The following is a 53375-nucleotide window of genomic DNA, read 5'->3' as shown; positions in this document are numbered from 1 at the left end:
GCATGCGAAGAACGGAAGTGTACCAAACAGCATCCACATATCCTTGTCACGCACATCCAACAAACGATGAATAGCAGCTCTCATATGATCAAGGGAAAGCACCGGCAGCGCAGAAGCAAAATTCGAATTATACATCGGATGTACTTCATGACGGACACAGCCCATCTCACGGATCAATTGATGAATCCCCTCAAGCTTGTCATGGGTACGGAAATTAATCATGGACTCCGCAGAGATGAACATGCCCGCTTCACTAAGCTTACGGGAATTTTCCATCATTTTCTCATACATCTTCACCGCTACTTCACGCTTTACGGGTCTACCACTGTTGGCAAAACCGACTTGGTGAAAATCATCGGCATCCAGATAATTGAATGAGATATGCATAACGTCCAGATAAGGCAGAAGTTGCTCGTACCGACGAATATCCAGCGTCAGATTCGAGTTGATCTGGGAACGAATCCCCCGATCCTTGGCATATTTGAGCAACGGAATGATCATCTCATCCACGGTCTTCTGGCTGAAGCTCGGCTCACCGCCTGTCAGACTGATCGTCTGAAGGTGCTCAACCTCATCCAGCCTTTTAAGCATCAAAGGTAACGGGAGCGCAGGCGCTTCGCGCATTGTTAACATATCTCCTACCGCACAATGCTCACAGCGCATATTGCACAGATGAGTCACGGTCATTTCTACACTTGTTAGCACATGGCGTCCATATGTACGCAAAGAGCCGATCGGATCCCAAGGATCATTAGTCGGCGATAAAGGCATCGGCTCTACCGATCCTGAGTTTAGCATGGTCATTGTTCTTCACCTTATTCCTTTTATTAACCTAAAAAGTTTTATTTACAACATACCCCGTCTTCATCTTTTTGGAGTTATCTTTTATCATAGCACAATTTCCTGCGCTCTGGCATGAGCCTGCTCTGTCCATTACATGACAAAAAACGCCCACGTAACATCAGGGCCAAGCTGGACCGGATGTTACGATATGAGCGCTGACCCAATCTTCATTAGATGTCAAATATCAAAATATTTCATTACGTGCTGAAGCTGGGGTAGCGTCTTCCACCCCTTCAACGCCTGTAATCATAACAGACAGCGCTGTGGACAGATCGATTTCATAGGGTGCACTTAATGTCTGTCCATATGCGTCCTTGAGGACACGAATGCGTGGTCGTTGCGGAACGCGGGAATGGATGGCTGCAACCACCCCGATCTCCCCCGTACTCAGCTTGACGGAAATACCTAAGGGATAGATGGCCACACAGTCACGGAATTTCTCCAGCATTCGCTGCTCATATAGTGTCCCTGAACCCGTGTATAATACTTCTACAGCTTGATGTGGCAGCAAGGCTTGTTTATATACTCGATTGGTTGTCATCGCATCATACGAATCGGCAAGGGCCAGCCATTTGGCATACTCATGAATCTCATTGTCTTTCAAACCAAAGGGATACCCACTACCATCAATTCGTTCATGGTGCTGTAAAGCACAATGTGCAGCAAGGAGCGGTATACCCGGTTCATCTTTGAGAATACGATGTCCATATGTAGTATGCTGCTGTATGATTTTAAATTCCTCATCACTCAACCTGGAGGGCTTGTGGAGTATTTCCGGGGCAATCTGTGTTTTTCCAATATCATGCAACAAGGCACCCAGACCAATCTCCATTAATTGCTGGCGTGTATAACCCGATGCCACTCCAAGAACCAAGGTATACACGCATACATTCAATGAGTGATTATACAGGTCAAAATCACTGGAGTTCATATCCATCAGCATAATCATCGCTTCCTTCTGACTGCCAATGTCCTCCAATATCGTATTCATCAACCCGCTAAGTGCCTTACCAAAGTGTGGAATCCGGCTTTTGGTTTTCACCCCGGACATGCTCTGGAACTGCTGCTTGATCTCGACCAGCGCTCTGCGCCTGGTCTCTTCCTGCAGCATATCCGGAATAATGATATCTTCTGTTGCTGCATCCGCAATATACACATAGCCGATCCCCAAATCCTTGAGACGTCCAATCAACCGACTGGTCAGCTCCACTCCCTCACTGAGCAGAACCACACCCTCTTCACTATAAATTCGTTTCCCCAGCTTCATGCCAGGCTGCAATAGGTTTATATGTACTAAACGCACAGCCTATCCTCTCCCGCTCCGTAGATGTAATTTCCACTAGCCGCCGCTTCAGCAGAAGGCAAGTACTTGTTAGATTTCATGCCAACGGGATCGCAGGCTGTCATCCAGCGCCCCTGGTCTTTTCAATTCCGTTTCGAGCAGGTCACGTATGAATTCCGGAAGTCGATACGATGTGTCCGTTCCAAGAGCAAGTGACGGATAACCCACGTTAAACGTAAACATGTCGAGTGTTCCCACCACATATTCATGTTCATCACGAATCGGTTCGCCCTCAATATATATGGCACGGATCTTCTCGTACGGAGGCGAATGTGGATCATACTCCACGTCCATCCCATCCATGCACAATGTTCCTAATATGTCTCCGCGAAATCCAAACCCGATAATCGATTTTCGTGAAAACTCTGACAACAGGGACTGCTCCAGTGCCTGCCGAATCTGAATTCCATTCAAGCATATTGTACAGGCATTAATGGGAGATGGACATAGGGAATGTAACATTCCCTTTGTAATATTTCCCTGCGGAAGATCTGCAAGAAGCTGCCCGGCATTCACCAGAGACAACTGCGCTCCGGTGAACTGACGAACTGCCTGGGCAAGCAATGACGCAAACGGAGACTCATGATCGTAATCAATGGTAAGCGTCCTGTCCGTAATAACGGCTGTTTGACCAAGCGCACGCTCGGCTTCCGTCCGGTGTGTATCTATAGCCAGCGATACGCTTTCTTCGAGCATCATGTTCTGGACCGGAACACAGCCGCTGCTTACCAATGTAAGTTCGTTCGCTTCATCTCCCCGCTCCAGTACCACCTTACCGAGCCACTGGCCAAACTTGCCTGCCGCTCCAAGCACCGTCTGACCAATGACTACTGGTTCTTCGAGTACATGATGTGTATGTCCGCCCAGAATGACATCGATGCCCTGGATCTGTTCGGCCAATCTACGATCTGTTGAAAGCCCCAGATGTGACAAGATAACGACCACATCCACCTGAGGACGCAAAGCTTCAACTTGCTCACGCAACGTCTCCACCGGCTCCAGTACATCCCATCCCAGCAGTTCGTAAAAAGCCGTAAAAGGTGCTGTAGCACCAAGCAAACCGATGCGAAATGGCCCCTTCTCCAGAATGAGAGAGGATTTCATCCAGACTGGGGGCTGGCCCGTAGCCTGCTCTACAACATTTCCACATACAACAGGACACAGAAGTCCAGAGTAAGACTGCGCCAGTTGTTCGGGTGTAAATGTTAGTCCTTCGTTGTTCCCTATTGTTATGGCATCATAACCAGTCAGATTAAGGACATCCACGTTGGCTGTCCCCAGCGTCCCCTCCGTCTCAACCGCCATCCGGTCCATATGATCTCCGATATCTACTACCAGAAACTCTCCAGCCTCTTCCTTCTCATGTCCGATCATGGCGGCGATGGAGCTCATGGAGCCAAAATGACTATGGATGTCATTGGTGTGTAGAATCGTTAACGTTTGCGTCTTTTTGGTGCTCATCACACCGCCTCCCTTTTATCGTCGATAACGTACATTCCTCTAATGGATAAGCATAACATTTTCCGCGTCGTTATGATATATTTATAGGGTTTAGAGATCAAAAAGAGGTGAGGTATTTCCATGAAATTAACAATTCAACTATTTGCAGGAATCGCTGAACATCTGGGCACATCCCTGCTTGAATATGAATACCCTGGAACGGATCCGACTCCTGTGCAATTAAAAGAAAAACTGAGTCTTGCTTACCCTGAAGCAGCTGCTCAAATACGTGTTTCTTTTCTGGCAGTAAATCAGCAGTATGCTTCTGCCGATATTATAATCAAGGTCCAGGATGAACTCGCCTTAATTCCCCCTGTGTCGGGAGGAGATGGTACGAATTTGACTGGTAACGGGCATGGTTCTTCCCATCCTGAGCATCGCACGGATGACGGATTATTCCTTATCACCCAGTCCCCACTGTCCGTGGACGCCACAACGAAGCTAGTTATCACTGCAAACCATGGAGCAGCCCTTACTTTTGTAGGTACCACCCGTGAAATGACCGGACAACAAAGAACGGTCCATCTCGAATACGAGGCCTATGTACCCATGGCACTTTCTCAGATGGCAGCTATCGGTAGTGAAATCAATGAACGCTGGCCAGGCGTAAAATGTGCGATTAGCCATCGGATTGGGAAGGTAGACGTAGCAGAGATCAGCGTCGTTATTGCCGTTTCCTCCCCTCATCGCAGTGACTGTTACGATGCAAGCCGTTACGCGATTGAAAGACTCAAACAGAATGTCCCCATCTGGAAAAAAGAAATATGGGAAGATGGTTCCGAGTGGAAAGGTCATCAACTAGGACCCTGGAACCCCACAGACAATTAAATAACTAGTCATTCGACCTGTTCAATGGGTGACGGAATTAGTAAATAAGTCGTTGTCAACCCATTTTTTTCTTGTTATTATAATCATATGTGTCGATATTAGTCGAGGAAAAGGTGGTTTATACGTGAGAGTGCATGTTACTGATCTTAAAACTGGCGACCTGTTAAAAAATGATGTGTACAACAGTTCGGGTCTCCACATGCTGATGAAAGGTTCCACCCTCAGCGACGATGATATTGCCAAGCTGCTGCAGCACGGAATCGATTACGCAGATGTAGAACATACAACATCTGACCTACACTCTGATGCACAAACCTTACCTTCCGATCAAACCCGTCTGTTAACTAACCTGTTTAACGATACGATCAAAGGTACAGAATCTCTGTTTGAACAAGCGATGGAGAAGGGTTTTATTGATGAGACTCAGGTCGATGAGATTTTGATAACCCTAACGGGACAGCTTGAAAAACAAAAGGACGTTGTCTCCTTGCTGCTGATGCTTGACGGGGATAATGACTATACCTACAACCATTCACTTCAAGTCGGAATGCTCGCTTTTTATATCGCCGGCTGGATGGGCTACAACCCTGAGGAATGTCTGACCGTAGCCAAAGCAGGGTATCTTCACGATATTGGCAAGTCCAAGATTCCTCCTGAAATGTTACATAAGCCGGGCAAATTAACGCCTGAAGAATTCGAAGAAATGAAGAAACATACGTTATATGGTTATGAGATTGTCAAAGAGTCCACTCAGGACGAGATTCTTGCAACCGTTGCCCTCCAGCATCATGAGCGTGAGGATGGAAGTGGCTACCCATACGGACTGAAAGGCGATGAGATTCACCCCTTTGCCCGTATAACGGCTGTAGCCGATGTGTACAGCGCGATGACGACCAATCGGGTGTATCAGACCAAGCAGGAACTAATCTCCGTGCTATGCGAATTGTACAGCCTCAGCTTCGGTCAGTTGAATGCTGAAGTTACGCAGGAACTCATTAAACACATGCTACCCAATTTTATTGGCAAAAGGGTTCTGCTCACTACCGGCGAAACCGGTCTGATTGTCTTGAACAACCCTGCGGATTACTTCCGTCCACTCGTTCAGACCTCTACAGCCTTCATTGATTTAGCGAAGGAAAGAGATGTAGCTATCGTTGAAATTTATATCCAGTAAGCATTAGCATTTAGGTCTGCACAGCAGCAGTTAGAGTAACCCAAATTCAAGAGAACATCTTACACGTTTACATTGTATACACGTAAAAAAAAGGGGAGCCGTTAAGGCTTCCCTTTTTGTATTCCATTTCGTTCAAATCAGATTAAACGCAGAATGCTTTAGTGATGATAACCAACAGAATGAACAGTACCAAGATCGCACCCGTGTTAGTGAACATATTGTATCCGCCTACGCCGCCTACGTTGCCACCACAGCCATATCCAACTTCGCTCATGTGATTGCCTCCTCTTCATCAGGTATACCCTAACATATGACGTTTGCGTTTGGATGAACCGGGCGAACTGGCAACATTCAATAAATGGTTGTCTGCCTGCTTTTGCCTGAAAATCAAGCTTCACGTTTACTCTTGATCTGTTTGTTAACTTGAGGAACTAGAAGAGACCTTCATGCCCTTCTCCTTGCGATACATGATGACAAGCAATCTCCAAAAATCATAACTGCCTGTATTGTTCATTATATATGGTTTGTAATAATGATAAGCTTCCTCTGCCCAAGACGGACAAGCCATACTGGAAATGTTTTTTTGCTGCTGGATCCAGGCCGACTGGGATTCCAGCATCTTCTCCATCGCTGTTAACCGCGCTCTTTCCTCCGTCGTCATTGCGGTTCCCTCCTGCCCTTCAACCGTTGAACTATATTCAGATTGCAAATAGATTCCTGGATCAACAACACCATTTTCACTAGCCGTGTATCCATACGAAGGGGAGCTAGTTTTGCGCACCTCATAGTGCATATGCGGACCTGTGCTTTCCCCCGTGCTCCCCTGGTTGCCAAGAAGCTGCCCTTGTTTCACTTGCTGTCCAACTTTTACTGCAATTCGGGAAAGGTGAGCATAACAATGCAAGTACCCCCTATGATCCTGTACCGCAACCGTAAGCCCGTAACCACCGAATCCTGAGCCTGTAGCCCCTTCCGCAGCAAAATGTACAGTCCCGTCCATAAATGCATGTATGGGCCCATTCCATGGCTCTGTGACAAGATCAATTCCACGATGAAATGTCTGTCCGCCAGAAATAGGATGAATACGGTAGCCAAATGAACTCGTAATCCGATATCCCTTAAACGGATTGTTGCTCATGTATTCACATCCTTTTCTATCATTAGATGCTTAAATCTAGTAAATGGCTTGTGCTATTTCTCTTATTTTATTACAAATAAACCCAGAAAAGTATGAGGGAAAACTTGCGTCTTCTCACGCTTACATTTAAGGCTGGGCATAAGAGTTGAGCTGAGTGTCACGTTGTCCAGGTTAAAGCGAGCGTTTCTAATGTAATAAAAAAAAGATCGAGGGATGGAACTCCCTCGATCTTTCTTTGATACTGTATAAAGATCACGTGAAACTTGATTCAGCATAAAATCAGCACAATCAGAATCGCCTTTTCTGAAACGGGCTATGGCAGCGGGATTAACCGATGCTGCCTTCCATCTCGAACTTGATCAATCTGTTCATCTCTACCGCATATTCCATCGGCAGTTCCTTCGTGAAAGGTTCAATAAAGCCCATGATGATCATCTGTGTTGCTTCTGCATCGGTCAAACCACGGCTCATCAGGTAGAAGAGTTGATCCTCGGACACTTTGGATACCGTAGCTTCATGCTCCAGCATGATGTTATCATTCATAATTTCATTGTAAGGAATCGTATCAGATGTGGACTCATTATCCAAAATGAGCGTATCACATTTGATATTGGATTTCGCGCCTTCCGCTTGGCGACCAAAGGAAGCCAGACCACGGTAAGTAACTTTACCACCATGTTTACTGATCGACTTGGATACAATCGTAGATGTTGTATCTGGAGCCAAGTGAATCATTTTCGCACCTGCATCCTGATGCTGATTTTTACCAGCTACAGCGATAGACAGAACCGAACCTTTAGCTCCGCGGCCTTTCAGTACTACGGCTGGATATTTCATCGTCAGTTTGGAACCGATGTTACCATCGACCCATTCCATCGTTGCATTCTCTTCAGCAACCGCACGTTTGGTAACCAGGTTGTAGATGTTTGGTGCCCAGTTTTGAATCGTTGTGTAACGAACACGGGCATTTTTCTTACAGATAATCTCAACGACCGCACTGTGCAGTGAGTTCGTGCTGTAGATCGGAGCTGTACAGCCCTCTACATAGTGAACGAAGCTATCTTCGTCTGCAATAATAAGTGTACGCTCGAACTGTCCCATATTTTCGGAGTTAATCCGGAAATAGGCTTGCAGAGGCACCTCACATTTCACGCCTTTAGGCACGTAGATGAAGCTTCCTCCGGACCAAACGGCACTATTCAGTGCAGCAAATTTGTTATCTGCTGGTGGAATAACGGTTGCGAAATACTCACGCAGGATTTCCGGATGCTCTCTAAGTGCAGTATCCGTATCCATAAAGATTACGCCCTGATCTTCCAATTCTTTTTGCATGTTGTGGTATACAACCTCGGACTCATACTGAGCGGATACACCTGCAAGGAACTTTTGCTCTGCTTCAGGGATACCCAATTTATCAAAGGTTTCCTTAATTTCGGAAGGAACCTCTTCCCATGTTTTCCCTTGCTTTTCAGAAGCACGAACATAATACTGAATTTCATTGAAATCCAATCCGTCGAGATCTCCGCCCCATTTCGGCATTGGCATCTTTTCGAATTGTTTTAGGGATTTCAAACGGAATTCCAACATCCATTCCGGTTCGTTCTTAATCCGGGAAATCTCGGTAACTACTTCTGCAGTCAGACCTTTACCGGTTTGAAAGATGGATTTGTGCTCGTCGCGAAAACCATATTTATACTCTTCCATTTCTGGTGCTTTTTTAGCCATCTTGCTCTACCTCCCTATCGTTATTGTACATTGTCCTCTTCGTCAATTCCTTTGCGTAATGCATTCCAGGCCAACGTGGCACATTTAATGCGAGCAGGGAACTTGTTCACACCGGATAGGGCTTCGAGATCTTCATAATCGTCGAAATCGACTTCTTCCCCTTTCATCAGTGAGGAGAAACGGTTAGCCATGTCGAGTGCCTGATCCATCGTTTTGCCTTTGACTGCCTCGGTCATCATCGATGCTGAGGACATGCTGATGGAACAACCTTCCCCCGTATACTTGGCTTCCTGAACGATTCCGTCTTTCAGCAAAAGCTGCAGTGAAATCCGGTCGCCGCACGTTGGATTATTCAAATTCACCGTGACAGCGTCATTATCAAATGTTCCGCGGTTGCGCGGGTTTTTGTAGTGGTCCATTATGACACGCCGGTACAGATCATCAAGTTGCATCGCCAAAATACTCCTTTGTCTGGATTAAGGCGCTGACAAGCCGGTCCACATCTTGTTCGTTATTGTATAGATAGAAACTGGCACGAGCTGTTGAACTGACTTCAAGCCAGCGCATCAGCGGTTGGCAACAGTGGTGTCCGGCACGAATGGCTACGCCACTCGCATCCAGCACAGTTGCCACATCATGCGGGTGTACATCACCGAGGTTAAATGTAACCACTCCGACATGACGCTTGGCTGGTCCATAAATGGTCAGTCCGTCAATCTCGGCCATACGTTCCGTTGCATAAGCTGCCAGCACACTTTCATGATGAGCAATCTCATCCATGCCAATCTGCTCCAGGAAATCGATAGCAGCGCCCAATCCAACCGCACCTGCGATAATCGGAGTTCCGCCTTCGAATTTCCAGGGAAGCTCTTTCCAATTGGATTCATAGAGACCCACATCATCAATCATTTCACCGCCGAACTCAACCGGTTCCATGGACTCCAGCAGCGCCTTTTTGCCGTAAAGTGCACCGATCCCGGTTGGTCCGCACATTTTATGGCCGGATAATGCGTAGAAATCACAGTCCAGATCCTGCACATCCACCTTCATATGCGGTGTGCTCTGTGCGCCATCCACAACGATGACAGCACCTTTGCGATGTGCAATTTCAGCGATTTGTTTTACCGGATGAACAACACCCATAACATTGGATACATACGCGATTGCTACAATTTTGGTATTGTTCGTAACCGTATTCTCCACATCAGCCAAATCAATGTTGCCATCCGGCTGAAGCGGAATGTATTTCAATGTCGCTCCCGTTTCCTTGGCTACCTGCTGCCATGGAATCAGATTGCTATGGTGTTCCATCTGCGTAATAACAATTTCGTCGCCTTCTTTGCAGACTGCGCGTCCGTATGACGAAGCCACCAAATTCAAAGCGGTCGTTGTCCCACGGGTGAAAATAATCTCCTGTGTACGCCGTGCGTTGATAAACTTGGCAACCTTCTCACGTGCGCCTTCATAAGCATCCGTTGCACGGCTTCCAAGCGTATGAACACCACGATGCACATTGGAGTTCTCATATTCATAATAATGTTTAATCGCTTCGATTACAGCCAGCGGCTTCTGGGAAGTCGCTGCGTTATCTAGGTATACGAGCGGGTGTCCGTTGATTTCCTGGTGGAGGATCGGGAACTGCTCGCGGATAGCCGGGTTCATTGTCCCAGTTTCCGTTCGATGAGAGACTGCAATTGGGTACGCAGTGCTTCCAGAGGAATATCCGCCACCACCGGAGCCAGGAAGCCGTAAATGATCAGGCGTTCCGCATCCGTACGGTTAATCCCGCGAGACATCAAGTAATGAATTTGTTCCACATTGACTTGACCTACAGAAGCCGCGTGACCTGCTGTTACATCATCCTCATCAATGAGAAGGATTGGGTTGGCGTCTCCACGTGCTTTCGGGCTCAGCATCAGTACTTTCTCTGTTTGCTGTCCGTCCGCTTTGGTAGCACCTTTCTCAATCTTCGTGATTCCGTTAATGATTGCAGAAGCTTCTTCACGCATAACTGCACGTGTGATCATCTGGCTTGGTGTGTTTTTGCCAAAGTGACGAGCTTGAGTGGTGTAGTTCAGTTTCTGGGAACCGGAACCTACTGCGATGACTTTGGAATCGGAGCTTGAGCCATTCCCATTGAGAACCGTCATTGTGTTGCTTGCAGTATCACCGTTGTTCATCTCACCAACGATCCACTCAATCGAACCATCGTTCTCCACCACTGCACGGCGGAAAGAAACGTCAGTAACACTCGTACTCAGTTGGTGAACTGATGCGAAACGGACTTTGGCACCAGCTTTCACGAACACTTCCACAACACCGTTATGGAAAACAGGTGAAGACAATTCTCCGGAAACATAATTGTCCACATAAGTTACAGAGCTGTTTGCCTCAGCAACAACAAGCACGTGCGGTGCAAATGTTGCAGAAGCATCATCTGTGAGTAATACCGCTTGCAATGGAACTTCAATTTTTACATTTTTCGGAACATAGAGGAATACCCCGCCGTTCCAAAGTGCTGCGTGCAACGCTGCAAGAGAATGCTCATCCGGTTTTACAGCCGTGTTCAGATACGGTTTAACCAGATCGCTGTGTTCGCGAACCGCTGTAGCCAGATCCGTGAAGATGACTCCTTTTGCCGCAAGATCAGCAGAAATCTTGGAGTAAACTGTACCGGAATTGCGCTGGATGACCAGACTACCTTCCGCTTGATCCTTAACCAGATCTTTAATGGAAGCTGGTACATCTTCCAGAGAAGCAATCGCTTCACTAGCTTTGTATGTGCCGTACTCGCTGACATTCCAGCGTTCGATTTTTTGTTTTTCCAGTTTGGGAAGCGCAAGCCCGCTTGCAAGCTTTAAAGCTTCAAGCCGCTGTTCGGTCAACCAGCCGGGTTCATTGTTACTTTCCGACAAGGCGCGAAGCGCTTCAGATTCAACCGGAAGAATTGTTTGTGTAGTCATTGATTATCCTCCTCCGTTTTGTCTTTACGCTTCCTGTCCTACAGTTTCGTCTGTGATTCCCAGCTCTGCCTTAACCCAGTCATATCCTTCAGCTTCCAGACGGTGAGCCAGTTCAGGGCCGCCGGACTTCACGATACGACCTTGCATCATTACGTGTACATAGTCAGGTGTAATGTAGTTCAACAGGCGTTGGTAGTGAGTGATGATCAGGAATCCGCGATCTTCGCTCTTCATTGCGTTTACACCGTTTGCCACGATTTTCAGAGCATCGATATCCAGACCGGAGTCAATTTCATCGAGTACTACAATTTTCGGATCAAGCAGCATCATTTGCAGAATCTCGTTCCGTTTTTTCTCACCACCAGAGAAACCTTCATTCAGGTAACGGTGAGCAAATTCAGGATTCATGTCGAGTTCTTTCATTTTACCTTCCATTTGGCGAATGAACTTGATCAGGGAGATCTCGTTACCTTCACCACGACGTGCGTTAATTGCACTACGCAGGAAGTCGGAATTCGTTACGCCAGCAATTTCACTCGGGTATTGCATTGCCAGGAATAGACCTGCACGAGCACGCTCGTCTACAGCCATATCCAGTACATCTTCACCGTCAAGTGTAATCGTACCGTCTGTTACTTCATATTTAGGGTGCCCCATCAGAGCAGAAGCCAGTGTTGATTTACCTGTTCCGTTCGGACCCATGATTGCGTGGATTTCTCCACCTTTCATTTCCAGGTTGATGCCTTTCAGGATCTCCTTACCTTCGATCGTCGCTTTCAGACCTTCAATGACGAAATTCGTAGCCATGTGTATTGTTTCCCTCCATTGATTAATTTGATGTTTACTGTCGAAAACGAAAAAGCACCTATTAAAATATCTGAAGAGGGCTTCCCCTGAATTTCTCCTGTACTCCAATCTCCAAAGCAAGAATCACTTTAGAATAATTCTAAACTGATTCTCAATGATTATCAAGTCATTTCCTAAGAACTCTTGTCCCTTACAGGAAACATTATTCTATCTGATTCTATAATAAAAGCCAGATTGAATCAAATGACAAAACTTCTTCGTCATAAATAGACAGTGAGAAAAATCACAGGGATTCAACCTTTTATCGAATCTGCTCCTCTTAACCGAAAAAAGGACCTATCCATATCATGGACAAGTCCTTCCGAGAAATAACATTACATTTTGAGCGTCTCGTTAATCTTCTGTACCTGTTCGTCAAAATCCGCAACGTCCAATACCGGCGTCATTTCGCGCGACACCGGACCATTCGGAATGGAAATCCATGAACGGCATCCGTTGTATTCAGATAATACGGGAATCTCCATCGGTTCCTTCAAACGGTACACTCGGAGTATCAATACGTGAAGTGGATCTTTGCGTTTCCACTTAAGGCGGTCTTCAGCAAAATCCGCAGTCCACATATGAAAGTCAAGAAGGCGATCCAGCATCTCCTGATCTCTAATCTCCAAATCCTGTGTCACTTCAGCATATGCGGTGAGACGGATCGTCGAAGCTTCAGGCACCCACTCGGCCAGTGATTCCTCAACATAGAAATGATCAGAGGACTTTATCAGTTCTTTACGCTGATGTTCATAAGTCGGATACAGATAGAACGCTGGACTTTTCAACTCAAAACGTCTGGTTTCCTCCACAATCCCGCCTTTGCGCATCACCATAATCTGGCGACCCGTCTCCAGCGCTTTGATTGCGGAGGCCCATTCTTTTAATGCCGGTATTGTTGTGCCTATCATAACGTTCTCCTCCCGAAGTCAGTCTTGTCAGCAGTATAGACGCTCGGCGTCGTCCTGACAACGTGAAAAGCAGGTTGGAGTAACTGTAACGTTTATAAGGCAACAAGCTCGTTATGTGAGGATAGGTTTAGCCCAAGAAAGAGCGAAGCATCCACATATGTTTCTCCAGATCAGCCTTGAAGCCTGTCAGCATGTCGGATGTTGGTTGGTCTTCCGCAGCATCTGCCACTTCAATACCTTCCTGATACTCATTCGACAATGTAGCAAAATCCTCGATCAGGTTCTGTACCATTGTGTTGGCGTCTTCGCCACCCGCAGCCTCTTGAATGGAGGAAAGCTCAAGATACTCTTTCATTGTAGCCGCAGGGCTGCCTTTGAGGGTAAGAATACGTTCAGCGATTTCATCCATTTGTACAGTCACTTCATTGTAGAATTCTTCAAATTTTACATGCAGTGTGAAAAAGTTAGGTCCTTTTACATACCAGTGATAGTTATGGATTTTAACATACAGGACGTTCAGGTTTGCTACCTGACGATTAAGTACTTGTTCCACCGATTTCGCTTGATCTGTTTTGTTTTTTGTAGCCATCTTAATCCCATCCTTTTATTATAAAATTAGTCTGACATTCACTTAAGCAGGTTAATCTGCGGTAAGTGACAGAGATTTAACAATCCGGCTCCACCATGTGGCGGAGAGCCTTGTCGGCGGTATTTCTGTCAACCGTCCGGCCTATTTGTTTTTACCCGTACACCGGAAGTTCGAAACAAGTCCGGTATAGGCCGTCTCAAAAAAAGGGTACAAAATCACAGTTATTTCCGATATACTGACATATACCAAGCAAAGAAGTGGGTTTTCCTGTTTCTTCATATATATGGAGGTGGCATTCTTGTCCCAATATCACCCTTTTACACCCCAGGATGCAATCGAACTGGCCAAAACATTACCTGGTCCGTTTGCGGCAGATGCGAATCTGGAATGTCGTGAGATCGGTGACGGCAATCTGAATTTGGTCTTCCATATCACGGATCAGAACGCCGATAAAAGTATCATTATCAAACAGGCCCTTCCTTATGCGAAAGTGGTTGGAGAATCATGGCCACTGTCTCTGGTACGTGCCAGAATTGAACGGGAAATCTTACAGGAAGAATATCGTCTATGTCCGGGAATGGTGCCCGAAGTGTACCATTATGATGATGATCTCGCCTTAACCGTGATGGAAGATTTGAGCGATCATGTGATCATGCGTAAAGGCCTCATCGATGGCGGAACGTATCCTCTCTTTGCACAACATATTGGGGAGTTTATGGCAAGAACATTATTTTTCACGTCAGATCTTGGCATGAACCAGCAACTGAAGAAAGAGAAACAGGGCAGATTCGTTAATCCGGATCAATGTAAAATAACCGAAGATCTGATCTTTGATGAACCGTATCGCATTGCGGAGAAAAATAACTATGAGCCTTCCATTGAAGACGAAGCAGAAGCACTTCGGACGGATGGAGAACTCCATCTTGAAGTCGCCTTGCTGCGCGAGAAATTTCTCACGCACGGTCAAGCTCTACTTCATGGGGATTTGCACACAGGCAGTATTTTTGTCACGCCTGAATCCACCAAAGTCATTGACCCCGAATTTGCCTATTTCGGCCCAATGGGATTTGATGTAGGAGCCGTGCTTGCCAATCTGCTTCTCCATTACGCCTCCCTGCCAGGACGATTCCAGGATCAGACGGCTCTTCATGAGCGTGAAACGATTTTGCTAAATATGGTTCGTGACGTATGGACTGAATTCGAATCCCGCTTCCGCAGCCTGTGGGCTTCGGATCTGGTTGATCCTATGGCTAAAGCGCCTGGATACGAAGACCTTTATGTACAACAATTATTCAGAGACACTGCTGGCTTCGCTGGCGCGAAAATGGTCCGCCGTATTGTCGGACTGGCGCATGTCGCAGATATCGATACGATTGAAGATGCAACAGAACGTGAACGTGCTCAGCGCAAAACGCTGGCCATTGGTAAAGCACTCATCAAGCGTAATCGCAATCTGAATACCATTGGTGAACTTCTCGATACAGTAGCTACTGCGGTTTCTTCTATTAAAATTTAACTTAAAGAACTCACAAAGCTTAACTTACGGAACGGAGGAACATCCATGACAACCCCTGAACATCAGCCTCTGTCCTCCCTCATATGGAAACAGGACAAGCTTGAAATGCTTGACCAGCGTCTGCTGCCTGAAACGATTCTGATGCTTAAACTGTACACGCCCGAGGAGGTATGGGAATCCATCCACTCAATGAAAGTACGCGGTGCTCCCGCAATTGGGATCGCTGCTGCATTCGGCGTAGTACTCGGTGCCAAGGCATATGACGGACTTGCCATCCAAGGATGGCTGGATCATGTAAAATCCATCTGTGCTCATCTTGCTACTTCCCGTCCAACAGCTGTGAACCTGTTCTGGGCGCTGGATCGCATGATGCAAAAGGCCAGTGACCTCGCTGAATCCGGGGCAAATATCGAAGATAGCAATGCAGCTCTTGAAGCGGAAGCTCTCTTGATTCAGAAAGAAGACGAAGAAGTTTGCCGCCTTATCGGTGAAAATGCTCTTCCTTTGTTCGCAGACGGTATGGGTGTACTCACACACTGTAATGCAGGCGGACTTGCAACCGCGAAATACGGAACAGCGACTGCACCGATGTACCTCGCTCACGAGCGCGGCATCAACCTTAAAGTATTCGCAGATGAAACTCGTCCGGTCCTTCAGGGTGCACGCCTCACGGCTTTCGAGCTCCAGCAAGCCGGTATTGACGTTACTCTGATTTGTGACAACATGGCAGGCATGGTCATGTCCAAAGGTTGGATTCAGGCAGTTATCGTCGGTACAGACCGCGTCGCTGCCAATGGGGATGTAGCAAACAAAATCGGAACATACAGCGTAGCGGTCCTTGCCAAAGCGCACAACATTCCTTTTTATGTAGCCAGCCCACTGTCCACCATTGACCTGTCTACGCCATCCGGAGATCTCATTCCGATTGAGGAACGCGCTGCGGAGGAAGTAACTGAAGGTTTTGGCAAACGTACTGCACCGCAAGGTGTGAAAGTATTCAATCCGGCGTTTGACGTCACACCTAATGAATATGTAACGGCCATTATTACGGAAAAAGGCGTCGTTCATGCTCCTTTCAAAGAGAATCTGGCTGCCCTGTTCGCCAAGGATGAAGCTTAAATTAGTTAAAGTAAGTTTGAACGTTTGATTTTTATAGCATTGGTACATGTAAATTAAAGAGAGGGCTTCCCAGTTGGGGAGCCCTTTCTTAATCGTCTAATTTCCAGTGATTAAATCATCTTGAGCAATGCTTCAACACCCGTCATGCCAACCGTAATGCCCATAGCCTCGGCTTCCGTTGTCACTGACTCCATAGGTGCATGCAGCAGCTGTTCCAATGTGCGCACGCCAACCGCCCGAGCTGCAATAATTTTGCGATCCCCAAGCTTTTCATTAAGTAACCCTACATCGAGTGCTCCGCACATGATATATCCTTTGGATGTATTAATCGTCAGTAATGTCGTTTTGGGCAGCTTTACCTCTACCCCGACCAGAACATGTTCTCCAACCACAATCGGCTCCATCGTCACCATAATTTCCCGATACACCTCCTCTTCCACAGGTCACGATAATTGTATGCCTCATTCTGGATAGCCGTGTGGACACCTGCGGAAAGGATTGTAATTGCATATGGTTTTACTTAAATTAGCCCAAGTGTTCCGCTCATTTTCTATGTCTCTAGCACTATGATTATTGCCCTTTTAATGATATAGTGTATTGAAGCGTTTTATAGCTGACATATTTTTTAACGGGGCTGGGATGAATGAAAGAAACCTTATCCAACGAAGAAGAAATCGGCTTTTTATTCAATGTCGATATTCTTATTAAGAGCCGCTCGAATGCATTGGCACTGCAGTCCCTGTTGGAGTTCATTAACAAAGAGGAACAAATTGCGGACTTTCGGATTCAATCCGGCATAGAGCTTGGCAAAATTATTGAAGTGACACTGCAGTCCAAAAAGGACTCCTTCGCCTTTCTTCATAAAGAAAGAAAAAAATCGCAATCCAATGCAAGACAGAAGAACTCTTCACCAAATCAAGCGACGGCTTCAACCGTTCCAGTCAAACCACAAAGTGAAATCGAAACACCTGCTTCCCAGAAAGCTCCTTCAACCGAAGCATCCAACACTACCAACGGAAATTCATTCGATGTATGGATTGATACCCTTATCAAAGAAAACCGTCTTACTCGGATCGTTGTGAATAACAAGAACGGCAGGCATCAGAGCATTCCATGCCGAATCTTGAATTTTGATCGGGATACCAGCATTGTAAGCGTCTACCATGTGGATGAAAAACAAGTGTATACCTTCCGAACCAATGAAATTGATGAGTTTCTATAACTCAATGAGCATTCAAACAAAAAGCAACTTACGGGGGAATTCCATAACATTTCCCAGGCAAGTTGCTTTTTTAGGTATTCATTCATGTAACAATGAACTGGTACATCATAAGTTCTCCATAACTCTCCATAACCATGCGCAGCTATTGTAAAATCATGAGCGATCTCTTCCCCGCTGCCATACGTCTATTGCTAATAACAACCATCCGACAATAAAGGCTACCCCGCCGATTGGCGTGATGGCTCCCAATATTTTAATACCTGAAATACTCAGTACGTACAGACTGCCTGAGAATATGATAATTCCAATAAACAGCAGGCGTGCTGCCCACTTGAGCTTGGTGGACGGTCCAAGTTGACCCGCTGTAAGACCAATGATCAGCAGTCCGATTGCATGTATCATGTGGTACTGCACTCCGGTTTCATACACCGCTATGGCGTCTGCACCAATTTTTTCCTTAAGCATATGTGCACCAAACGCTCCAATAGCCACAGAAAGCATCGTCAGTACAGCACCAAGCATCATCCATTTCCGTTGCATTTGCCTTCTCTCCCTTAATTCATCTCTCAACTATTCATTTTAGCGAATCCTTGCCGTGTTTACCAGCAAGCTAAGATGCGGATGGCATTCATATGTATGGTTATATATACTTTACTTCGCTTTTGGCTCGAAATCGACGAAAACTGGCGTAAAACCTTGATTTTTATCGATTTTTATGGAAAAGTAAAAAGGAGTGCCTTCATTCTCTTGATGAGAATCATAACACCCGGATTAGGTTAATTACACTCATGACCACGATTAAGGGAGGGACATACCATTCATGGATAATCAAAATAATCAGAATAACAATCATCCTTATCCATCCGGTTCCAGTAGGGATCATTCAGATTCCAATCATGATAACCTGTTTACACCTTACCCCTCCGCTCTGGAAGATCCATCCTTGGGCCGATTGAAACATTCCGGGCCAGGTATTGCAAGTTTTGTGATTGGATTGGTCTCGATCATTGGTTACATGCTGACTTTATTTATTGCCACAATGGCTATCAACAGTTCAATTGGCGTTGTAACCACACCGATACAAGTGGAAGAGATTGCATTGCATCCTGCAATTGTTCTGGCTTCTCTGGCTGTTCTTGTTTGTCTGATTCTTAATCTGGCCGGACTCATTCTAGGCGTGATTGGGCTTGTACTCAAGAATCGAAAAAAAGTCTTTGCTATCATTGGAACCATCCTCAGCGGAGTCATGATTCTGGCGTTTGCAGGCCTTATCATTGCAGGAATCTATATGGTGTAAAAGCTTACATCCGCTTCACGTTTATTTATCAAAAAAACGAAAATGAAATAACAATGATTCATCTCAGTTTGATCCATTCTATTGCCAAATTTTCGTATCCAAAGGAGATTGACATGTCAAGAATCAAAATTTTCACGGACAGCACAAGTGATCTGGCCCCAGCTTGGATCCAGCAGCACGATATCGGTATCATCCCTTTATATGTCGTGTTCGGTGAGGAATCACTGAAGGACGGTGCTGAAATTAAGCCAGAGCAGCTCTATGAACGTGTAAGCAGGGATGGGCGTCTGCCCAAAACAGCAGCACCTTCACCTGCTGATTTTATGACGGCATTTCAACCTTACATAGAACAAGGGTATGATATCTTATATATCAGCTTGTCCTCTGAACTTTCGTCAACCTACCAAAATGCAAGATTGGCCAGTTCCGAGTTTCCGGAAGGTCGCATCTCTGTCGTGGATTCTCTGAATCTTTCTTCTGGGATTGCCCTGATGGTCATGAAGGCAGTTCAAGCAGCTGAAAAAGGGCAGAGCTTGATAGAGATTACACATCTCGTTGAAGCCATCAAACCGAATGTGCGAACTGAATTTGTTATCGATACGTTGGAGTATCTGTACAAAGGCGGACGCTGCTCTGGCATGCAAAATCTGATTGGAAGTCTGCTGAAAATCCGTCCCGTCATTCGGGTAACCGATGGCAAAATGTCACCTGCGTACAAGGTCCGTGGCAAACGGGAAAAGGCCTTGGAACAAATGCTGCAAAACACACTTAACCATAAGGAACAGATCGACCGCGATCTAGTTATCGTTGTGCATACCATGGCCGAGGAAGATGCAGTTGGTTTGCAAAAGTCTCTACAGGAACAGACCGGAGCACGAGTGGAATTGACTACGGCTGGTTGCGTAATATGTAGTCATTGCGGTCCCAAAACAATCGGTATCATTTATAACACGGTTTTATAAGAACGCTTCTCAATCACAAAACACGTTTTCCGGATCACAATCACACGTTCGCCTGCTTAATCCATTAAGGATCAAGCTAAAAGGGCATCCCAAGCTACCGTAGCTCAGGATGCCCTTTTTCTATTGTAAACATGTAGCATTAATAGCTTTTTGTTTTCAGGTCATTCAAATTTTTGAACGTATATCCTTGCTTACGAGCCTCATCAATAATGGAGGCCAGCGCCTCCGTATTATCTTTGGACACAGAGTGAAGCAAAATGACTGCTCCTGGATGCAGCTGTTTCAATACTTGCTGACGCGCGTAGTCTGTCCCTTTTTGAATTTTGGTATCCCAATCTTTATAGGCAACGGACCAAAACACATTAACATAACCTTGGGCGTGGCTCTCTGCGAGCGTCCGATTGTTGAAAATGCCACGTGGCGGCCGCAAAAAGGTCGCTTCCTGTCCAGTCAAACGATTGACCTCAGACCGCACCTGATCAAGCTCTGTTCTCAATTTCTCATTGGAAACTCGGGTCATATCGGGATGGCTCCAGGAGTGATTACCCACAATATGTCCTTCTGCCGCCATTCGCTTCACCAGTTCAGGCTGATCTTTCAGATAATGCCCGGTGACAAAAAAAGCAGCTGGTACTTTCTTGTCACGCAGAACATCCAATATGGCTGGCGTAAACCCATTTTCATAACCGTTATCAAACGTTAGATACAATTCTTTCTGTTTCGTATCCCCCAAGAAAATGGCATCGTTATTCTGTAATATCTCCTTAAATCCTTCCTGATCAATGGAAGGCAACTGGCCGTTTTGGCTTCTTTTGAAACCAAAGTGATATGCTCCATTTATTGGCGATGCTTCAGTATGTGCTGGTAATATACCGAAAGCCAATATGGCCAGCAGCATGTAAAGAACCATTCGCTTCATTGCTATCCGCTCCTGTTCCTGAAAAATTTGGTTTGTCGTTTCCTATCACGAACACCTTCAGGTAATATGCCACAGGAACAGCTAATGTATGTAAATTTCAATCACAGATCGCTTCACATACATCACGCAATGGGGTCCCACTCTTGATTTCTTCGTTCAAAACCGTTTATTGTCCCGCTCGGGATGATGAAACAGTTCAAGTAATGTCTGAGGTTTCCCACTGGAAGCCAGCCACTCTCTAACCATTTCTATTGCACGTGTCTGACCGTCACCACTATCGCGCCAGGTTAGCAGCTCAATCACTTTAATAATAAGGGCAGACATATTATGGTTATCATGTTCAGAGCGATCTGCCCGCAATTTATGATAGAGAGCCTCCTGCTCCCAATCAAGCAAAATTTCGTCACCAATGGTAGGCTTCATCAAGGTGTATGCCCTACCACACTCTGAACAACGTACCGCACTGACCTGCTCTTGAGCAAAGATTGCACGAATATCCTGATCGCAATCCGCGCACTGGAAATAAACCTGTATGTTGTGTATGTTATTGTTCATGTTGGTGTTCCTCCTGCTATGTATGTACTACATCTATACCCGAATTATCGTTGATTCACGCTAAATTTCACCAAATTCAGAAGGTGCTATAATCTTGTAAATATGTTAAAATATTATACATATCATAGATAGGAAGAGGCGGATATCCATGTCAAAGGAAGAGCGTAACATTACCTGGCAGCAATCCAGCTTGAATAGACTTGACAGGGAGAAACATAACGGTCATCGCAGTCGGGCCATATGGTTCACCGGGTTATCCGGCGCAGGAAAATCCTCGCTTGCATTTGCCCTGGAGCAGTATCTGTACGAAAAAGGGGTTCATTGTTACGTACTTGATGGGGATAACGTTCGTCATGGACTGAATCGGGATCTTGGCTTCACGTCCGAGGATCGGCAAGAAAATCTACGGCGAATTGGTGAAGTATCCAAGTTGATGGTAGATGCCGGTTTATTTGTTCTTTCTGCCTTTATCTCGCCAGATGCACAGGATCGGAAGATGGTTAGACAGCTCTTTGAAGCTGATGATTTCATTGAAATTTATGTACGTTGTTCGATCGAGGAGTGCGAACGACGCGATCCGAAGGGGCTTTACCAAAAGGCCCGCAGCGGTGCCATTCCACATTTCACAGGGATTTCTGCCCCCTATGATATTCCAGAAGATCCTACACTGATCATTGATACCGAAGAACTGTCCATCGAAGAAGCCGTGCATGAAATTGTGCTACATCTGGAACGTGTTGGTGCATTTCATCTGCCGCAGCCTGTTAGCAATGCCATCGTTCACTAAATGGGTTGGTCATCATAATGAATTACTTTCCTAATACACATACATCAAAGGCGCTGCCTTAAATGGCGCGCCTTTTTTATTTGGTTCCATTTCGGATTTACCGAGAGATTCATTGCCCCATAACACCCGCCTGCATATTTAACAGTTTGCTGAACGTACCTACCGGATCAGTAGACAATTGCTGATAACCCCCTTGTTGAATAACCCGGCCTTCATCCAGTACAATCACTCGATCCGCAGTTCGGATGGTGGACAGTCGGTGGGCGATAACAATAACCGTAACATGCCCTTTCAGGCGCTCGAGAGCTTCATGAATATGCTGTTCGTTCTCACTGTCCAGCGCACTTGTCGCCTCATCCAATACCAATACAGAAGGGTTCCGAAGCATGGCGCGGGCAAGCACCAAACGCTGACGTTCACCGCCGGATAACCGGATGCCCCGATCACCGATAATGGTATCCATTCCTTGCGGAAGTTTGCGGACAAACGTTGCAGATGAAGAAAACTGTAATGCATGCCACATCTGTTCCTCACTGGCATTGGGGTCAACCAGACGTAAATTTTCGCGAATGCTCGTATGGAACAGAAAAGGGTCCTGAGAGACATACCCTATGGAACTTCTCCAGGCTAATAATCGATTCTCGGTTAACGGCACACCATCCACCAAAATCTGACCACTCTCCGGACGAATGAGTCCCATAATCAGATCAATCATCGTGCTCTTACCGGCTCCAGACTTGCCTACAATCGCTGTCATACCCTTCGCAGGGATGGATGCATACGCTTCGAATAACGAGTAGGTATCACTGCCTTCGTAGCGATAATTAACTTGCTGACACTCAATGGACTCTTTAAGCACCAGGGGTTCAATGGGCTGAACATCGCCATCTTCCTGCTCATTCGGCTTGGCCTGAGCCTTCATTCTGACTGAACGCGAAAGACCGGGAACTGTTAACTCCTGATCATATGGTTGACCAGCATGAACTGTTTTTTCGCTAATCTCACGGCTTTTTTCGGTCTCTGACTGTAACTCTCTCACAATCTGAAACGCGGGCAGCATTGAACTCATATACTCCAGATTGGACTGAATAGACGTGAATCGTGGCCACAATCGTGAAAAGATCAAAATAATGAGCAACAAACTTGCCGGAGGTACAGCAAGCACATGCAGGGATAGATAGATAAAAGCTGCAATAATGACCGCCGCCGATACCCGATGAATCAACTGAGTGCCACTGTTCAACTGGCTGAACTGAATCACATTACGTTCAATCCGCCCACACATACGCTCAAACCAGCTAATATGTGATTTTTCGAGCATATTGCTCTTAATATCCTTGATGCCGTTAAAGTGCTCTGTAATGCCATTGTAATAGCTCTGGGAATATTCGGACGTCTGATCCCCGATCTGTTTTGCCCGTTTCACGAATTTTCTCAAAACAATAAACAATACCAATCCACAGACCAGGACAAGGGTGGTTAACTTGGCAGACAACCAGAAGGCAAGACCGATTTGAATGCCGGTGAAGATCAAGGAAGCCGCCATTTGTAGCATAATATTCGTTCCCTGACTGACTCTAGCGAGTTCGGTCGTTAATATATGATTAAAATCGGATTTTCGTTTTTGGAGAAAAAAAGACCACTGCGCCATAATGATGGCACGATAGGTTTCCATACGCAGCGTTCGAACAAATTGCTGCTGAATTCGGGTATTGCGAATCGTCTGAAGACGTTGAAGCCAAGCCTGTCCAGAGACAATGAGGACAAAGGTCAGCAGTACCAGCAGCAACCGGCCATTTTCCGGAAAACGATTTAAAAATTCGGATACCCAGGGTAAGTGCAGACCTGTCGAACCCATTTCAAAAATACCAATGAGACTTAACATCGGAACGAGCATATATATGCCGATTCCTTCCATCAGACTGATGAAGATCATGCCCAGCAGGTTCCAATATAACACTGGGCCTGTTACACGATGCAGCTTGCGCATAAAGAATTGTAATTCCGAAATCATATGTTATCCCCTCTCCGTCATCGTGTTCCTTTTGATTCGCCGCCAGAACCAGAGAAACGGACGTAACGGAAAATACAAAAAATGCAGTGAACGCGGAAGCGGTAGTTGATCTACATCCCAGGTACTCGGATACAAACGTTCGATGAAGAAAAACAGCTTCTGCCTTGTGCTTCGCAGTGCAAACAGATAGGAACGATAACTCCTTACATCTGCCGGACTTGCAATCATCTCATTCATGAACACTAAGCCGCGTCTGGCTAATTTCTCTCCCTCACGTTTGTGGGAGGATAATAAAGCAAGGTAATTGTCATATATAGGGGTATCCAGCAGTACAGAAGCCAGATGAAGAGCTTGTGAACCGATGGATAATCTGCCTTCTGCTTTCAGGCGCCGCTCCACTTTTTTGACGTCCAGTGGCATACAGCGAATCATCTGGTCGATATCCAATAACCAACGCAGTCTGAACCATCCATGTCTTGCGCCGTGCGTCACCAAATATGCCCACAGATCCTCCCTTTCCAGCATACGGACAGGCGTCTGGGTATAGGTGCTGAATCGGCTGCGTTTCCACAGTAATTCAAAATCCGTTTCTCTTCCGGAATCCGGATTAAGCCGCCAATGGATCTCCACTTGGGTTCTTTTGACCGGGTGCTTGTAACAGATATGATGTTCCCGCCATTTCCAGCTGGCAACGGTTGGTGTCCGCTTGCCTTCCTTCGATTCATAACCAAGCAATTCAAGGATCTCTTCTGCGGACTCCACATCATCAAAAGGAATGAGAATGTCCAGATCTTTAGAGGTCCGCAAGGAAATATCTCCATAAAGATCATGTGCCAGCGCAGGCCCTTTGAGTGTAATATTCCGAATGCCTCGTTCGCGAAAAGCACCACACACCTGCTCCATCTCGGCAGTCAGATGCAACATGCGGAATGTATTGGCTGTATATTGCTGCCTCAGGTTTTCCACGACAGAAGCAGGAATAAACGCTGAATCCAACTCTTTTATTTTCAGATAGAGAACAGAGTACAGTCGATGATGATGGGCGAGCTGCAAAAAGAGTTTCCAGTCTATCCCCTTCATCCGTATTTGGGCGTCCTCAGGGGTTATTGCTGTTTGTTCGCCCTTAATCATGCTCAAAATCAGCTTAAGCTCCTGTGGAAAATCTGCTGTATAGTGTTCCCATTCATGTATCGTAGACAATCTCTCCAGCTCCCCTCTCAGGACACCGCTTGCCAAACACGCCGACAACCGTATATTGGTCCATTGTATCTGCTCCGGTCACAATTAATTTTCCACTTCGCAGCCAAGCATGAGCCATCATTTGGCCTTGTTTATTTCGTGCAGTTCCCATATAAAGAGTACTCTCCACTTTGCGGCGTTCCAGCATCTTCATCGCTGCAATTGCCATGACAAGACAACGACTCTCCCATAGTGTATACCTGCTGGCAATGAGTATGGCTTTAGAAATATTTCGTATCGTCGTCACTTCACTTCGATGGAGTCCTGTCATCGACGTTTCGTACATCGGTGTACCGAGATCTGGAGCAATTTTGGCAAAAGGCAGCGCCTTAAGTATTCGTGCCCACCCAAGATGGACATAGGCTTCCCATACCAATCCACGGATTTCACGCGGCAATGAACGATATGCTTTTATTTTTCGCAACATGGCTCTACTCTCCGCGGGTAACGTCAATTAATCCTTCATGCGTCAGATGCTCAAGGAATTGAACAACTTGCTCACGGCATAGGTCTGGTTCAATCTCATATTCTGAGGCTAACACTTCAACCAATTCTGCCAATGTTCGTTCTTCACTGATCAGATCCCAGATTCGTCCACCCGTGCTGCCCAGATTATAGTACTTTCCGTTATGGATGCTCATCATGACTTTTTCCCCGCCCATGTCACTGACAAGATTGCCTTCCTTCCGCAACACACGGTCTTCCCCATTCATTGGCTTCGTTGCTGTCATTGTCCCGTATACACTCCTTTGCGCGCATGATCTGTAATCCGGTCAGCCATCTCAAATGCAGTGAAATCAGATCCTGACCTCGTGATTCTGAAAACCTCGATACTGGCGGACAGTCGTGAGACCGTCTCGAACAGCCATTGTGCCAGACCCTGCCTGGAAACAAGTCCACTACGAAAGGTATGAGAGCACAGCATGTGAAGACGTTCCAACCCGGAAACTTCCATCAGCTGTACGGGTTTTAGCATCTCTTCCGGCTTCGGATCAAGTTCAAAAACCGCGGCAAGCGGAACCGGTCTATCATAAAAATAGTGCTGAACAGGTATCGCGTACTTCGTAATCTCCGCATGAACCGTTGCATAATCCTGTTCCTTCATGCCGAAACCGTCCAGGCTGGGCTGCCATAACTTTTGCTGCGGATACCCCGGTGATACGATCGCTCTTCCCCCCGCATCCCATGTCAGTGCCACAACATCATCTGTCAAGAGTGGGTAGCCACGTGAAGCAAGTGCAGCGGATAAAGTAGATTTGCCCGCACCCGAGTGTCCAACAAATGCATACGCCCAACCATCTATGACCACCGCACTTCCGTGCAGCGGAAGAATGCCGCGCTGCATCATAATGACGGCCATACATGTGCCCAGCACGAATAATCTAACCTTTTTGTCGTCCGCTCCCGCTTGAGGGGATACCACAATGCGGCATCCTTGTTCCATAAGAAACAGACCCGTATCCTCGATTCGAAAAAAAAGGCTGCCATTCCGGAATACAAAGTTATCGCTCCCCACATCCCACTCTTCCCAGTGTGCTGCCAAATCAGCTATCTCAATGTGTACGTCCACATGGACGGCTTCAGAATCTGTACCGTTCTGTACGATTTGGAGTTCAGGCATGGGGAATTGGCTCAACCAACGCAAGCCGTAGGCTTCATACTGCACAGGCAACAATGAATGACTCCTCCTTCGCAATTTTGCATGTAGATAAAAAAAGCCCTTATATTCGCACTGCTCAATATAAGGGCGGAGGCGAAAAGTGGAATATTGCCCTTTCCGCCCTTCTAAGTATGATGGCACATGTTCAAACTAAACAACTTAGGAAGTTGGATCGTAGAGATCAGCATCGTGGACAGTAATCCAGTCGATCTGTTTGTAACCTACGCCCGCCATTGTTTGGTTCACTTCCAATACTTCCAGTGCTGGTGCTTGCCATTCCTTTTTTTCCATTTGCATCGTGTTCACCTCCTCTCATGAGTCAACGGATTAATGAACCCGTATGCCGGTTCATATCACTACACCCCCTAGCTGCATCAGAACTTTCGGATGAATCGATACACGATCAGGCTATGCATCATCAACCGCAAGTCCGGGTGGGAAGCGAGCTCGGGCCGAGGGTTCGGAAAATTCGCAAGTGCGGACTTGATTCGCTCTGTGTTCAATATGCCGGCGACCCGGCTGTCAGAACATAGCGCACGCAATTCGGCAGTAAAATCACCCCAATTGGGAATCATGCGGTGCAACCAATCCGCGGGCTGAACACCGCGAACTCGCTGGTTTAATCTCACTTTGTCAGGCAGCTCAGGTGAGGTAGCCCGACGGATCAAGGCACGGTCCGTTCCTTGACTAACATATTGTTCAATCGGTACGGACAGACAGAAACGAATCACTCTGGCGTCACTCGTAGGGTCACGCTCCCACGCCCGATAACGAAGAGAGCATTTGGTCGCGACAGCACCATTTTTGTTCGCAATGGCCAGGTTATTGAATTTCTCTGCCCGTACTTTGAGAGCATCTGCTTGGGCGCCGCCTTGCAGAACGATAATGGATTTGAGCCGTTCCAATACACCAGTTCGCCTAGCAAACTCCGGATGGATTAATTGCACCGATGCGGCTTGGGCAGCTCCCTTCGACATGGATTTGAACAATTCCGGATACGCTTTTCGGCCCGTAATTTTAGCAATTCGCGAGAATTTCATCCCGGTACGTTCACTGTACTGCTGCATTTCCCGGAGCCACCGGAACCAGCGTCCGGTTTTTAGCAAACTGGCGTAATAATCTAGTGCTGGTCCCCAGGAGACCGTGAAGTTGCCCCGTGCTCCAGTCAATAGAATACCTGCATCCTGCTGACTCGCTTTTTCATAGAACCCGCGAATCCAGAACGAATTCTCAAAATATTTATAAGGCATTTCCATAATATCAAGCCAGGTATCCACTTCACTAAGAGGGCTTCTCCCCTCAAAATCAAGATAATTCTCCGCGATATTACCGACATGATTAACCGTAGACTGGATAAAAGGGCGTTCATCCGCTAACAGCGTTTTCGATGTATAATCCGTAAAATCAGACACCGGAACATAGCTGTACGCATTTAACGTTTTCCCCTGTCTCCGTAGTGTTCCTGAGGCATATCCAACCACGGCTCCAGAATCCAGCCCTCCACTCAAAGCAGCAGCCACCTGTCGATGCGTTCGCAAACGTGATCCAACAGCTTGACCAAATACCTCACGGAATGCTTCTACATATTCCCCGTCGGACTTGAGTCTTAGAGGCTCCACTTCGTCCCAGCGATGATATTGTTTCTGTTCCAACCTTCCATCCCTGAAGCTAAGCGTATGGGCAGGGGGAAGCTGGCTTACTCCGCGATAGACGGTAGAATGGATATCTGCCGAGTCATGCATATCAGGAATGGCAAGAAATTCGGACAACCAGATTTCATCCAGCTCTTTATGTACACCTTCCAATTGCAGCAACGGATTCATTAAGGTACAGAAAGCAAACCGCTCACCATCATGCCGAAAATAAAAGGATCTCATGCCAGTAATATCTCTGGCAGCGAATAGTCTGCGCTTGCGATCGTCCCAGATTGCGAAGGCAAAATCACCAAGCAACTTCTCGGCCATATGTTCATCCCATCGCTGATAGGCACGCAGGATGAGTTCACTATCCGACAATCCTGCTAACTCTGCTCTCGATATGGACAGTTGATCTGCCAGCTGTTCCCGATTATCCAAAATGGCATCCGCCGTGATGGTCAGACCGCTCACTTCATCATATAAAGGCAATTGCTCGCTGACCGACTCCGGCGTAATCCACTGGGCGTGGCAGCTCAGGAAGGCTTCATTGCCTTTCCAGACCCCCGTTGTATCCGCTGGAACGTGACCCAGACTGGCATACAGACGCCAACTGTCTTCCCATAACGCTTGCTGACCATCGGTATGAACAATTCCTGCTATAGCGCTCATGACTTTCCTCCCCGGAGTATCTTGCGCTGTGAAGCCCAGGCGCTTATCTGGTTACCAAACGGAATCAAGGACTTGATACGCTGAATCTTGCTGTGAGCAGAGGCAAGCTGTACCTTCAATCGTTCCCGCTCATTGTACCCTCGCTCCAGCCGATTATCGGCTGCACGAAGTGCGGCTTCCAGTTGCCTGATCGTTGCCAGTGCGGCCAATGTCGGATCAATCGCATCAGGTTCAGGCGCTCTATTATTTCCATCTTGAGTACTGCCCGCTACGTCTACAGGCTGCATCCGGTAACCTTGCTGCCAGCTGCTGCCCGTTGCCTCTGAAAATTGACGTGTTAGCTTGGAAATGACTTCCTCATCTGGGCCAGCTTCGTAACGCACACCCGTCCATTGCTCGGCTTCTTCGAGCTGTTCACTGTACCCTATCCGATGGAACAGATCTGCACCCATTACACGGCAATAAAATTCAACTTCCTTCGGATCTAGTATCTTTTTCCAGTTGTTAACAGAATCTTTATGAGCTTCCTGATGCGAGGACAGAAACGGATCACCGACACCCATACTGTAGAACATATTGGACTTTGTACTATCCGTAAAGCGTCCATATTGCTCTATTCCCTCTTCATATCCGATACCAAGAAAACCACATAGCTTTTCCATTTCTTCCTGAGGACTGGAGACGAGTTGTTCGTACTGAACTTCATAGGCATTCGTGTGTTTGTCCGCAAAATAATCATTCAAACGGAGCATACCCAGCGTGAGATCGACTGCTTTCATATTGAGGTTCGGACTCTGCAAGCTGCGAATTAGTTCGAAGCCTTCTCCAGTATGGCGGTTTACCTTTTTGTAGGAAGCAGCTATGGCAAGGGGGTTACGCTGAAGATGAATGCGCTTGGACTGTGGAAACAGGCGATCAAGCCATTCCAGCATATAATAGTAACGAGGAGATTTATCTACGAGGAAGTCTGCCCCGCTCCCCTCCAGAAATCCGTTATAAATTTCAAGAGCAAAGCTTCTGCAAGCCTTCTCAAAACCTTCATCTGATACCATGGCGCTGTAAAACTGACGGATAATTGCACTTCCTCCGTAGGGGCGGGAATCAGCCTGCTTTAAATCTACAAGATTCATCAGAAACCACATCTCCTGTGTGGCAAATACACGGCTGTGATTTTGCAGCATCACGGTGGATAGCGAACTTCCACTGCGAGGTACACATAGTAGTAAGACAAGTCCGTTACCATGAACATCTACCAAGGGCAGCCTCTCCTCTGTAAAATTAAAATAAGCATGCAGTTGGTATAGCTCTTTATATCAATATCCGCTAATATTCCCATACGGGAATAGGTAAAATGGATGATGTACTTTCGACAACTTTTAGATACGATATGTATTTATACTTTTACTCTATGATACAAAATGTATCATGTCAATCTTTTATTTTCACCTTTTCATAATATCTTTCTATCCACTCTATTCTGTTCTCTGTCGTTTAAGCACTTATACTTATTCTATGTCCCTCACCATTTGTAACTGTTGCACAAACATGAAAAAACTCCGGAGCAGTTTACGAATAAACAGGCCCACGGAGCTACTATTATTAATGATGAACATTAGATATAAAACATGGTTAACCACTCATCCAGTCGATCTTGCCTCTGAGCCTTTCCCCGAAATGGGATGAAGCACCCACCCATGTTCTTCTTCCTGATTTGCCTGAATCGCATCCGACATGCCCTGCTGCACCTTAACAGTCAATAAAACTGCAATCCCAACAGCGAAAAAGAAAATCAGGGACAGAATCCCCCAGCGGGTTGACCCTGTTAATTGACCCACCCAACCGAATACAAACGGTCCAAAAATGGAAGAGAACTTGCCTGTAATATTAACAAATCCAAAATACTCTCCTGTTCTGCCTGCAGGCATCAAATTGCTGAACAAGGAACGCGCCGTCGATTGGCTCACGCCCTGAACTACGCCAACCAGTCCAGCGAGCAGATAGAAATGAATGGCTGATGTCATGAAATACCCCAAGATAACAATGCATATGTAAATGGACAAGCTGACCATTAACACCTGCTTCGCACCCCAACGCTGTGCCCATGCCCCCAGCAACAACGTGCAAGGAAACCCGATAAACTGAGTCAGTAACAAGGCCAACATCAGATCCGCTGTCCCGATCCCAATGCTTGTTCCGTAAATGGTTGCCATCAGGATAATCGTGTTAATGCCATCATTGAAAAACCAGAAAGCAACCAGCAACCTCATCAACTGGGGAAAACGCCGGATCTGACGAAAGGTTTGGCGAAGTCTGCGTACGCCCACACCAGCATACCCTTTCCATGACTTGGGCATATCCGGCGATGCAGGACGACGCGGGGCATGGCGAAATAATGGAATGGAGAACACCAGCCACCACAATGCCACGGAGATAAAAGCAAGTCTTGTTCCAGCAAGCGTACTCCCCATCCCAAACCAGCCAGGCTGCTGGATCATCAGCATATTGACCGCAAGCAACAGCCCTCCACCAATATAACCATAGGCATACCCTTTGGAGGAGATCATATCTCTTTGCTCGGCTGATACCAGATCAGGCAGCATCGCATCATAGAACGTGTTGCCACCCGCAAAACCGATTGTCGAAATGACCAGTAGAGCAGAAGCGAGCAGCCAGTCTCCCTCTCCAATGATGCTGAATCCAAGCGTTGCGATGATGCCAATGATGGAGAATACTTTTAGAAAGTCGCCCTTACGTCCCGATAAATCCGCTAAGGTCCCCAGCAAAGGGGTTAACAATGCTACACATAACATACCGATAGAATGGGTATACGCCAGATAAGATGCCGAGGTATCTGCATCCAGTGTAGCTGCAGCCACGGAAGCGTAAAAGACGGGAAGAACGGCTGCAAGTACCGTCGTCGCATAGGCCGAGTTGGCCCAATCATACATAATCCATGCCTTAATTGCCCGTTTATCCAAATGTTATCCTTCCTCTGCACACATCCCTCAAAGGGATGCCAAGTACACACCTGTCCCTATTGTAAAGGAAGTTCGTCACACTTGTTCATCGTTTCTGTAAAAAAGTTCAGTTCGATCTGTGCAATTTTAGACGATCCAAGAAGGGAAACTCGCGTAATTGTATCATTTTATCTACTCACGCATCACATATCGTCCCCGCCCGTGAATATACTTAATTACCGACAGGCCAAACTGTGCCGCGTAATTAATGGGGGGTGCCTACATGTCAAATTCACACCAGCCTTACTCGTTCGTCGTATCCCGGGAAGATTGGTCGCTTCACCGCAAAGGGTACCAGGACCAGCAACGCCATCAGCAAAAGGTTAAAGATGTCATCAAGCAGAATCTGCCTGATTTGATTACCGAAGAAAACATCATTATGTCCGATGGACAACAAATCATCAAGGTACCAATCCGCAGTCTGGATGAGTACCGTTTTGTGTATAACTACCAAAAGCAAAAACATGTGGGGCAGGGGGACGGTGACAGTCAGGTCGGGGATGTCATCGGTCGTGATCCCGCTTCGAAGAAGCCAGGCAAAGGTGAAAAGGCCGGAGATCAGCCGGGGCATGACATTGTTGAAGCCGAGGTAAGTATCGAGGAATTGGAAGATATGCTTTTTGCGGAACTGGAGCTTCCAGATCTGAAGCAAAAAGACAAAGATCAGATTGAGACACATACGGTGGTATTCAACGATATTCGCAAAAAAGGCATGCAGTCCAATATTGACAAGAAACGCACCATATTGGAAAACTTGCGCCGTAACGCCACTACCGGCAATCCGGGCATTCACCATATCAGTCCGGATGATCTGCGTTACAAGACGTGGGAAGACAAAATCATTCCTCAGTCCAATGCGGTCATTATCGCCATGATGGACACTTCCGGGTCCATGGGCTCCTTTGAGAAATATTGCGCACGCAGCTTTTTCTTCTGGATGACCCGTTTCCTCCGCCGTCAGTATGAGAAGGTTGAGATTGTTTTCCTCGCCCATCATACCGAAGCCAAGGAAGTGACCGAGGAGGAATTTTTCACCCGCGGCGAAAGTGGAGGGACCATCTGTTCCTCTGTATATATGAAGGCATTGGAAATTATTGATAGCCGTTATCCGCCTTCCAGCTACAACATCTACCCTTTCCACTTCTCGGACGGGGATAACCTGACCTCGGATAATGAGCGTTGTGTCAAACTGATTGGTGAATTGATGAAGCGCAGCAACATGTTTGGTTATGGCGAGGTGAATCAGTACAACCGCAGCAGCACACTCATGTCCGCCTATCGTCATATCAAGATCGACCAGTTCATGTATTATGTGATCAAAGAAAAAGGCGAAGTGTACAAAGCTTTGCGCAGCTTTTTCCAGAAACGGGAAGGAGGCAGCGTAAGATGACAGATGAAATCCGCGACCTTGAATACGCCATTGCCGAGATTATGGAGATTGCCGATGGATTCGGCCTGGATTATTATCCGATGCGTTATGAAATATGCCCTGCCGATATCATCTATACCTTTGGAGCATATGGTATGCCGACCCGGTTCAGTCACTGGAGCTTCGGGAAGACTTTTCATAAAATGAAGATGCAATATGATTTTGGACTCAGTAAAATTTATGAGCTCGTAATCAATTCCAACCCTTGTTACGCCTTCCTTCTGGATGGCAACTCCCTGATCCAGAACAAGCTGATTGTCGCACACGTACTGGCTCACTGCGATTTTTTCAAAAACAATGCCCGCTTCTCCAAGTCGAATCGCAATATGGTGGAGAGCATGGCAGCGACTGCTGACCGGATCAGCAACTATGAGATGGAATATGGTACAGAGGCTGTTGAAGCGTTCATTGATGCCGTTATAGCCATTCAGGAACATGTCGATCCACAGTTGATCAAACCCCGCCATTTGGACAAACAACGTTATATGGAGATGAAAATGCGGGAACAGCGCGGCCAGAAAACGCCTCGACCGGAAGGTCGCTATGATGACCTGTGGTCCCTTGATGATATCCAGATTGAAGAAAAACCTGTAGAGGGAATACAGGTGCATCACTTTCCACCAGAACCGGAAAAAGATGTGATGTGGTTTATCCAGGAATTTTCCGAAGTGTTGACGGATTGGCAGCGGGATATTATGAGTATGATGCGTGAGGAAATGCTCTATTTCTGGCCGCAGATGGAAACAAAGATCATGAATGAAGGCTGGGCCTCCTACTGGCATCAACGTATTATAAGGGAACTGGACCTAAACAGTGAGGATACAATTGAATTTGCCAAACTGAACTCTTCTGTCGTGCAGCCATCCAAGCAAAGTTTGAATCCCTACTATTTAGGGCTGAAAATATTCGAGGATATTGAACGTCGCTGGGATAACCCGTCCCGCGAAGAAAGAGAACGTTTTGGACGTCAACCTGGGCAGGGTCGTGCCAAAATGTTTGAGGTGCGCGAATTCGATTCCGATACCTCTTTTATCCGCAATTACATGACCAAGCAATTAACCGAAGACCTCGACCTCTATGTATTCGAGAAAAAGGGCCCGGACTGGAAAATCACCGACAAGTCCTGGCAAAACATACGGGATCAGCTTGTATTTTCACGCATCAATGGTGGTTCTCCATATCTGGTCGTTCAGGACGCCGATTACCTGCGAACAGGGGAACTCGTGCTCAAGCATCAATATGAGGGTATCGAGCTGGATCTGAAATATATGGAACGGACCCTGCCTTATCTGTACCGCCTTTGGGGGCGTACCGTCCATGTGGAAACACGGGTGGAAGATAAACCGATCTGGTTCACATATGATGGCAAGAAGCACCACCGCAAGTTTTTATCATAAGAACACAAAAAAGCGGCAAGTCCCTGGCATATGGCGGGGACTTGCCGCTTGGCATTTCAGTGAAATTAGAGAATCGAAGGAGTTCCATGCATCCGCAGTGGCACAAAAAAGTCATGCTCCACTTCGCTTGCCGGCAATGGACGGCTGAAATAATATCCCTGAATTTCACGGCAATCATTTTGCATCAGAATATCCAGCTGTCCCTTCGTCTCGATCCCTTCCGCAATTACTTCCATCTTCAGGTTCTGAGCCATCGATATGATCGTGGCCACAATCGCCTGGTCACTTCGGCTCTCCGTAATGTCCGTCACGAACGAACGATCAATTTTCAGTTTGTGAATTGGAAAATTCTTCAAATAACTCAGTGAGCTATATCCTGTTCCGAAATCATCCAGACTGATTTTGACCCCAAGCGCTGTAAGTTCATTCAGAATACCTGTGGATACCGACGCATCCATCATCATGCTCTCTGTAATTTCCAATTCAAGATAACGGGCATCAAGCTCTGTCTCCGTGAGTGCATTTTTGACCTGCTCCACCAGGTTGGATTGATGAAACTGCTGACTTGACAAGTTAACGGATACCGGAATGAGCGGTCCGCCACTGGCATGCCAAAGTTTCATCTGTCTGCAAGCTTCGCGCAGTGTCCAGTTCCCAATCTCATAGATCAAGCCTGTCTCTTCTGCCAAAGGAATGAACACATTCGGAGACAGAACGCCCTTGTCTGGATGATTCCAGCGAATCAAGGCCTCTACGCCGATCATACGGCTGTCTTCTGTACGTATCTGAGGTTGATAATATAGGACTAACTCATCCCGTTCCAGTGCTTTGCGCAAATACCCTTCCAGTTCAATTCGTTCATACAGCTCCGAATCCAGTTGGGCCGTGTAAAACTGGAAACCGTTCTTGCCGTTTTTCTTAACTTCATACATGGCAGAGTCTGCATGCTTCAACAACGCATCCGCTCCTGTTCCATGATACGGATACATGGCGATCCCAATGCTGGCTGTAACGTAAAAGTCGTTTTCCTTTAATCGATAAGGTAGCTGAATCGCTCGAACAATCCGTTCTGCCAGTTCGGCCACCCGTTCCTCATTCCCCTGCTCATTCGTAACAACCAGTGTGAATTCATCGCCCCCCATACGAGCAAGCATGACATTATCCATCGCTTTCGGGTCTGAATCCTGGATCGCACTCAAAATTCTGCTGCTCACTTCTCGAAGAAACACATCTCCAATGGAATGTCCGAGGGAGTCATTAATCATTTTGAAACGGTCGATGTCCATCACCATAACCGCAAATGAACTTCCTGTTGCCAAGGAAGTCGCGATCGTGCTCTCCAACACCTCATCCAGCTTGCGACGATTTGGGAGCCCTGTCAGGGGATCATGTAGAGCCTGATGGCGGATGCTTTCCTGAGCCTGTTTCTCCTCGGTGACGTCTTTGATCAGAATGTGGCTTCCCTGATGTTTACCATCAATCATTACAGGCACTACAGCGATACTTAGGTCAAGATGATTTCCCTGAACGTTTTTCATTTTCCCCATGAAATGCTGCTGCTCACGGGTATCGTCATCCCACACCACGTGGTGCACTTCACTTGTCCAATGAATATCAACATGCTGTGAAATCTCATCAATAGAACGATGAATGATCTCTCTTTCCTGGTACCCTGTAATCCGTGTGACTGCAGCATTAATTCCCTTGATAGCCCCTTGCTTATCCACCGAAATAATGGCGTCTGAATGGTTTTCGTACAGGGCCTGATACCACTGTTCATTTTCGTGAATCCGGCGATCCTTCTGAGATAGACGCTGATTAATAAAGATACCGAACAAGGTCAACCCCAATGCAATAAAAGTACCCGCTGCAATCAGATACGCGAGAAGTGAAGGTTCAATCTGCATGCCCGAACCAGCGATTGCGTCATGTGCATGATGAAATCGTGCAGCTGACATCCCCGTATAATGCATTCCCGAGATACCCAGCCCCATAATGAGTCCACTACCCATCTTGTAAATCCATGTATATCGTGACTGATGCTGCCGGAAGAAAAACATGAGCCATAAGGCAGCAAATGAAGCTAAGGCTGCAATCAGAATTGACAACACCACCCTGCCAGGCTCATATGTAATTGGAACGGACATGGCAGCCATTCCGACATAATGCATGCTGCTAATGCCTGCGGTCATAAGCACTCCCGAGATCAGGAGCTTACTTTTTTCACCCGACTGCTGACCTGCAATATTTAACGCTACACCAGATGCAATGATTGCAAGCAGAACGGATAGAATGACCTCACCTGTGGAATAGGACATATGCATGGGAAGAACAAAGGCCAGCATGCCCACAAAATGCATGGACCAGATTCCCAAACCCATGGCGACTGCCCCGCAGGTAAGCCACACATTTCGGGACATGCCTTTAGCCAGACTTACCCGGCCCGCAAGGTCAAGCGCTGCATAAGAAGCCAACGCTGCAATAATGTAAGATAAAATAACCAGTTCTAAGTTGTACGTTCCATGTAGGTGCTCCACTAACTTTGTCCTTTCAACCCGGGAAATGCCTTGTATGTATGCAAAATGTAAAAAAGAAGCGAGTGCCCTGTCTGGACGACAGGCACTCCCTCCACATCATTTGTCTGGTGACCGCCGACTTGTTATAAAGCCAAAGTCATACATCTCAAACCCGTTAATATTGATGTATATAGTCTAAACGTCCTAGCCCTTAAAATCAACACTTTTTTCCAGAAAAACGGATGTTTAATATCGACGAATTCCTATCCACCATGCGCCTTGGAGTCGTTTATTTCCCTCGCTTACCTTATTCGCCTTGGACCCGTTTCGCCTTCTTGCGAACTTCTTCGGTCATCGTCTGCTCATAGACCTTCACATCGAGCTTGTTGAATTCCTTCACATATTCATCCCAGACTTTGATAAAGTCAGCCGGACTGGAGAGGACCAGTTTGGGCACATATTTCTTTTGCAAATCCGTACGTATCTGCGCATAGATTTGGGCGGTGGAACCTTGATCAAAAGCAATGCTCCAAGCCGGGTACCATGGACGTTCATCCGGCGCTGCGAACAGCTGGGAGAACGTCTCCACACCATACTTCTCCAGAATGAGCTTATCTCCATCCGTATAGGAGAATTGGGCCACTTCGGGTTGTCGTTCTACACCGACAGAATTACCATCAGGCAGAGTCGATCCATTACCGTAACGTGGCCAGCTGTATTCAAAATATTTGAATCCGAACGATTGACGGAACTCATCTGAATCCGTTTTTCGGATCATTTCTGCTGAACGCGTAAACCGTCCCTTGTCATCCACTTCATAGGTCTCTCCTTCGATCCCCCAGTTGGACAGAATCTGATTCTCATCCGTTAACAGGTTATCGAAGAATTGGATGATACGGACCGGATCTTCCGCGCTTACGGTAATGCCTATCCCCCGGTTATTAACAAAGCTCGGCGGATCAGTATACTGATCCTTGGTGTTTGGGTCGTATACAATCGGCATTGCCATATAACGCAAATCGTCATTACTGGCTTCCTTCAGATTGTTCATCTCCTGCCCTACCTGCCAGGCATAATCAAAGAATCCAAGCACTTTCCCACTGGTCACTTTCGCAAGATACTGGTCATAGTTATCGACAAAGGAGGACTTATCAAACAGCCCTAATGAATTCATTTCATTTAGCTTCTGCATCCAACGTCTGGTCTCTTCGGTCAGCCCATAGTCCTTGGCTTGCTTTGTCTGCATATCCACCATAATTGCTCCATCATTCGGATAACCTGCAAGATGCATGGCCGGGTTAGTGATCGTAAAAAATTTATCATCATACGTTAATGACAGGAATCCAGTCAATCCTTCATCCCTGTGTTTGTCAGCGTATTGTTTAATCAGATTCATGTATTCATCCAGCGTGGTGATCTTTGGATATCCAGCCTCCTTCAATACACGACGCTGTACCCAGAAGGCACCTTGATCCACATTCGGATTAGGCAGATAGTCTCCAACCACTGCGCTCATGGGCAGAAAATAAATGTTGCCGTCATCCTCTTTCATCAGATTGTAGTACGGCTCATACACCCGTTTAATGTTTGGGCCATACTGATCAATCAGATCGTTGAGAGGAATAAATGCACCGGCATCCACGATTTTGTCAATAGCCCCGTCCGGGACCATCACATCGGGGTACTTGTTGCTCGCAATCATCGTTCCGATTTTGGTATTAATATCACCAACCAGGTATTCAATTTTGAAATTAACCCCCGTTTGTTCCTCCAGCTTTTTGCCGATTGTGGTTTCATTTGTATTGATGTCCTTGCCCGAACCCGCTTTAAAATACGAGAATGTCACTTTCTCTGTGCTTACTTTGCCGTCTCCCCCTGCTCCAGATTCCGGTTTAATCTCACTTCCTCCCCAGGAACAAGCCGTCACCATGGTTAAAGCTAATACTGCCGGCAGCCAGCGCTTCAGCATGTGATTAACCAATATGAACGCACCTTCTTTCTCACCCCACTAATGTAAGCACTTTCATTATAAGGTTGATAACAAACTTTGTTTACCGGATAAACTATAGGTTTATGCTTAGAATGTTTAATTCTTTGGCAGATTGGATGAATCTTCAAGGGGTAAACCAATTTCCACACGTGTGCCTGCCCTGGGAGCGCTATCGATCTGAATACGGAACCGGCTATCGTAGATCAGCTTCAGACGATAGATGACATTCTGTACACCTACGCGATCCCCCATTGAGTCTTCCGTTTCCACGTAAGAGAGTAGTTGCTTTCTTTTGTCCTCTGTCATGCCTGCCCCGGAATCCTCCACCACACAAATCAGTTCTGTACCTGTTCGCCGAATACAAAGTCGAATTTCCCCACCTTCCTTCAGTGGTTCGATACCATGAATGCTGGCATTTTCAACAAAAGGCAACAATGTCATCTTGGGAATGGAACAATCCGCAGCCTCTGGGTCCAGATCAATCGTATAATTCAGCTTGTGACCGAAACGATATTTCTGGATTTCAAGAAAACAGGTCACATACTCCAATTCTTCCTGTATGCTGACTTTATCCCGATTCCAGGTTAGGGCATTTCGAAAAATTTTAGCCATATGATAAATAATTCGTGCCGTCTCATCCTCATCTTTCATGAGGCTGCGCATGCGGATGGTCTCCAGCGCGTTAAACAAAAAATGCGGATTAATCTGGCTCTGCAATGCGTTTAATTGGGCATGCCGCCGCTGTAACTCCAAATTTTTATGTTGAATGTCTGCTACATAGACGTCGTTAATCAAACGATGGATCGTCATCGTCATGCGATTGAATTCGGCTGTCAGCTGCCCAATCTCGTCCGACGATTCCGGCTGTCTGATCGGTTCAAATCGCTGATGCTTCACTTTTTCCATGTGTTTCAGTATTCGTGCCAGCCTCACGTGAATTGTGCGTGTCATCCAGATAATGATCCAGGTCGGCAGAATCAGATTGATACAGGCCAGTACAACGACGAGGTGACTGGGTTTGCCCAATTCCTTGTAAATCTCGGATTCATCGAATATCCCGTTGATTTTCCATCCCTCCATTTCACCGGACAACGGATAGGCCATTTCGAACTCTTTCTTACTTTGTTGATCCATGACATCACTATAATTCACGAGTTGACTGGTCCATGGGATACCAGAATCCGTCGAGTAGTCTATTTGTCCAGCCGGATTAATCAGATAGAGGTTGCCCTGTACGTTAAGGTTGGTGAAAATCTGACGAATCGTCGACGGCTTCAGATCCAGTCGTACGAACTTTTCCTTCCACCCGGGCAGAGCTTCATAATAATTGAGTTTACGTAAAATGCTGAACGTCTGCCGGTTCCCTTCAGGACCGGATCTCAACATAATGGGTGCGGAGTGTTCACTGTTTGCCAGCAGCCTGTACGGCTCGGACTGTCGAACCTCTTCGGTCAGAAACTCGACTCCCCCGGAAGGCAGTACACTTTTGTTATCCACATATATCGTCAAGCCTTGGAGGGAGCGGTAGCCAGAGTAATAGGTATTCAGGATTTTGCGAAGATAAGAATCGTAGGCTTCGATATACTGAACCGGATTGGTGTAATTCACATCCAGCATGTCATTTAATATACTGTCCGTATAAAAGCTTGAGGAAAAATCGGCCGCATTGCGAATTTCCCCCATAAATTGACTTCGAATCTGTTCCATTCCTTTGGAGAGGTCGGCCATTCGCTGGGATTTTACGTTCGCTATAGTCACCTGATAGAAAATAACATTAGTCAGGATAACGGGTACGAGTACAAAGAAGAGATATAAGATCAGCATTTTATCGCGTAAGCGGATATTATTAAAAAAGTTGAGCTTCACGCTTTCATCTCCCTACCCTTCATCCATGATGCGATTTCGATATTCCGTAGGAGCGCATGATTCCGTTTTCTCAAATTGAGTTGCGAAATAATCACTGCTTCCGAACCCAACCCTCTCGGCGATTTCATATACTCGCATATCCGTCTGACGCAGCAGCTTCTTGGCTTCCTCCATCCGAAGTTGAAGCAGAAAGTCGTTGAAATACACGCCATACACCTTGCGGAAGCGTTGACCCAAATAGACCGGATTCATGTAAAATTTGGAGGCAATACTTCTCAAACTGATATTGCTGCTGTAGTTGGCTTCAATATAATGTTTGATTTTTGTCATGGCACCCCTGTGATTGTACTGACGCTGTTCAGCCAGCTTCCGCGCTGAATCCAGCATGAAAACCGTCAACAACTGTCTGGCCTCAGCCAATGTTCCCCGCTCCGCTTGCCATGCCAGAATTGGTTTGAACGAAGGTATCTCTTTCACATTCGCCTCAGCCGATTTCAGAATCAATAGTACTGCTGAGATCAGTTGGTGAATTGCCGACGTCACTGCAATAGGAGCATAATGTGCCGTTCTCATGTCAGAGAACCATTCATTCAGTGCATTCTCCAACGCCTGAACCCGTTGTTCCTCCATAAGTGTCAGGAGCTCCTGCTCCTTTTCATGATCGGTATGCACCCACTGTACAGACTCATGCTGCATGTCATCATACAGAACGATCCCACTCTTCTCTGAAATAAATTTATAGGAAATCGCCTTCAGTGCGGTTCGATAGGCATGTCCAATGAGTAAAGGTTCATAACAAACCTTCCCGATATATATGCTTACAGAGTCATGACCCATTTCGGCGAAGCAGGATTGCATTTGCCCGGCAACCGCATGTAGATTCATTGAATAGGGGCGTAGATGTTCCGCAGTTAACAGAACTCCGATACGTTCGCCGTGCTCTTTTAAATGCAGATATGAGCGACTTGGATACAGCCTCCCAAGAACAGACTGCACGACCCGACTAAAGTTCTTTCCCTTCCCGGCTTGCAGCCCCTCCTCTTGAGCATTATCCAAAACCCGCAAATTTGGCTTGTTATTCTCAAACAGCAGGTATGTCAGCGGGTCGTCAGCACGCGTGCCCGTCAGTTCAGTCCACTGTTCAACCGTTTCTGAATCTGATTCGCCATAGATGAACTGATCAAGTAATCTGACGTATTCCTGCTCACGTCGGGCTTGTTCAGCATGTTTGTGACGATTCAGCTCACCCGCCAGCTTGCATAAAGTCTCCTCCAGTTCAACCTCATCAATCGGCTTCAAAATATAATCCTGTACCCCGTACCTCACTGCCTGCTGGGCGTAAGCAAAATCATTATATCCGCTTACGATGATAAAATAGGGCTGTTTGCCCTTGGTTAGAACCTGCCCATCACGCTCAACCGTGCGCCTGATCAATTCCAGGCCATCCGTCTCCGGCATGCGTATGTCTGTAATGACAACGTCAGGCTGTAACTGTTCCATTTGGGTACAAGCCTCATCCCCATCGTTCGCCTCTCCAGCCACTTCGAACCCGCATGCTTCCCAGCGGATCAGTTTTCGGAGTCCTTTGCGTGCGTATACTTCATCATCAACCAGCAGTACCCGATGCATGACCATCACCCTTCCCCATTGAATGACAATTGCAGTGTCTGTACCAGTGTTCATTCGTAAAAAAGTAAGCGATTACATAAATTTTTGTATTATTCTGCCTTTTATTGTTAGGGTCTGTGTTGCAAAAAGTCAACAGCTTTTCCTGCCAGCTTTGCACAGCAACTTCTGATTACCCGTTTTTTCTTAGCATAAAATGGTACCAAAAAAGCACAGCCTCTAGGCTGTGCTGGTTTCAGGACCTTTACCCGTTATTCGCAGGTGCAGTCGTTTGACGAATCACCAGATTGGATGGCTCCGTAATGACCGGGGGAGTATATGCAGGATTCTCAATCATGAGGATCAGATATTCGATTGATTTGATCCCAATAGAATGAATGTTTTGATTTATCGTGGTTAACCCCGGCTTGAACACTTCCGCATAGTATGTGTTATCAAATCCGACAACCGATACATCCTCCGGCACCCGTAAACCATGCTTCTCAATTTCGTGGATCGCACCAAAAGCAGACATATCTGAAGCACACACAATTCCCGTAGGCTGGTCCTTCAATGCAAGCAATCGGCGAGCTGCCTTACTGCCACCATCAAAAGAATAGTCACAGACCTCCAGATACACCGTTGAATATGGAATGTCGCAGACACGCAATCCTTCCCGATATCCATCCAGTCGAAGGTTGGCTACGGCAGGCCCAAGTGTACCTGAAATATATGCAATTTTCCGGTGACCCAGTTCATGCAAATGCTTAACACTCATGGCAATGGCATTTGCATTATCCGTCGTTATGTATCCTGCCCGCTTGCCAAACAAGTCGGTATCAATAAACATCGTCGGAATCTCCGCCGTAACCAATTCCTGAATACTCTTGTTGTCTCTTCCTTCCCCGAAAACAACCACACCATCCACATTTCGGCTGCGGCAATGTTTAATAAATGAGTACGTCGGATCATCAAAACGTGTAGATAACCGTACAAGATCGTATCCACTGTTTTCAAGTGCTGTTTTGATTCCTTCAAGCAACTCTGATACAAACGGATTGGTAAAAGGAACTGTCAACAATACACCTACCGTCCAAGAACGGCGTTTTACAAGTCCACGTGCAACCACATTCGGTTGATATTTCAATAGTTCGATGGCTATATTGACTTTTTTGCGAGTTTTGTCACTTACATCGGGATAATCGTTCAGCACTTTGGAAACGGTTGCAACAGATACGCCCGCCTCTTTGGCCACATCATGGATAGAAGCCACCTGATCACCTCAACCTCTTTCAAATCCCCTGTCTCCGGCTGCATTCACTATGACATCGGCAGGTTTGTCTACCCATTATAGCTTAAAACAGCCAGAAACGGTATCACAGGTTCAAGCCAGTGTTACCGGCTATTCTTGATGATCCAATTTCCTTAGATCAAATGCCAGTTTCTCCATTGTCGTAGCAAAAACCGCAAGCTCTTCTGAACGGGATGCCTGACGCCTTGCCCCCGAAGCGGTATGCTTCGACTCTTGTTGAACACTGCTCAGCTTCTTCATGATCTGTGCCAGGTTCGACTGAATTTTTCCTTGAGCCTCACGGGAACTAGCCGCAAGCTTGCGAACCTCGCTGGCAACCACCTCGAATCCCCGGCCAAATTCTCCTGCATGTGCAGCTTCAATGGCGGCATTCAAGCCCACGAGATGACTCTGATCCGAGATTTCGCGAATAAGCTCACCCATTTTGCCAATCTGATGAATTTCTTTGGTTAACTCTTCCAGTAGCCCATTTGCCTGATCCTGAGAGGCTGCCGTTTCCCTGGCGACATCAGAGATGGCCTGAGCATTTTCGTTCAATTCACTGATCATGCCTGTCAACTGCTGTGTAATCTGCGTAATCGCCAGCAAAGTGTGCTGCTGATCTTCAGCAAGTTGATTTAACTTTTCCTTTTCCTTCTTCTCGTAAGCCTCCAATACAAGCTGTGAATCGAGATTGAACATTTTACTAAGGGCCTGAATGACCAGATGCCAGCTTTCAGGGATAACTTGCTGGAATATGCTCGTTGCAATATCGAGGTAAACCATATACGTGCCCAGATAATAATCTTCGGACAAACCAATGCGGGAATGGACCAGTCCGATCGCAATTCGCTGTTCAATATATGCATCATCAACCACACCATCGGTCATGGATAACCAGTATTGCTTTTGTGTTTCTTTCAAACGATCAATGGAAGAGAAGCGGGCAATCAGATCGACCAAATTCGGATAATTGCCCACATGATTGTAGAAATGGTCCACCACTTCGTCAACGACTTTCTCAAAAGCAGGTCGATGATCAGCAAGCAATTGCAGATCCCCCGCATTCAATCCAATATAATCAAGTTGTTGTTGTCTTGCTATAGTAATACTCATAACTAGTTCTGTCAGCTCCTTAATAACCACAAAAAATAATAAATTGTAAATATCTGTATCTATTATAGACTAAATGACCTAATTTTACATATACCATAAGAACTAATTTGTCATGGAATTGACCTTCCTTGTCAGTTTATCAGTCTTAATTGCGCATCTCCCCATATAAAAAGACCCCTGACCCTGCTGTGAGGCTCCTTCACAGCAGGCGTCAGGAGCCTGATCCGGAATGGTTCGTTGCAGATCAGCGATTCAACAGACTGCCCACATAACGGAGCAGTTCATTCGCGCTGGCTGCGGTGTAGCCATGTTCTTCAATCAACCGTTTAATCACTTCATTCATTCGTTTTAGCTGCGTAGCATCTGGTGTCTTGGTTGAAGTTGTGATCTTCACAATGTCCTTCAAGTCAGTGAACAGTTTCTTCTCAATCGCTTCACGCAGACGATCATGACTGCTGTATTCGAACTTCCGTTCCTTGCGGGAATAAGCCGAGATGCGGATCAATATCTCTTCCCTGAACGCCTTTTTGGCATTTTCGGAAATACCGATTTGCTCCTCAATCGAACGCATTAAGCGCTCATCCGGGTCCATCTCCTCATCCGTCAGTGGATCACGAATTTTAGACCAGTTGCAGAATGCCTCGATATTATCGAGGTAATTTTCGAACAGCGTTCTGGCCGACTCTTCGAACGAGTAGACAAATGCTTTCTGCACTTCTTTCTTCGCCAGTTCATCGTATTCTTTACGTGCCAGAGCAATAAAGTTCAGATAACGCTCACGTTCCTCTTTTGTAATTGAAGCATGCTGATCCAGACCATCCTTGATTGCCCGCAGAATATCCAGCGCGTTAATGCACTGAAGATTTTGTTTAATCAAAGCACTGGATATCCGGTTGATGACATAACGCGGATCAATGCCCGACATGCCTTCATCCAAATATTCATTTTGCATCTCACGCAGATCGGCTTCTTTGTACCCTTCTACTTCTTCACCGTCATACATCCGCATTTTTTTGACCAGATCCATGCCTTGTTTCTTCGTTTCTTTCAAGCGGGTAAGTATGGAGAAAATGGCTGCAGTCCGCAGGGCATGCGGTGCAATATGGACATGCTTCATGTCACTCTGCTGAATGAGCTTGCCGTAAATCTTCTCTTCCTCGGAGACCCTCAGATTGTAGGGAATCGGCATGACAATCATCCGGGATTGCAAGGCTTCATTCTTTTTGTTGGAAATAAACGACTTGTACTCGGATTCATTCGTATGCGCCACAATCATCTCATCCGCACTGATTAAGGCAAATCGGCCTGCTTTAAAATTACCTTCCTGTGTCAGGGATAACAGGTTCCACAGAAACTTCTCATCACATTTCAGCATCTCCTGGAATTCCATCAATCCACGGTTGGCCTTATTCAATTCTCCATCAAAACGATAGGCACGCGGATCGGATTCGGAGCCAAATTCGGTAATGGTTGAGAAGTCGATACTTCCGGTCAGATCAGCAATATCCTGTGATTTTGGGTCAGACGGACTGAATGTTCCGATCCCCACCCGGTTATCTTCGGAGACAATGACCCGTTCCACCCGTACCTGGCTGACATCCCCGCCGTATTCGGTACGAAGCCGCATCTGGCAAGATGGGCAGAGGTTACCCTCAATACGGACACCAATCTCCTTCTCCACTTCGGGACGAAGTTCCAGCGGAATCAGATGCAGAGGTTCCTCATGCATTGGGCATCCCTCAATAGCGTATACGGCACCCTTTTCTGTCCGTGAGAATTGTTCAAGGCCACGTTTCAGCAGCGTCACCAGCGTAGACTTTCCTCCGCTGACCGGACCCATTAACAGCAGAATCCGTTTGCGCACATCCAGCCGGCGTGCTGCCGAGTGGAAATATTCTTCCACCAGTTTTTCAATGGACCGATCCAGCCCAAAAATCTCCTGTTCAAAAAACTTGTACCGTTTGTTCCCCCCTACTTCTTCCACGCCAAACGATTCAATCATCTGGTACACTCGTGCGTGAGCCGTCATTGCCGGAGTCGGGTCCTCTCTCAGCAGTGCAATATAATCTTCAAATGTCCCGTTCCATGATAAACGGTCACTCTCTGCCCGATGTTCCGCAACGCGTTCAAAAATATTCATGCTTGGTACCTCCCATGGCTCCTTTAGTGTGATTGTCAACCATTCCGAATGGTATGAAGAAATCAATAGAATTACGGCTTCTGCTTGAATACCAATCTTGCGGTCCGGATTAGTCCCGCCACCATCTGTCCAAACATCAAGTATTGTTGTGAAAAGTGTATTACATACCTATGCGGCAAATCGGATAAGTTGACCTCTTTTTTTCAATTTGCGACTCTTAATTTGAGGCTTTCCCTGTTCTATCAGACATCTTGTGCACTCAGAAAAAAAAGAACGGATATGATATAATGAAGGTTCTAAATTCAGAAAACGGGACAATACATGGCCAGTGAAGAGCCACTTCAGGAAAGGAGCAGAAACGATGGCGGTAAAGTACGAAACCGAATTATATTCGCCTGTAAAGGCTTTTTTCGAACGACGCGGCTACGACGTGAAGGCTGAAGTCAAACATTGTGACCTGGTTGGGGTCAGATCGGACCAGAATGAGCCACTCATTGTGGAGATGAAAAAAACATTTAATCTGTCCCTGCTGCTGCAGGGAATGCAGCGCCTGAAGCTCAGCCCCTTCGTGTATCTGGCTGTTGAGCGGAACCGCAGCAAGCGCGGCGCCGTGAACCAGCGCTGGGGAGAATTGACCGCACTGTGCAGACAACTTGGACTGGGGCTTATAACGGTCACGTTCTACAAAACCAAATCTCCCCTGATTGATGTGCTGTGCGAACCTTCTGCCCAAGTTCATGCGCCAGGTGGCAGTACTGTTGTTCGTAAGGGCGGTATTCGGCGACAACGACTGCTGAAGGAATTCGACGAGCGCAGTGGTGACTACAACACAGGAGGAAGCACACGCAGACAACTGGTCACCGCTTACAGGGAAAAGGCATTGCGTGTGGCTTCTGCTCTTCGCGCTAAGGGAGAAGCCTCCCCGGCCTCTCTCGCCAAACAGACAAACGTAGGTTCCGCTGCGGCCATTCTGCAAAAAAATTATTACGGCTGGTTCGAGCGGCTATCCCGTGGACGATATGTGCTGACGATTAAGGGTGTGCAAGCACTGACCGAGCATGCTCAGATGCTTGAGGATAATGATATGATTGAGCGGAGTTTAAATGAACTAGAAATGGATTTTTCTCTGGTTCAACATGACGACAGTGAGCTGGATCATATTGCGGAAGTAGCGGAGCCCTACCTGATCCATGAAAGGAATGTCTAAGGAAATGTAGCTTCTTGCAAAATGAAGATGCAAAAAAAGCCTGTCATCTCCGTGGAGATTACAGGCTTCTCGTGTTTCTATATATAATTGCTATTAGAAGCTTGCTGCTACTTCAGAAGCCAATTTCAGACCTGCTGCCACGATTTCTTGGGAACGGTCAGGTGAAGCGTTGTGACCTTCAACGATAACCAGTTCAGGGTTTTGGATACCCCAGAAGTTCAGTACGTTTGTTACATATTTCACGGACATTTCTGCAGATGCCATAGGCTCTACGGAGTAAACACTACCACGCGCGTTCAGCAATGCCACTTTTTTGTTGCCAACAAGACCTACAGGGCCTTCAGCAGTGTATTTAAACATTTTACCAGCTTGGCTCAGGTAGGAAATGTAGTTCACCAGTGGTGCTGGAACAGTGAAGTTCCACAGTGGGAACGCAAATACCACTTTGTCTGCTGCCAAAAATTGATCTTGCAATTGCGCAGCCAGTGTAGCCGCTTTTTGCTCTTCTGGTGTTGCTTCGATGCCGTTAGCTGCTTTGTATCCACCAGTAATTACAGTGTTACCGTAGTAAGGAAGATCTGTATTATAGAGATCCAGTTCGGTAACAGTGTCACCTGGGTGGGATTCTTTGTATGCGCTCAGAAATGCATCGTACAATTGTACGCTGACTGCTTGATCTGCAGGACGGTCGTTTGCTTTGACAAATAAAATGTTAGACATGTTCGTTCCCCCGTTAGTTAAAATATATGAGTGCTTCTCCTGAACTTGCAATGATTGCAGCTTATATAAAGAAAACAACAACTCATTAATACATATTATATATAAAAATGTTAGTGGATGCAATAACGTAATTACTTTGGGGGTAACACATTTGCTTCCAAATCCACTGCCTGGAACTTCTGCTGGCCCAGGTCCCAGGCGTGAATTTGACCATAAATTCTTTCTGTTCCTATATCCGGTCTAGCTCCGGGCTGTAAACTCTGTGATGGACTCACTGATCAGATTCATGCCAAGCAGCAATTCATCCCGGCCGGGATGGCTGAAGTTCAACCGGATGTACCGATGATCCTGTTCGCCAGTGGAACAGAGTGAACCGGGAAGAAAGGATACCCCTTTTAACAAAGCAGCTTTGAGCAGAGCTCCGCTGTCCAACCCATCCGGCAACTTTACCCACAGATACATCCCCCCTTCAGGAATAATGTACTGACTCCCTTTCCAACCCGGACGTTTCAATAATTCGAGCATAAGCTTGAGTCTGGTCTTGTACTCCCGGTTCAGCATGGACAGGTGATCGCTCCACTTAAAAGGAGAATGAGCCAGCAGTTGATACAATAACCGCTGATTCATGGGGCTGGACTGTCCATCTGCTATTCGCTTCACTGAGGCCATAGCCTGAATCAGAGCCGGATGTCCGGCAGCCCAACCTGTACGCAGAGCGGGTGCTACGGTTTTGCTAAACGAACCAATATAGAGAACATGTCCACCCTGATCCGCCGTATCCAGCGCAAAGAGGGAAGGATACTTCCGGTAGAAATCTCCAGGCTCCAATCCATCGAAATGAAGTTCACCATAGGAATCATCTTCCACGAGCAGCACGCCATAGCGTGAGCACAGATCAAGCACAGCCTCACGCCGTTCCATGCTCCACAGCACGCCGGTTGGATTGGAAAAACTGGGTGCAGCAAAAAGCAGCTTCGGTCTCACCTGCTGCATGTGATGCTCCAAAAGGTCAGGTAAAATGCCATCCCCATCGCCTGTGACGGGCACGATTTTGGCACCCTGCATCTCCAGAACCTCAAGACAGCCCGGAGAGGTAGGATGCTCAACCAGTACGGAATCTCCAGGCTCAAGCAGCAAACGCATCACAAGATCGATGGCCTGCTGAGTACCTGTGGTCAATAGAATCTGCTCTGGTACCGTCCGGATGCCCTTGCGCGTATTCCAATCGTTGTCCAGCCATTCTCTCAACGGTCTGTACCCTGCCGGCTCGCCATACTGCAATGCGGAGGGTCCGGAACTAAATACAGACACCGCTGCTTCTTCCAGCAGTTTGAATGGAAACAGCTCCTCCGCAGGCAGTTCTTCTGCCAAAGAAATGAAATACTCCCGGCCAGACATTTCACGAATGTCCCTCAGCGGTGATGTCAAAAGCCTGTTTGTACGGGAGGCGAAGAAATATTTCATCGGTCCGTTCCCCTTTCATCCCTAATCCGAACTGTGCTCGCAGTCCGTAGCCCCTACAACCTATTCCTGTTGGACACTGAATATGACCAGACCGGACACTTGACGAGTCATCGTACATAGGGATTCATGGAACCACATGCTCGTCAGGATACGGTTTTGGTCTGCCTCGCATATAAAGCGTAACGTTCAATCGCCTGTGCCCTGCTGCTTACATCCAGCTTCACGTATATTTTACGCAGGTAATTATCAATCGAACGTCTGCTAACGTTAATCTCACTGGCTATTTTATCATAGGTTACGCCCTGAACAATTCTTTCCATGATAAAAGTTTCGGTTTCTGTTAATTCAACAATAAGTTCTTCGACCGGAGACTCGACGGGCTGGGCCCACTCCGCACTGGCTAACCAGGATAACGGAATGGATACACACCCCTCACGCAACCCGGAAATCAAATGAATCAGCTGGCTAGGGGAAGCCTGTTTGGATAGCATACCACTAGCACCAAGACTGATCAGATGACGAAATAATTTTACATTGTCCTCGTCCGTTAGAATAATGATGTGACTATGTGCCGAGAGATTTTTCATCTGGGCAATATACTGATCCGCCTGGCCCTCAGGAAGCCGATAATCCATCAATATCAGATCGGGCTGATGAATGTTCACCAAATCAAGACCTTCGGACCCGGTCGAAGTCATCCCCCGTACCAACAGATCCTGCTGTTCTTCCAAAATCAATTTCGTACCCAGCATGCTGGTGGGGTGGATATCTACGATGACCACCTGCCATACTTTTTTCATTGTTGTTCCCCCTGTTATGTATTGGACAAATTCCTTTTCTACCATCAGCCATGATGATGCCTCTATCCTTGCGACAGTCCGTGTATAGAAGAAGCAGAAGTCGAATTATGTCGAAAAATAGAAAAACTCTTGATACAGCTGTAAGAACAGCTCTATTTCTACTGTATTTTGCTGTCTTCACATCAGGACTTTTGTCTTCCCGAGCGAAGAAAGATCAAAATATAGTATAAATTTCCTGCATTTCTATCTAAAAAAGTCGAAAAACTTGCCCAAAGTTCCTACTTATTGCATCTATAAGAAATTGTATCCTAGGACTTCCTTCCGATGCAATCTCTTTTTATCCTATTACTCAAAGAATTTCATTTTTGCGTAATCAATAGGGGCGTGATAGAATGAGGACTGGAAATTTTTTTGTACCTATAAATAACCAGGAGTGATGATATGAAACCTTCTGCCCCACCCTCTGACATCCATCACACCCGGAGCGCCAAAGGTAAGGTCGGATCTTCAGTCAAGCTGTTTCTGGTCATGTGGATTGTTCTCATTGCACTCGGAGTACTCGGAACCTACTATTATAGTAACCACCTCCAGCAACAGATGATTAATCAGCTTCAGACCCATAATCAGCAGCAGATTACGGCGCTCAAAGCCGACTACGAAAAGCAGCTAACAACGATATCCAAGGAAGTAGCGGACCTGCAGGGTCAGGTGCAGTCCTTTAATGAATTGCTGAATTTCACCAAGGATAATGCAAACGATAAAACCGACAACAGCAACAAACTGTATACCCAGCTGAGCGAAGTCAAAAAACAACTGGAAACACTCCAGAAAAAGATGGACCTGCTCAAATGATTACACCCGTAAAAAAGGTTAATCGTTTATTTATGCTTGCACTTGCTCCTTTTGTTGGATTGATATTATGCATGCTGCTGTTTCGTCCTCCGCTTGAACCCGGAGACTTCATCGATTCCGGTCTGACTGAAGAGACCGTTACACCCCGTACCCAGGCGATTAGCCAGGAGCTTGCAGGGGCAAAAGAAGCTGCTGTTCAGACTTCTTCTTCTATTAAAAGAACAACACAACTGTACAATCAGACGACGAGTACGATGTCTACGCTAGTACAGAAGGCAACCGTTCAAGCCGCTCGCCCGGAAACGATCTATAATCAGCGTATCTCCTCCAAGCTGGGCGTTCCGTTTGAACGGATCGACAGTGATCGGCTAACGATTGAACTGTATAGGGTCAACCCAGGCCCTTATAAGGGCTATGCGATGAAAATCAAGCTCAAAGACCCCACGGCCATGAAGATGGCTCTGGACAGCGAGCCTGGGCGTTCTGAGACAACGATGCAGGCGGTTAAGC

47 protein-coding genes and 1 pseudogene are annotated in these 53375 nt (G+C 46.6%); 13 read left to right on the top strand and 35 right to left on the bottom strand.

Going from position 1 to position 53375, the window contains the following annotated elements; genetic code table 11:
• From yfkAB to AMS66_RS09365, 3 genes are all read right to left on the bottom strand, one after another.
• The coding region (gene yfkAB, locus AMS66_RS09375) for a radical SAM/CxCxxxxC motif protein YfkAB (protein ID WP_236703295.1) at nucleotides 1-804 on the bottom strand (804 nt) is incomplete at its 3' end.
• A gap of 223 nt (nucleotides 805-1027) precedes the next feature.
• On the bottom strand, nucleotides 1028-2146 hold the full coding sequence (locus AMS66_RS09370; RefSeq protein ID WP_053780527.1) for an HD-GYP domain-containing protein: 1119 nt from the start codon (nucleotides 2144-2146) through the stop codon (nucleotides 1028-1030).
• A gap of 69 nt (nucleotides 2147-2215) precedes the next feature.
• Nucleotides 2216-3646: a bifunctional metallophosphatase/5'-nucleotidase gene (locus AMS66_RS09365; protein ID WP_053780526.1), complete on the bottom strand. Its 1431-nt coding sequence runs from the start codon at nucleotides 3644-3646 to the stop codon at nucleotides 2216-2218.
• A 120-nt stretch (nucleotides 3647-3766) separates the two neighbouring features.
• Between AMS66_RS09365 and AMS66_RS34540 the strand changes: the two genes are divergently transcribed.
• Together AMS66_RS34540 and AMS66_RS09355 are read left to right on the top strand one after the other, a co-directional pair.
• On the top strand, nucleotides 3767-4513 hold the full coding sequence (locus tag AMS66_RS34540; RefSeq protein ID WP_053780525.1) for a molybdenum cofactor biosynthesis protein: 747 nt from the start codon (nucleotides 3767-3769) through the stop codon (nucleotides 4511-4513).
• 124 nt (nucleotides 4514-4637) lie between these two features.
• Complete coding sequence (locus tag AMS66_RS09355; RefSeq protein WP_053780524.1) at nucleotides 4638-5687, top strand: HD-GYP domain-containing protein; 1050 nt, start codon at nucleotides 4638-4640, stop codon at nucleotides 5685-5687.
• Nucleotides 5688-5829: 142 nt separating this feature from the next.
• Here AMS66_RS09355 and AMS66_RS33575 read toward each other — a convergent pair whose 3' ends face one another.
• The 9 genes from AMS66_RS33575 to AMS66_RS09315 form a co-directional block, all read right to left on the bottom strand.
• A complete protein-coding gene (locus tag AMS66_RS33575; RefSeq protein ID WP_208642727.1) occupies nucleotides 5830-5961 on the bottom strand; it encodes a YjcZ family sporulation protein in 132 nt (43 codons plus the stop codon).
• Between the two features lie 144 nt (nucleotides 5962-6105).
• Nucleotides 6106-6825, bottom strand: a complete 720-nt coding sequence (locus AMS66_RS34535; RefSeq protein ID WP_053780523.1) for a M23 family metallopeptidase — start codon at nucleotides 6823-6825, stop codon at nucleotides 6106-6108.
• Nucleotides 6826-7152: 327 nt separating this feature from the next.
• Nucleotides 7153-8550, bottom strand: coding sequence for a Fe-S cluster assembly protein SufB (gene sufB, locus AMS66_RS09345; RefSeq protein WP_053780522.1), 1398 nt, complete (start codon nucleotides 8548-8550; stop codon nucleotides 7153-7155).
• 20 nt (nucleotides 8551-8570) lie between these two features.
• Nucleotides 8571-9002, bottom strand: a complete 432-nt coding sequence (sufU, locus tag AMS66_RS09340; RefSeq protein ID WP_024629096.1) for a Fe-S cluster assembly sulfur transfer protein SufU — start codon at nucleotides 9000-9002, stop codon at nucleotides 8571-8573.
• A complete protein-coding gene (locus tag AMS66_RS09335; RefSeq protein WP_053780521.1) occupies nucleotides 8992-10212 on the bottom strand; it encodes a cysteine desulfurase in 1221 nt (406 codons plus the stop codon). Before AMS66_RS09335 ends, sufU begins: the two co-directional genes overlap by 11 nt.
• Nucleotides 10209-11513, bottom strand: coding sequence for a Fe-S cluster assembly protein SufD (gene sufD / locus AMS66_RS09330; RefSeq protein WP_053780520.1), 1305 nt, complete (start codon nucleotides 11511-11513; stop codon nucleotides 10209-10211). Before sufD ends, AMS66_RS09335 begins: the two co-directional genes overlap by 4 nt.
• A 24-nt stretch (nucleotides 11514-11537) precedes the next feature.
• Nucleotides 11538-12320 (bottom strand): Fe-S cluster assembly ATPase SufC, encoded by a 783-nt coding sequence (sufC, locus tag AMS66_RS09325; RefSeq protein WP_053780519.1) that lies wholly within the window; start codon nucleotides 12318-12320, stop codon nucleotides 11538-11540.
• Between the two features lie 374 nt (nucleotides 12321-12694).
• Complete coding sequence (locus AMS66_RS09320; RefSeq protein WP_053780518.1) at nucleotides 12695-13270, bottom strand: DUF1802 family protein; 576 nt, start codon at nucleotides 13268-13270, stop codon at nucleotides 12695-12697.
• 127 nt (nucleotides 13271-13397) lie between these two features.
• Nucleotides 13398-13859: a Dps family protein gene (locus tag AMS66_RS09315; protein ID WP_053780517.1), complete on the bottom strand. Its 462-nt coding sequence runs from the start codon at nucleotides 13857-13859 to the stop codon at nucleotides 13398-13400.
• A 298-nt stretch (nucleotides 13860-14157) separates the two neighbouring features.
• Here AMS66_RS09315 and mtnK point away from each other — a divergent pair, with 298 nt between their 5' ends.
• Nucleotides 14158-15375 (top strand): S-methyl-5-thioribose kinase, encoded by a 1218-nt coding sequence (gene mtnK, locus AMS66_RS09310; RefSeq protein WP_053780516.1) that lies wholly within the window; start codon nucleotides 14158-14160, stop codon nucleotides 15373-15375.
• Between the two features lie 45 nt (nucleotides 15376-15420).
• Complete coding sequence (mtnA, locus tag AMS66_RS09305) at nucleotides 15421-16494, top strand: S-methyl-5-thioribose-1-phosphate isomerase (protein WP_053780515.1); 1074 nt, start codon at nucleotides 15421-15423, stop codon at nucleotides 16492-16494.
• Nucleotides 16495-16604: 110 nt separating this feature from the next.
• On the opposite strand, the gene AMS66_RS09300 is transcribed toward mtnA, so the two are convergent.
• Complete coding sequence (locus AMS66_RS09300; RefSeq protein ID WP_017689545.1) at nucleotides 16605-16907, bottom strand: YunC family protein; 303 nt, start codon at nucleotides 16905-16907, stop codon at nucleotides 16605-16607.
• Nucleotides 16908-17137: 230 nt separating this feature from the next.
• Here AMS66_RS09300 and AMS66_RS09295 point away from each other — a divergent pair, with 230 nt between their 5' ends.
• Nucleotides 17138-17716 (top strand): hypothetical protein, encoded by a 579-nt coding sequence (locus tag AMS66_RS09295; protein ID WP_053780514.1) that lies wholly within the window; start codon nucleotides 17138-17140, stop codon nucleotides 17714-17716.
• Between the two features lie 153 nt (nucleotides 17717-17869).
• Here the strand turns inward: AMS66_RS09295 and AMS66_RS09290 are convergent, their stop codons facing one another.
• Entirely contained in the window at nucleotides 17870-18256 is a 387-nt protein-coding gene (locus AMS66_RS09290; RefSeq protein WP_053780513.1) for a DUF423 domain-containing protein, read from the bottom strand.
• 280 nt (nucleotides 18257-18536) lie between these two features.
• On the opposite strand from AMS66_RS09290, the gene AMS66_RS09285 reads away from it, so the two are divergent.
• The gene (locus AMS66_RS09285; protein WP_053780512.1) at nucleotides 18537-19013 is read left to right on the top strand and encodes a hypothetical protein; all 477 of its coding nucleotides are present in this window, start codon (nucleotides 18537-18539) and stop codon (nucleotides 19011-19013) included.
• Between the two features lie 113 nt (nucleotides 19014-19126).
• Nucleotides 19127-19975, top strand: coding sequence for a DegV family protein (locus AMS66_RS09280; RefSeq protein ID WP_053780511.1), 849 nt, complete (start codon nucleotides 19127-19129; stop codon nucleotides 19973-19975).
• A gap of 139 nt (nucleotides 19976-20114) precedes the next feature.
• Here the strand turns inward: AMS66_RS09280 and pdaA are convergent, their stop codons facing one another.
• Both pdaA and AMS66_RS09270 read right to left on the bottom strand, forming a co-directional pair.
• Nucleotides 20115-20894, bottom strand: coding sequence for a delta-lactam-biosynthetic de-N-acetylase (pdaA, locus tag AMS66_RS09275; RefSeq protein WP_053780510.1), 780 nt, complete (start codon nucleotides 20892-20894; stop codon nucleotides 20115-20117).
• Between the two features lie 156 nt (nucleotides 20895-21050).
• Nucleotides 21051-21449, bottom strand: a complete 399-nt coding sequence (locus tag AMS66_RS09270) for a hypothetical protein (RefSeq protein WP_053780509.1) — start codon at nucleotides 21447-21449, stop codon at nucleotides 21051-21053.
• A gap of 148 nt (nucleotides 21450-21597) precedes the next feature.
• Here AMS66_RS09270 and cysC point away from each other — a divergent pair, with 148 nt between their 5' ends.
• Nucleotides 21598-22236, top strand: a complete 639-nt coding sequence (gene cysC, locus AMS66_RS09265; protein WP_053780508.1) for an adenylyl-sulfate kinase — start codon at nucleotides 21598-21600, stop codon at nucleotides 22234-22236.
• Nucleotides 22237-22345: 109 nt separating this feature from the next.
• Here cysC and AMS66_RS09260 read toward each other — a convergent pair whose 3' ends face one another.
• The 9 genes from AMS66_RS09260 to AMS66_RS09225 form a co-directional block, all read right to left on the bottom strand.
• On the bottom strand, nucleotides 22346-24247 hold the full coding sequence (locus tag AMS66_RS09260) for an ABC transporter ATP-binding protein (protein WP_053780560.1): 1902 nt from the start codon (nucleotides 24245-24247) through the stop codon (nucleotides 22346-22348).
• A gap of 6 nt (nucleotides 24248-24253) precedes the next feature.
• Nucleotides 24254-25450 (bottom strand): nucleotidyltransferase domain-containing protein, encoded by a 1197-nt coding sequence (locus AMS66_RS09255; RefSeq protein WP_053780507.1) that lies wholly within the window; start codon nucleotides 25448-25450, stop codon nucleotides 24254-24256.
• Nucleotides 25434-25916, bottom strand: a complete 483-nt coding sequence (locus AMS66_RS09250; RefSeq protein WP_053780506.1) for a lasso peptide biosynthesis B2 protein — start codon at nucleotides 25914-25916, stop codon at nucleotides 25434-25436. Before AMS66_RS09250 ends, AMS66_RS09255 begins: the two co-directional genes overlap by 17 nt.
• A 4-nt stretch (nucleotides 25917-25920) precedes the next feature.
• A complete protein-coding gene (locus AMS66_RS09245) occupies nucleotides 25921-26220 on the bottom strand; it encodes a lasso peptide biosynthesis PqqD family chaperone (protein ID WP_053780505.1) in 300 nt (99 codons plus the stop codon).
• Nucleotides 26217-27164: a hypothetical protein gene (locus tag AMS66_RS09240; RefSeq protein WP_082350626.1), complete on the bottom strand. Its 948-nt coding sequence runs from the start codon at nucleotides 27162-27164 to the stop codon at nucleotides 26217-26219. The genes AMS66_RS09245 and AMS66_RS09240 overlap by 4 nt, the downstream gene beginning before the upstream one ends.
• 144 nt (nucleotides 27165-27308) lie before the next feature.
• On the bottom strand, nucleotides 27309-27440 hold the full coding sequence (locus AMS66_RS32285) for a paeninodin family lasso peptide (protein ID WP_143805395.1): 132 nt from the start codon (nucleotides 27438-27440) through the stop codon (nucleotides 27309-27311).
• 83 nt (nucleotides 27441-27523) lie between these two features.
• Nucleotides 27524-29455, bottom strand: a complete 1932-nt coding sequence (locus tag AMS66_RS09235; RefSeq protein ID WP_053780504.1) for an asparagine synthase-related protein — start codon at nucleotides 29453-29455, stop codon at nucleotides 27524-27526.
• On the bottom strand, nucleotides 29452-30711 hold the full coding sequence (locus AMS66_RS09230; protein ID WP_053780503.1) for a sulfotransferase family protein: 1260 nt from the start codon (nucleotides 30709-30711) through the stop codon (nucleotides 29452-29454). The genes AMS66_RS09235 and AMS66_RS09230 overlap by 4 nt, the downstream gene beginning before the upstream one ends.
• Nucleotides 30712-31092: 381 nt before the next feature.
• Nucleotides 31093-32433 carry an MFS transporter gene (locus tag AMS66_RS09225; protein WP_053780502.1) on the bottom strand — a complete coding sequence of 447 codons (1341 nt, stop codon included), beginning with the start codon at nucleotides 32431-32433 and terminating at the stop codon, nucleotides 31093-31095.
• A 262-nt stretch (nucleotides 32434-32695) separates the two neighbouring features.
• Here AMS66_RS09225 and yhbH point away from each other — a divergent pair, with 262 nt between their 5' ends.
• Both yhbH and AMS66_RS09215 read left to right on the top strand, forming a co-directional pair.
• Nucleotides 32696-33862 (top strand): sporulation protein YhbH, encoded by a 1167-nt coding sequence (gene yhbH / locus AMS66_RS09220; protein WP_053780501.1) that lies wholly within the window; start codon nucleotides 32696-32698, stop codon nucleotides 33860-33862.
• On the top strand, nucleotides 33859-35298 hold the full coding sequence (locus AMS66_RS09215; RefSeq protein ID WP_053780500.1) for a SpoVR family protein: 1440 nt from the start codon (nucleotides 33859-33861) through the stop codon (nucleotides 35296-35298). Before yhbH ends, AMS66_RS09215 begins: the two co-directional genes overlap by 4 nt.
• A gap of 65 nt (nucleotides 35299-35363) precedes the next feature.
• Here AMS66_RS09215 and AMS66_RS09210 read toward each other — a convergent pair whose 3' ends face one another.
• From AMS66_RS09210 to AMS66_RS09180, 7 genes are all read right to left on the bottom strand, one after another.
• A complete protein-coding gene (locus tag AMS66_RS09210) occupies nucleotides 35364-37835 on the bottom strand; it encodes a bifunctional diguanylate cyclase/phosphodiesterase (RefSeq protein ID WP_053780499.1) in 2472 nt (823 codons plus the stop codon).
• Between the two features lie 286 nt (nucleotides 37836-38121).
• Nucleotides 38122-39783 carry an ABC transporter substrate-binding protein gene (locus AMS66_RS09205; RefSeq protein WP_053780558.1) on the bottom strand — a complete coding sequence of 554 codons (1662 nt, stop codon included), beginning with the start codon at nucleotides 39781-39783 and terminating at the stop codon, nucleotides 38122-38124.
• A gap of 117 nt (nucleotides 39784-39900) precedes the next feature.
• A complete protein-coding gene (locus AMS66_RS09200) occupies nucleotides 39901-41670 on the bottom strand; it encodes a sensor histidine kinase (protein WP_330219305.1) in 1770 nt (589 codons plus the stop codon).
• 12 nt (nucleotides 41671-41682) lie between these two features.
• Nucleotides 41683-43353 (bottom strand): response regulator, encoded by a 1671-nt coding sequence (locus AMS66_RS09195; protein ID WP_082350625.1) that lies wholly within the window; start codon nucleotides 43351-43353, stop codon nucleotides 41683-41685.
• Nucleotides 43354-43540: 187 nt separating this feature from the next.
• Nucleotides 43541-44548 (bottom strand): LacI family DNA-binding transcriptional regulator, encoded by a 1008-nt coding sequence (locus tag AMS66_RS09190; protein WP_053780497.1) that lies wholly within the window; start codon nucleotides 44546-44548, stop codon nucleotides 43541-43543.
• Nucleotides 44549-44677: 129 nt separating this feature from the next.
• A complete protein-coding gene (locus AMS66_RS09185) occupies nucleotides 44678-45682 on the bottom strand; it encodes a globin-coupled sensor protein (RefSeq protein WP_053780496.1) in 1005 nt (334 codons plus the stop codon).
• A 244-nt stretch (nucleotides 45683-45926) separates the two neighbouring features.
• On the bottom strand, nucleotides 45927-47822 hold the full coding sequence (locus tag AMS66_RS09180; protein ID WP_053780495.1) for a PrkA family serine protein kinase: 1896 nt from the start codon (nucleotides 47820-47822) through the stop codon (nucleotides 45927-45929).
• 361 nt (nucleotides 47823-48183) lie between these two features.
• On the opposite strand from AMS66_RS09180, the gene AMS66_RS09175 reads away from it, so the two are divergent.
• Nucleotides 48184-49029, top strand: a complete 846-nt coding sequence (locus AMS66_RS09175; protein WP_082350624.1) for a DUF2161 domain-containing phosphodiesterase — start codon at nucleotides 48184-48186, stop codon at nucleotides 49027-49029.
• Between the two features lie 93 nt (nucleotides 49030-49122).
• Here AMS66_RS09175 and AMS66_RS09170 read toward each other — a convergent pair whose 3' ends face one another.
• From AMS66_RS09170 to AMS66_RS09160, 3 genes are all read right to left on the bottom strand, one after another.
• On the bottom strand, nucleotides 49123-49749 hold the full coding sequence (locus AMS66_RS09170; protein ID WP_053780494.1) for an FMN-dependent NADH-azoreductase: 627 nt from the start codon (nucleotides 49747-49749) through the stop codon (nucleotides 49123-49125).
• A gap of 240 nt (nucleotides 49750-49989) precedes the next feature.
• Nucleotides 49990-51213: an aminotransferase-like domain-containing protein gene (locus AMS66_RS09165; RefSeq protein WP_053780493.1), complete on the bottom strand. Its 1224-nt coding sequence runs from the start codon at nucleotides 51211-51213 to the stop codon at nucleotides 49990-49992.
• Nucleotides 51214-51356: 143 nt separating this feature from the next.
• Nucleotides 51357-52013, bottom strand: a complete 657-nt coding sequence (locus AMS66_RS09160; RefSeq protein ID WP_053780492.1) for a response regulator transcription factor — start codon at nucleotides 52011-52013, stop codon at nucleotides 51357-51359.
• A gap of 441 nt (nucleotides 52014-52454) precedes the next feature.
• Here AMS66_RS09160 and AMS66_RS09155 point away from each other — a divergent pair, with 441 nt between their 5' ends.
• The gene (locus tag AMS66_RS09155; protein ID WP_053780491.1) at nucleotides 52455-52865 is read left to right on the top strand and encodes a uroporphyrinogen-III C-methyltransferase; all 411 of its coding nucleotides are present in this window, start codon (nucleotides 52455-52457) and stop codon (nucleotides 52863-52865) included.
• A pseudogene (locus AMS66_RS32685) lies at nucleotides 52862-53375 on the top strand (phosphodiester glycosidase family protein); the annotation flags it as partial. The gene AMS66_RS09155 and the pseudogene AMS66_RS32685, both read left to right, overlap by 4 nt.

It is taken from the genome of Paenibacillus xylanivorans, assembly GCF_001280595.1.
Classification (GTDB): Bacteria; Bacillota; Bacilli; order Paenibacillales; family Paenibacillaceae; genus Paenibacillus; species Paenibacillus xylanivorans.
The sequence above is the reverse complement of the archived record's forward strand: the minus strand, read 5'-3'. Positions and strand labels throughout refer to the sequence as shown.

Bases quoted from the DNA above. Each gene is read 5' to 3' on its own strand.
- sufD (WP_053780520.1), bottom strand. From the start codon at position 11,513: ATGACTACACAAACAATTCTTCCGGTTGAATCTGAAGCGCTTCGCGCC.
- AMS66_RS32285 (WP_143805395.1), bottom strand. From the start codon at position 27,440: ATGGAAAAAAAGGAATGGCAAGCACCAGCACTGGAAGTATTGGAAGTG.
- AMS66_RS09180 (WP_053780495.1), bottom strand. From the start codon at position 47,822: ATGAATATTTTTGAACGCGTTGCGGAACATCGGGCAGAGAGTGACCGT.
- yhbH (WP_053780501.1), top strand. From the start codon at position 32,696: ATGTCAAATTCACACCAGCCTTACTCGTTCGTCGTATCCCGGGAAGAT.
- pdaA (WP_053780510.1), bottom strand. From the start codon at position 20,894: ATGAAGCGAATGGTTCTTTACATGCTGCTGGCCATATTGGCTTTCGGT.
- cysC (WP_053780508.1), top strand. From the start codon at position 21,598: ATGTCAAAGGAAGAGCGTAACATTACCTGGCAGCAATCCAGCTTGAAT.
- AMS66_RS09300 (WP_017689545.1), bottom strand. From the start codon at position 16,907: ATGGTGACGATGGAGCCGATTGTGGTTGGAGAACATGTTCTGGTCGGG.
- AMS66_RS09290 (WP_053780513.1), bottom strand. From the start codon at position 18,256: ATGCAACGGAAATGGATGATGCTTGGTGCTGTACTGACGATGCTTTCT.
- AMS66_RS09365 (WP_053780526.1), bottom strand. From the start codon at position 3,646: ATGAGCACCAAAAAGACGCAAACGTTAACGATTCTACACACCAATGAC.
- AMS66_RS33575 (WP_208642727.1), bottom strand. From the start codon at position 5,961: ATGAGCGAAGTTGGATATGGCTGTGGTGGCAACGTAGGCGGCGTAGGC.
- AMS66_RS09320 (WP_053780518.1), bottom strand. From the start codon at position 13,270: ATGATAGGCACAACAATACCGGCATTAAAAGAATGGGCCTCCGCAATC.
- AMS66_RS09280 (WP_053780511.1), top strand. From the start codon at position 19,127: ATGTCAAGAATCAAAATTTTCACGGACAGCACAAGTGATCTGGCCCCA.
- sufU (WP_024629096.1), bottom strand. From the start codon at position 9,002: ATGCAACTTGATGATCTGTACCGGCGTGTCATAATGGACCACTACAAA.
- AMS66_RS09165 (WP_053780493.1), bottom strand. From the start codon at position 51,213: ATGAAATATTTCTTCGCCTCCCGTACAAACAGGCTTTTGACATCACCG.
- AMS66_RS09335 (WP_053780521.1), bottom strand. From the start codon at position 10,212: ATGAACCCGGCTATCCGCGAGCAGTTCCCGATCCTCCACCAGGAAATC.
- sufC (WP_053780519.1), bottom strand. From the start codon at position 12,320: ATGGCTACGAATTTCGTCATTGAAGGTCTGAAAGCGACGATCGAAGGT.
- AMS66_RS09155 (WP_053780491.1), top strand. From the start codon at position 52,455: ATGAAACCTTCTGCCCCACCCTCTGACATCCATCACACCCGGAGCGCC.
- mtnA (WP_053780515.1), top strand. From the start codon at position 15,421: ATGACAACCCCTGAACATCAGCCTCTGTCCTCCCTCATATGGAAACAG.
- AMS66_RS34540 (WP_053780525.1), top strand. From the start codon at position 3,767: ATGAAATTAACAATTCAACTATTTGCAGGAATCGCTGAACATCTGGGC.
- AMS66_RS09295 (WP_053780514.1), top strand. From the start codon at position 17,138: ATGAAAGAAACCTTATCCAACGAAGAAGAAATCGGCTTTTTATTCAAT.
- AMS66_RS09160 (WP_053780492.1), bottom strand. From the start codon at position 52,013: ATGAAAAAAGTATGGCAGGTGGTCATCGTAGATATCCACCCCACCAGC.
- AMS66_RS09205 (WP_053780558.1), bottom strand. From the start codon at position 39,783: ATGCTGAAGCGCTGGCTGCCGGCAGTATTAGCTTTAACCATGGTGACG.
- AMS66_RS09245 (WP_053780505.1), bottom strand. From the start codon at position 26,220: ATGACAGCAACGAAGCCAATGAATGGGGAAGACCGTGTGTTGCGGAAG.
- AMS66_RS09185 (WP_053780496.1), bottom strand. From the start codon at position 45,682: ATGAGTATTACTATAGCAAGACAACAACAACTTGATTATATTGGATTG.
- AMS66_RS09215 (WP_053780500.1), top strand. From the start codon at position 33,859: ATGACAGATGAAATCCGCGACCTTGAATACGCCATTGCCGAGATTATG.
- AMS66_RS09195 (WP_082350625.1), bottom strand. From the start codon at position 43,353: ATGAACACTGGTACAGACACTGCAATTGTCATTCAATGGGGAAGGGTG.
- AMS66_RS34535 (WP_053780523.1), bottom strand. From the start codon at position 6,825: ATGAGCAACAATCCGTTTAAGGGATATCGGATTACGAGTTCATTTGGC.
- AMS66_RS09175 (WP_082350624.1), top strand. From the start codon at position 48,184: ATGGCGGTAAAGTACGAAACCGAATTATATTCGCCTGTAAAGGCTTTT.
- AMS66_RS09285 (WP_053780512.1), top strand. From the start codon at position 18,537: ATGGATAATCAAAATAATCAGAATAACAATCATCCTTATCCATCCGGT.
- AMS66_RS09270 (WP_053780509.1), bottom strand. From the start codon at position 21,449: ATGAACAATAACATACACAACATACAGGTTTATTTCCAGTGCGCGGAT.
- AMS66_RS09235 (WP_053780504.1), bottom strand. From the start codon at position 29,455: ATGAGCGCTATAGCAGGAATTGTTCATACCGATGGTCAGCAAGCGTTA.
- AMS66_RS09250 (WP_053780506.1), bottom strand. From the start codon at position 25,916: ATGTTGCGAAAAATAAAAGCATATCGTTCATTGCCGCGTGAAATCCGT.
- AMS66_RS09315 (WP_053780517.1), bottom strand. From the start codon at position 13,859: ATGGCTACAAAAAACAAAACAGATCAAGCGAAATCGGTGGAACAAGTA.
- sufB (WP_053780522.1), bottom strand. From the start codon at position 8,550: ATGGCTAAAAAAGCACCAGAAATGGAAGAGTATAAATATGGTTTTCGC.
- AMS66_RS09170 (WP_053780494.1), bottom strand. From the start codon at position 49,749: ATGTCTAACATTTTATTTGTCAAAGCAAACGACCGTCCTGCAGATCAA.